General features: G+C 72.3%; 52 protein-coding genes and 1 pseudogene (2 of these 53 only partly in view). 38 read left to right on the forward strand and 15 right to left on the reverse strand.

The annotated features are described in order from the left end of the window. The 5 genes in view from CUC05_RS19005 to CUC05_RS19025 are tightly spaced (at most 1 nt apart) and all read left to right on the forward strand, a layout consistent with a single transcriptional unit that may run on beyond the window. Positions 1–174: the 3' end of a hypothetical protein gene (locus CUC05_RS19005; RefSeq protein WP_157965765.1), read on the forward strand. Its footprint begins 558 nt before the window's first position; the window shows 174 of its 732 coding nt (coding positions 559–732); the start codon falls outside the window, past its left edge; the stop codon is at positions 172–174. Continuing rightward, positions 174–1,247 carry an efflux RND transporter periplasmic adaptor subunit gene (locus CUC05_RS25730; protein ID WP_108667701.1) on the forward strand — a complete coding sequence of 358 codons (1,074 nt, stop codon included), beginning with the start codon at positions 174–176 and terminating at the stop codon, positions 1,245–1,247. Before CUC05_RS19005 ends, CUC05_RS25730 begins: the two co-directional genes overlap by 1 nt. After that, positions 1,244–1,957 (forward strand): ABC transporter ATP-binding protein, encoded by a 714-nt coding sequence (locus CUC05_RS25735; RefSeq protein ID WP_108667702.1) that lies wholly within the window; start codon positions 1,244–1,246, stop codon positions 1,955–1,957. Before CUC05_RS25730 ends, CUC05_RS25735 begins: the two co-directional genes overlap by 4 nt. After that, positions 1,957–3,183, forward strand: a complete 1,227-nt coding sequence (locus tag CUC05_RS19020; RefSeq protein WP_108667703.1) for an ABC transporter permease — start codon at positions 1,957–1,959, stop codon at positions 3,181–3,183. Before CUC05_RS25735 ends, CUC05_RS19020 begins: the two co-directional genes overlap by 1 nt. 1 nt (position 3,184) lies before the next feature. Then, positions 3,185–4,912, forward strand: a complete 1,728-nt coding sequence (locus CUC05_RS19025; protein ID WP_108667704.1) for a peptidoglycan-binding protein — start codon at positions 3,185–3,187, stop codon at positions 4,910–4,912. Between the two features lie 14 nt (positions 4,913–4,926). On the opposite strand, the gene CUC05_RS19030 is transcribed toward CUC05_RS19025, so the two are convergent. After that, complete coding sequence (locus CUC05_RS19030; RefSeq protein ID WP_170128062.1) at positions 4,927–7,101, reverse strand: transglycosylase domain-containing protein; 2,175 nt, start codon at positions 7,099–7,101, stop codon at positions 4,927–4,929. Between the two features lie 103 nt (positions 7,102–7,204). On the opposite strand from CUC05_RS19030, the gene CUC05_RS19035 reads away from it, so the two are divergent. Beyond that, a complete protein-coding gene (locus CUC05_RS19035) occupies positions 7,205–8,137 on the forward strand; it encodes a GNAT family N-acetyltransferase (RefSeq protein WP_170128063.1) in 933 nt (310 codons plus the stop codon). Here CUC05_RS19035 and CUC05_RS19040 read toward each other — a convergent pair. The 3 genes from CUC05_RS19040 to CUC05_RS19050 form a co-directional block, all read right to left on the reverse strand. Continuing rightward, positions 8,118–9,311 (reverse strand): pre-peptidase C-terminal domain-containing protein, encoded by a 1,194-nt coding sequence (locus CUC05_RS19040; RefSeq protein WP_108667706.1) that lies wholly within the window; start codon positions 9,309–9,311, stop codon positions 8,118–8,120. The two genes, CUC05_RS19035 and CUC05_RS19040, sit on opposite strands and share 20 nt — an antisense overlap. A gap of 126 nt (positions 9,312–9,437) precedes the next feature. Then, positions 9,438–11,054 (reverse strand): 1,4-alpha-glucan branching protein domain-containing protein, encoded by a 1,617-nt coding sequence (locus CUC05_RS19045; RefSeq protein ID WP_108667707.1) that lies wholly within the window; start codon positions 11,052–11,054, stop codon positions 9,438–9,440. Positions 11,055–11,171: 117 nt separating this feature from the next. Continuing rightward, positions 11,172–12,101, reverse strand: a complete 930-nt coding sequence (locus CUC05_RS19050) for a helix-turn-helix domain-containing protein (RefSeq protein WP_108667708.1) — start codon at positions 12,099–12,101, stop codon at positions 11,172–11,174. 159 nt (positions 12,102–12,260) lie between these two features. Between CUC05_RS19050 and CUC05_RS19055 the strand changes: the two genes are divergently transcribed. Both CUC05_RS19055 and CUC05_RS19060 read left to right on the forward strand, forming a co-directional pair. Next, a complete protein-coding gene (locus CUC05_RS19055) occupies positions 12,261–13,157 on the forward strand; it encodes an alpha/beta hydrolase (protein ID WP_108667709.1) in 897 nt (298 codons plus the stop codon). Between the two features lie 104 nt (positions 13,158–13,261). Further along, positions 13,262–14,812, forward strand: a complete 1,551-nt coding sequence (locus CUC05_RS19060; RefSeq protein WP_108667710.1) for an AMP-binding protein — start codon at positions 13,262–13,264, stop codon at positions 14,810–14,812. Between the two features lie 12 nt (positions 14,813–14,824). Here CUC05_RS19060 and CUC05_RS19065 read toward each other — a convergent pair whose 3' ends face one another. Then, complete coding sequence (locus tag CUC05_RS19065) at positions 14,825–15,604, reverse strand: class I SAM-dependent methyltransferase (RefSeq protein WP_108667711.1); 780 nt, start codon at positions 15,602–15,604, stop codon at positions 14,825–14,827. A 58-nt stretch (positions 15,605–15,662) separates the two neighbouring features. Between CUC05_RS19065 and CUC05_RS19070 the strand changes: the two genes are divergently transcribed. The 7 genes from CUC05_RS19070 (at position 15,663) to CUC05_RS19100 (ending at position 21,637) form a co-directional block, all read left to right on the forward strand. Beyond that, positions 15,663–16,964, forward strand: a complete 1,302-nt coding sequence (locus CUC05_RS19070) for a hypothetical protein (protein ID WP_108667712.1) — start codon at positions 15,663–15,665, stop codon at positions 16,962–16,964. 139 nt (positions 16,965–17,103) lie between these two features. Continuing rightward, on the forward strand, positions 17,104–17,895 hold the full coding sequence (locus CUC05_RS19075; protein ID WP_205712432.1) for an electron transfer flavoprotein subunit beta/FixA family protein: 792 nt from the start codon (positions 17,104–17,106) through the stop codon (positions 17,893–17,895). A 30-nt stretch (positions 17,896–17,925) separates the two neighbouring features. Next, a complete protein-coding gene (locus CUC05_RS19080; RefSeq protein ID WP_108667714.1) occupies positions 17,926–18,900 on the forward strand; it encodes an electron transfer flavoprotein subunit alpha/FixB family protein in 975 nt (324 codons plus the stop codon). A 247-nt stretch (positions 18,901–19,147) separates the two neighbouring features. Then, a complete protein-coding gene (gene dps / locus CUC05_RS19085) occupies positions 19,148–19,645 on the forward strand; it encodes a DNA starvation/stationary phase protection protein Dps (protein WP_108667767.1) in 498 nt (165 codons plus the stop codon). Positions 19,646–19,757: 112 nt separating this feature from the next. After that, the gene (locus CUC05_RS19090) at positions 19,758–20,510 is read left to right on the forward strand and encodes an ArsR/SmtB family transcription factor (protein ID WP_108667715.1); all 753 of its coding nucleotides are present in this window, start codon (positions 19,758–19,760) and stop codon (positions 20,508–20,510) included. After that, complete coding sequence (locus CUC05_RS19095; RefSeq protein WP_108667716.1) at positions 20,510–20,959, forward strand: VOC family protein; 450 nt, start codon at positions 20,510–20,512, stop codon at positions 20,957–20,959. The genes CUC05_RS19090 and CUC05_RS19095 overlap by 1 nt, the downstream gene beginning before the upstream one ends. A 24-nt stretch (positions 20,960–20,983) precedes the next feature. Beyond that, entirely contained in the window at positions 20,984–21,637 is a 654-nt protein-coding gene (locus CUC05_RS19100; RefSeq protein WP_205712433.1) for a class I SAM-dependent methyltransferase, read from the forward strand. 261 nt (positions 21,638–21,898) lie between these two features. Here the strand turns inward: CUC05_RS19100 and CUC05_RS19105 are convergent, their stop codons facing one another. After that, entirely contained in the window at positions 21,899–22,792 is an 894-nt protein-coding gene (locus CUC05_RS19105) for a helix-turn-helix domain-containing GNAT family N-acetyltransferase (RefSeq protein WP_108667718.1), read from the reverse strand. A gap of 79 nt (positions 22,793–22,871) precedes the next feature. Here CUC05_RS19105 and CUC05_RS19110 point away from each other — a divergent pair, with 79 nt between their 5' ends. Both CUC05_RS19110 and CUC05_RS19115 read left to right on the forward strand, forming a co-directional pair. Then, positions 22,872–24,275 carry an NAD(P)-binding domain-containing protein gene (locus CUC05_RS19110; RefSeq protein ID WP_108667719.1) on the forward strand — a complete coding sequence of 468 codons (1,404 nt, stop codon included), beginning with the start codon at positions 22,872–22,874 and terminating at the stop codon, positions 24,273–24,275. Positions 24,276–24,306: 31 nt separating this feature from the next. Then, positions 24,307–25,563 carry an MFS transporter gene (locus tag CUC05_RS19115; protein ID WP_157965767.1) on the forward strand — a complete coding sequence of 419 codons (1,257 nt, stop codon included), beginning with the start codon at positions 24,307–24,309 and terminating at the stop codon, positions 25,561–25,563. A gap of 160 nt (positions 25,564–25,723) precedes the next feature. Here CUC05_RS19115 and CUC05_RS19120 read toward each other — a convergent pair whose 3' ends face one another. Continuing rightward, positions 25,724–27,037, reverse strand: coding sequence for an ABC transporter permease (locus CUC05_RS19120; protein WP_157965768.1), 1,314 nt, complete (start codon positions 27,035–27,037; stop codon positions 25,724–25,726). Positions 27,038–27,042: 5 nt separating this feature from the next. Then, on the reverse strand, positions 27,043–27,978 hold the full coding sequence (locus CUC05_RS19125) for an ABC transporter ATP-binding protein (RefSeq protein ID WP_157965769.1): 936 nt from the start codon (positions 27,976–27,978) through the stop codon (positions 27,043–27,045). Between the two features lie 77 nt (positions 27,979–28,055). On the opposite strand from CUC05_RS19125, the gene CUC05_RS19130 reads away from it, so the two are divergent. The 3 genes from CUC05_RS19130 to CUC05_RS19140 all read left to right on the forward strand — a co-directional run bounded on the left by CUC05_RS19130 (position 28,056) and on the right by CUC05_RS19140 (position 31,096). Further along, positions 28,056–28,919, forward strand: a complete 864-nt coding sequence (locus CUC05_RS19130) for a hypothetical protein (protein ID WP_157965770.1) — start codon at positions 28,056–28,058, stop codon at positions 28,917–28,919. Between the two features lie 12 nt (positions 28,920–28,931). Beyond that, the gene (locus tag CUC05_RS24890; protein WP_157965771.1) at positions 28,932–30,332 is read left to right on the forward strand and encodes a phenylacetate--CoA ligase family protein; all 1,401 of its coding nucleotides are present in this window, start codon (positions 28,932–28,934) and stop codon (positions 30,330–30,332) included. A 200-nt stretch (positions 30,333–30,532) separates the two neighbouring features. Next, the gene (locus CUC05_RS19140; protein ID WP_108667724.1) at positions 30,533–31,096 is read left to right on the forward strand and encodes a hypothetical protein; all 564 of its coding nucleotides are present in this window, start codon (positions 30,533–30,535) and stop codon (positions 31,094–31,096) included. A gap of 21 nt (positions 31,097–31,117) precedes the next feature. Here CUC05_RS19140 and CUC05_RS19145 read toward each other — a convergent pair whose 3' ends face one another. The 4 genes from CUC05_RS19145 to CUC05_RS19160 are packed head-to-tail and all read right to left on the reverse strand — an operon-like array spanning position 31,118 to position 35,069. Beyond that, on the reverse strand, positions 31,118–32,077 hold the full coding sequence (locus CUC05_RS19145; protein WP_108667725.1) for a hypothetical protein: 960 nt from the start codon (positions 32,075–32,077) through the stop codon (positions 31,118–31,120). Positions 32,078–32,110: 33 nt separating this feature from the next. Beyond that, positions 32,111–33,070 (reverse strand): Lrp/AsnC family transcriptional regulator, encoded by a 960-nt coding sequence (locus CUC05_RS19150; protein WP_108667726.1) that lies wholly within the window; start codon positions 33,068–33,070, stop codon positions 32,111–32,113. Between the two features lie 9 nt (positions 33,071–33,079). Next, entirely contained in the window at positions 33,080–34,102 is a 1,023-nt protein-coding gene (locus CUC05_RS19155; protein WP_108667727.1) for an ABC transporter ATP-binding protein, read from the reverse strand. Beyond that, the gene (locus tag CUC05_RS19160) at positions 34,095–35,069 is read right to left on the reverse strand and encodes an ABC transporter ATP-binding protein (RefSeq protein WP_108667728.1); all 975 of its coding nucleotides are present in this window, start codon (positions 35,067–35,069) and stop codon (positions 34,095–34,097) included. The genes CUC05_RS19155 and CUC05_RS19160 overlap by 8 nt, the downstream gene beginning before the upstream one ends. Before the next feature lie 195 nt (positions 35,070–35,264). Here CUC05_RS19160 and CUC05_RS19165 point away from each other — a divergent pair, with 195 nt between their 5' ends. From CUC05_RS19165 to mnmA, 8 genes are all read left to right on the forward strand, one after another. Continuing rightward, positions 35,265–36,473 carry a dipeptidase gene (locus CUC05_RS19165; RefSeq protein ID WP_108667729.1) on the forward strand — a complete coding sequence of 403 codons (1,209 nt, stop codon included), beginning with the start codon at positions 35,265–35,267 and terminating at the stop codon, positions 36,471–36,473. After that, positions 36,473–38,197 (forward strand): ABC transporter substrate-binding protein, encoded by a 1,725-nt coding sequence (locus CUC05_RS19170; protein ID WP_108667730.1) that lies wholly within the window; start codon positions 36,473–36,475, stop codon positions 38,195–38,197. The genes CUC05_RS19165 and CUC05_RS19170 overlap by 1 nt, the downstream gene beginning before the upstream one ends. Before the next feature lie 4 nt (positions 38,198–38,201). Beyond that, positions 38,202–39,164 carry an ABC transporter permease gene (locus CUC05_RS19175; RefSeq protein WP_108667731.1) on the forward strand — a complete coding sequence of 321 codons (963 nt, stop codon included), beginning with the start codon at positions 38,202–38,204 and terminating at the stop codon, positions 39,162–39,164. Between the two features lie 73 nt (positions 39,165–39,237). Next, entirely contained in the window at positions 39,238–40,152 is a 915-nt protein-coding gene (locus CUC05_RS19180) for an ABC transporter permease (protein WP_108667732.1), read from the forward strand. 8 nt (positions 40,153–40,160) lie between these two features. After that, the gene (locus CUC05_RS19185) at positions 40,161–41,366 is read left to right on the forward strand and encodes a M24 family metallopeptidase (RefSeq protein ID WP_205712434.1); all 1,206 of its coding nucleotides are present in this window, start codon (positions 40,161–40,163) and stop codon (positions 41,364–41,366) included. After that, the gene (locus CUC05_RS19190; RefSeq protein ID WP_108667733.1) at positions 41,363–42,211 is read left to right on the forward strand and encodes an alpha/beta fold hydrolase; all 849 of its coding nucleotides are present in this window, start codon (positions 41,363–41,365) and stop codon (positions 42,209–42,211) included. Before CUC05_RS19185 ends, CUC05_RS19190 begins: the two co-directional genes overlap by 4 nt. A 233-nt stretch (positions 42,212–42,444) precedes the next feature. After that, on the forward strand, positions 42,445–43,608 hold the full coding sequence (locus CUC05_RS19195) for a cysteine desulfurase family protein (protein ID WP_108667734.1): 1,164 nt from the start codon (positions 42,445–42,447) through the stop codon (positions 43,606–43,608). Continuing rightward, entirely contained in the window at positions 43,608–44,684 is a 1,077-nt protein-coding gene (gene mnmA / locus CUC05_RS19200) for a tRNA 2-thiouridine(34) synthase MnmA (RefSeq protein ID WP_108667735.1), read from the forward strand. The genes CUC05_RS19195 and mnmA overlap by 1 nt, the downstream gene beginning before the upstream one ends. Positions 44,685–44,716: 32 nt before the next feature. Here the strand turns inward: mnmA and CUC05_RS19205 are convergent, their stop codons facing one another. After that, positions 44,717–45,187, reverse strand: a complete 471-nt coding sequence (locus tag CUC05_RS19205) for an alpha/beta fold hydrolase (RefSeq protein ID WP_240606286.1) — start codon at positions 45,185–45,187, stop codon at positions 44,717–44,719. Between the two features lie 18 nt (positions 45,188–45,205). Here CUC05_RS19205 and CUC05_RS24895 point away from each other — a divergent pair, with 18 nt between their 5' ends. The 8 genes and pseudogenes from CUC05_RS24895 to CUC05_RS19235 all read left to right on the forward strand — a co-directional run bounded on the left by CUC05_RS24895 (position 45,206) and on the right by CUC05_RS19235 (position 53,625). Beyond that, a complete protein-coding gene (locus CUC05_RS24895) occupies positions 45,206–45,424 on the forward strand; it encodes a WCX domain-containing protein (protein WP_170128058.1) in 219 nt (72 codons plus the stop codon). Between the two features lie 111 nt (positions 45,425–45,535). After that, positions 45,536–46,498 (forward strand): oxidoreductase, encoded by a 963-nt coding sequence (locus tag CUC05_RS19210; protein ID WP_108667737.1) that lies wholly within the window; start codon positions 45,536–45,538, stop codon positions 46,496–46,498. Positions 46,499–46,557: 59 nt separating this feature from the next. Then, complete coding sequence (locus CUC05_RS24900) at positions 46,558–46,719, forward strand: hypothetical protein (protein WP_157965773.1); 162 nt, start codon at positions 46,558–46,560, stop codon at positions 46,717–46,719. Between the two features lie 129 nt (positions 46,720–46,848). Continuing rightward, positions 46,849–48,876, forward strand: a complete 2,028-nt coding sequence (gene ligA / locus CUC05_RS19215; RefSeq protein WP_108667738.1) for an NAD-dependent DNA ligase LigA — start codon at positions 46,849–46,851, stop codon at positions 48,874–48,876. Positions 48,877–49,032: 156 nt separating this feature from the next. Further along, positions 49,033–50,190 (forward strand): hypothetical protein, encoded by a 1,158-nt coding sequence (locus CUC05_RS19220; protein ID WP_157965774.1) that lies wholly within the window; start codon positions 49,033–49,035, stop codon positions 50,188–50,190. Further along, a pseudogene (locus CUC05_RS19225) lies at positions 50,187–51,248 on the forward strand (AAA family ATPase); the annotation flags it as partial. The gene CUC05_RS19220 and the pseudogene CUC05_RS19225, both read left to right, overlap by 4 nt. A 446-nt stretch (positions 51,249–51,694) precedes the next feature. Continuing rightward, positions 51,695–52,663, forward strand: coding sequence for a DUF58 domain-containing protein (locus CUC05_RS19230; protein WP_108667769.1), 969 nt, complete (start codon positions 51,695–51,697; stop codon positions 52,661–52,663). Next, on the forward strand, positions 52,663–53,625 hold the full coding sequence (locus tag CUC05_RS19235) for a VWA domain-containing protein (RefSeq protein WP_108667741.1): 963 nt from the start codon (positions 52,663–52,665) through the stop codon (positions 53,623–53,625). The genes CUC05_RS19230 and CUC05_RS19235 overlap by 1 nt, the downstream gene beginning before the upstream one ends. Here the strand turns inward: CUC05_RS19235 and CUC05_RS19240 are convergent. Together CUC05_RS19240 and CUC05_RS19245 are read right to left on the reverse strand one after the other, a co-directional pair. Next, positions 53,596–54,855: a PP2C family protein-serine/threonine phosphatase gene (locus tag CUC05_RS19240; RefSeq protein ID WP_170128064.1), complete on the reverse strand. Its 1,260-nt coding sequence runs from the start codon at positions 54,853–54,855 to the stop codon at positions 53,596–53,598. The two genes, CUC05_RS19235 and CUC05_RS19240, sit on opposite strands and share 30 nt — an antisense overlap. Further along, positions 54,852–55,658, reverse strand: coding sequence for an alpha/beta fold hydrolase (locus CUC05_RS19245; RefSeq protein WP_108667743.1), 807 nt, complete (start codon positions 55,656–55,658; stop codon positions 54,852–54,854). The genes CUC05_RS19240 and CUC05_RS19245 overlap by 4 nt, the downstream gene beginning before the upstream one ends. A gap of 172 nt (positions 55,659–55,830) precedes the next feature. Between CUC05_RS19245 and gatC the strand changes: the two genes are divergently transcribed. Together gatC and gatA are read left to right on the forward strand one after the other, a co-directional pair. After that, positions 55,831–56,130, forward strand: coding sequence for an Asp-tRNA(Asn)/Glu-tRNA(Gln) amidotransferase subunit GatC (gene gatC / locus CUC05_RS19250; RefSeq protein WP_108667744.1), 300 nt, complete (start codon positions 55,831–55,833; stop codon positions 56,128–56,130). Positions 56,131–56,174: 44 nt separating this feature from the next. Next, a protein-coding gene (gatA, locus tag CUC05_RS19255; protein WP_108667770.1) for an Asp-tRNA(Asn)/Glu-tRNA(Gln) amidotransferase subunit GatA crosses the window boundary here: on the forward strand, positions 56,175–56,937 show its 5' portion. The gene runs 692 nt beyond the window's last position; the window shows 763 of its 1,455 coding nt (coding positions 1–763); its start codon is at positions 56,175–56,177; its stop codon lies off the right edge, out of view.

A 56,937-nucleotide genomic window follows, 5' to 3' on the forward strand; every position in this document is an offset into this window, starting at 1 on the left:
GGCGGTCCCGGCGGTGGCTTCGGCCAGATGTTCGCGGGCCTCGACCGCGCCGACACAACCGTCCAGGCCGACCTCGAGACGTGTCAGGCCACCGCCTTCGGCGAGGACGGCGCGCCGTTCGGCGCCGGGCGCGGCGCGGGTGGCCCGAGCAGCGCAGGCGGGCAGGGACAGTGATGCGCCGGCTGCTCGTCATCCTGCTCGCCGTGGTCGGCGGGCTGTCCGCCGTGGGCTACGCGATGGCCACCCAGGCCGACAGCCCGTCCGACACCGCCGAGGACGCGACGGTCGGGGCCACGCCCCCGGCCACCACCGAGGTGGTTGTCCGCGACATGGTCGCCACCGAGGAGCTGCAGGGCACGCTCGGCTACGGCGAGTCCAGCACCCTGGTCGCCGCGGCCGAGGGGGTCGTCACGTCCGCCGCGACCGTCGGGACCGTCCTGCAGCCCGGCGACGTCCTGGTGGCCGTCGACCTCGAGCCGACCGTCCTGCTGGCCGGCGCCATCCCGATGTTCCGCGACCTCGACACCAGCGTGGAGGACGGCCCCGACGTCCAGCAGCTCGAGGAGTGGCTGGTGGCGTCCGGCCACGCTGCCGACCTCGACCTCACCGTGGACGAGACCTTCACCAGCGTCACGGCCACGGCGGTGGAGGCATGGGAGACCGCCCTCGGTCGCCTCGACCCCGACGGCGAGGTGGGCGTCGCCGACGTCGTCTTCACCACCGGCACGGTCCGGGTGGACAGCGTTGCTGCCGACGTCGGCAGCCGCGTCCAGGCCGGCAGCGAGCTGTTGTCGGCGACCGGCACGGAGCTGGTCGTCGCCGTCGACCTCGACACCGACGACCTCGACCAGCTGCCGCTGGGGGCCACCGTGGACCTCGAGCTGCCCGACGGCACGCCCACGACCGGCACCGTGGCCACGATCGGCGTCGACGCGGAGTCGACGACCGACACCGAGACCGACACGACCAGCGACCCGTCGGTGCCCGTCATCATCACCCTGGACGACCCGACGGCGACCGACATCGAGGCCGGCACGGTCGCGGTGACGGTCGAGACCGCCCGGGAGGACGACGTCGTCGCCGTCGACGTGACGGCCCTGCTGGCGCTCGCCGAGGGTGGCTACGCCCTGGAGGTGGTGGACGGCGGCAGCACCGGCCTGGTCGGCGTCGAGGTCGGCACCTTCGCCGACGGGTTCGTCGCGGTCACCGGCGTCGAGCCGGGCACCAGCGTGGTGGTGCCGTCGTGACCGCACTCGTAGACGGGCCCGAACCGGTCCTCGAGCTGCGCGGGGTCACCAAGGCCTACCCGGGCGATCCGCCCACCAGGGTCCTGCACGGCATCGACCTGACCGTCCGTCGCGGCGAGCTGCTGGCCATCGTCGGCCCGTCCGGGTCCGGCAAGTCGACGCTGCTGAACCTGACCGGCACGCTGGACCGACCGACGGAGGGGACGGTGGTCGTGACCGGCCACGACGTCGCCACCCTCCGCGACGCCGATCTGTCCGCTCTCCGCGCCCGCGAGATCGGCTTCGTCTTCCAGCAGTTCTTCCTGCTGTCGGGGCTGTCCGCGGTCGACAACGTCGCCGACGGGCTGCTCTACACCGGCCTGCCCCTCCGCGAACGTCGCCGACGTGCCGCCGAGGCGTTGGAACGGGTGGGCCTGGCCCACCGCCTGGACCACAACCCCGAGACGCTGTCGGGTGGCGAACGCCAGCGCGTCGCCGTCGCCAGGGCCCTCGTCGGCCGACCCTCCGTGGTCCTCGCCGACGAACCCACCGGCAACCTCGACTCCCGTTCCAGCGCCGCCATCGTGGCGCTGCTACACCAGCTGCACGAGGAAGGGTCGACCATCGTGGTCATCACCCACGACAGGGAGATCGCGGCGTCCCTGCCGCGCCGGATCGAGATCCGCGACGGCAGCCTGGTCGTGGACTCCGCCGTGGCAGGGGTGGCGTGATGCGACTCCGCCCGTCGCGCCGCCGGACCACCGTCCCGGCCAGCGCCCTGCATGTCGCCGACGTCGTCCGCGTCGCCACCGTCGGGCTGCGGTCCCGACGGATGCGCACGGCCCTGTCGGCGCTGGGCATCGCCATCGGCATCGCCGCCATGGTCGCCGTCCTCGGCATCTCCGAGTCCTCGCGGGCCGACCTGCTGTCGGAGCTCGACGACCTGGGCACCAACCTGCTGAGCGTGCAGGCCGGCATCGGGTTCGGCCTGGGCGCCGACGACGCCGTCCTGCCCGACACCGCCGACGCCATGCTCTCCCGCATCGGCCCGGTCGAGTCGGTGTCGTCGGTGACGTCGGTGACCGCCACGGTCCACCGCAACGACCTCGTGCCCGAGGACCTGACCGGCGGCATCAGCGTGAAGGCCGCCGACACCGACCTGCTGGACACCCTCGTCGGCACCGTCGCCGACGGCGAGTGGCTCGACGCGGTCCGCAGCGACCTGCCGGTGACCGTCCTCGGTGCCGTCACCGCCCAGCGGCTGGGCATCGACGACGTCAGCGACGGCGTCCGCATCTGGCTGGGCGAGCAGTGGTTCACCGTCATCGGCATCCTCGACGAGCTGCCGCTGGCCCCCGACATCGACCGGTCCGCCATCGTCGGCACCGGCATCGCGGCGTCCCTGCTGGAGGCCGACATCACCCCCGAGGTCATCCACCTCCGGGTCGATCCCGAGCTGGTCGACGACGTCCAGGCGGTCATCCCCGCGACCACCAACCCCGAGAACCCCGACCAGGTGGAGGTGTCCCGGCCGAGCGACGCCATCGAGGCCCGGGCGGCCGCCAGCGACGCGTTCACCTCCCTCTTCCTCGGCCTCGGCGCCGTCGCGCTGCTCGTCGGTGGTGTGGGCATCGCCAACGTCATGGTCATCTCCGTCCTCGAACGGCGGTCCGAGATCGGCCTGCGCCGGGCGCTCGGCGCCACCCGGCGGCACGTCACCATCCAGTTCCTCGGCGAGTCCCTGGTCCTGTCGGGCCTCGGGGGCCTCCTCGGCGTCGCCCTCGGCGTCGGGGTCACCATCGCCTACGGCACCTTCCGCAGCTGGCCCGTCGTGATCCCCAGCGTCGCCGTGGCCGCCGGCCTCGGTGCCGCCCTGTTCATCGGCGCGTTCGCCGGCCTGTACCCGGCGCTGCGCGCGTCCCGCCTGTCACCAACCGATGCCCTGAGGACCGTCTGACATGCCCACCATCGAACACGTCCCCTCGTCGACGTCCCGTCGCGTCGTCCGGGTGCTGGCCGTCCCCGTCGTCCTCGGCGTGGCCTGGGCGGCCCTCGGCACCAGCGCGGTCTCCGGGGCGGCCGAGACGACCGTCGGCGACGCTCCGGGCCCCGTGGCCGTCGCCGAGGCCGCCGAGCTCGTCGTCGACGCGACGCTGGACGGCACCGTCGAGCGTGCCGACGAACGCACGTTGACCGTCGGCGGTGGCGTCCTGGCCGTCCCGGTGTCGACCGACGACGGGGCCGTCGCCGCGGGCCAGGCCGCCGTTGCCGGACAGCGCGGGCAGAAGACGGCGCAGGACACCACGGACGACCCAGCACCGGTGCCGGCCACCACGTCAACCGCCACTGAACCCGCCACCAACGAACCGGCCGCCACGGGGCCTGCCGACGCTCCGGCGGCCGCCGAACCCACGCCCACGCCGACGGTCGACCCGGCGCCGACGACCACCACGCCGCCGGTCGACCCATCGCCGACGGCCACGGCGGAGTCGGCGCAGACGGAGGAGCCCGCACCTCAGCCCACCCCGTCGGAGCAGGCCTGCGTGCCCGACACTTCGCCGTCAGCAGAACCGGAGGTCGATCCGACGCCGACCCCCGACCCGACGCCGACCGCGGAACCCGAGTCACTGCCCACGGACACCGGCGACATCAACGACACCAATGACGTCGACTGCGAGGACGCGGACGCAACTGGCCGGCCCGACGACTCGGCAGGTGACGCGCAGGACGGTGATGCCGGCGGCGGCGGCGACCGCACCGGTGGCCAGGCCGCGGGGACGTCCACCCCGCCCGGGGGCGGGACCGGTGGCACCGGCGGCGTCGTCGAGGCCGGCGCGGGCGTGGCCGCCGGCGGTGCGACGCTGACGTCGATCGCCGGGGTGGGCGAACGCCTGGACCTCGGCAGCGTGGCATGGACGCTGGACGCCGAACCCGTCGTCGTCCTGATCGGCGACGGGGTCTGGTACCGCGACCTCGACACCGACGCCGACGACGGCGACGACGTCGCGCTGCTGGAGGCCTCGCTGGTCGCGCTCGGCTACGGCGACGACGACCTGACCGTCGACGCCACCTACACCGCGGCCACCGCCAGCGCAGTCGAGGCCTGGGAGGCCGACCTCGGACGCACCGACCCCGACGGCGTTGTCACCACAGACGAGGTGTTCCTGCTCGACGCGCCGGCGACGATCCTGCGCCACGACGCCATCGTCGGAGCCAGCCTGTCCTCGGGTGCCTCGGTGCTGAGCGTCGGCGGCCAGCAGCAGGTCGTCGTGGTCCCCGCCCCCGCCGACGAGGCACGGGACTGGGAGGTCGGCACCGCCGTCACGCTGCTGGTCGACGACCACGAGGTCGGCACCGGCGTGGTCTCGGCCCGCAGCAGCGCCGTGGAGGGCGGCACCGTCGACGCGGTCGGCACCCGCACCCTGCACGTCACCACCGACCTGGACCTGTCGGACCGGCCCGACGGTTCGGCCATCACCGTCAGCCGGATCGCCGACGGTGCCGTCGCCGCGGTCACGGTCCCCGTGGCCGCGCTTGTCGCCGACCCATCCGGCACCCCCGCGGTCAGGGTCGTCGACGACACCGGCGACACCCTCGTGCCGGTCACCGTCGGCCTCTTGGCCGACGGCCGGGTCGAGATCACCGGCGGCATCGATGCCGGCGTGGAGGTCCGGTTGCCCGGCTGACCCGGTCCGCCGGCTCAGCCGCCCCCGTCGTCGGGGTCGTCGTCACCGTCGCGGCCGAGCAGGCCGCCGACGATGCCGCCGTTGGGACCCGGTGGGTCGTCCGCCGGCGGCGGTGGAGGCGGTGGTGGGGGCACGGTCGTCGGGGGAGGCGGTTCGGGCGCGGCCGACGGCTGGGGCACCGTGGGAACCGGCGCCGGCGCAGGTCGGGGTGGCTGGGGGTTGGTGACCAGCGACGAGGGGCCTCGCGGTGGCGTCGGGTTGTCCCCGTCGCGTTCGTCGCCCTCGCCCGGCTCGGGGAACTCGCGCGGTTCCACCCCCTCCAGCAGCACCGGGGCGAGGTCGGCCCAGATCGTGGCCGGCAGCTGCCCGCCGTAGCAGGCCGCCGAGCAGCCCGGCAGGTTCCGCAGGGGGATGTCGCCGTCGATGTGGCTGACCATCACCGACAGCGCCAGGTCGGGCGTGTAGCCGACGAACCACACCTGCGCGGAGTCCGACGTCGTCCCGGTCTTGCCGGCCTGGGGGATGCCGATGTCGGCACGCCGGCCCGTCCCGCCGTCGACGACGTCCTGCAGCGCAAGGTTGGCTCGGCGGGCCACGCCGGGCGCCACGGCCCGGTAGCAGCGTCCCAACGCGCCGGGATCGTCGGCGACGTCCCAGCCCTCCGCGCCCATACGGCGGGACCACTGCTCGACGTCGTCGGGGTCGGGCTGACGCGGATCCGGCGGGAGCAGCGCCTCACCGTCCGGGCCCGTGACCTCCAGCACCAGCCGGGCAGGGCAGGCCACCCCGTCGTTGGCCAGCGTGCCGAAGGCGCTCGCCATGTCCAGCGCGGTCACCGACGAGGTGCCCAGCACCTGGGTCAGGTCGTTGTCGCGCAGCGTGGACCGGACCCCGAGCCGGGTCGCCATCTGCGTCATCGGACCCGACCCGACCGCCTCGGCCACCTGCGCGAACACGGTGTTGACCGAGCTGGCCGTCGCCTGCCGCAGCGAGCACCGGCCGCCGCAGCCACCGCCCCGCGGGCTCCAGTCGCCGATCGTGATCTGCCCGGGCGCGGCCCACGACGACTCCAGGGTGTAGCCCTGCTCCAGCGCGGCCGCCAGCGCGAAGACCTTGAACGTCGACCCCGACGGGCGACCGTAGTCGGGGTTCAGCGCCAGGTCGACCTGGGAGACCTCGAACCCCCGTCCCGACCATGCCGCCAGGACGTCCCCGGTCGTCGGGTCCAGCGCGACCGCGGCCGGTTCGAACCCGACCTCCTCCGGCAGGTGGTCCACCATCTCCCGCTCCAGGGCCCACTGCTGGTCCAGCTCCACCGTGGCGGTGATCTGCAGGCCGCCCTTGTACAGCAGGTCCGGCCCGTAGGCGTCCAGCAGCTGGCGGCGGATCTCCTCCACCAGGTACGGCGCGGCCGGCGCGGAGTTGGTGGCGGGCACGATGCCGAGGGGTTGCAGCCGCGCGGCGTCGGCCGCCGCCTGCTCGACGAAGCCGTACCGCACCATCTCGTCGAGCACCCGGTTGCGTCGCTCGAGGGTGCCCTCGGGGTCGTCGATGGGGGAGTAGTCGGCCGGTCGCCCGAGCGTCTGGGCGATCGTGGCCGCCTGCGCCAGGTCCAGCTCGGCCGCCCCGATCCCGAAGTAGGTGACCGCGGCCGCTTCGGCGCCGTAGGCCCCCTCGCCGAAGTAGGCACGGTTCAGGTAGGCCTCGAGGATCTCCTCCTTCGACAGGTCCTTCTCCAGCTGCACCGCGAGCACCGCCTCGCGGATCTTGCGGCTGAACGTGCGCTCGGACCCGGTGAAGGCGTTCTTCACGTACTGCTGGGTGAGGGTCGAGGCACCCTCGCGGATCTCCCGCTCGGACACGTTCTGCCACACCGCACGCACGACGCCGAGCGGATCGACGCCCTGGTGGTCGTAGAAGCGATGGTCCTCCGTCGCCAGCACGGCGTCCTGCAGGAACGGCGAGATGGCCGCCAGCGGGACGTACTGGTGCTCGACCTCCGCGGCGAACCGGTACCACGGGGTGCCGTCGCGGTCGAACAGCGACGACGGGCTGCCGAGCTCGCGGGCGGGCGGCAGGCGCCACTCGGTGTTCAGGGCGAGGTAGCCGGCCCCCACCAGCAGCAACGCCACGATCGCGATCGTCGTGGTCAGCGCGATCGCCAGACGCAACACGAACCGTCGGATCACCGCCGTCGAGTGTATGACTAGTCCGGATCGTCTCCGACCGGACGGTTGGCCGCTGTCCGGACGTGGGCACGTTAGGTGCTTGCTACAGCTACCGTTTCTCCTGATGAACGACCTTCGCCGTTCCGACAGATCCCCTTCCCACCCCGACGAGGACCCTCGTTCGGTCGACGAGGTGCGCCTGCGCGACGGGTCCCGCATGTGGGTCCGTCCCATCCGCCCGACCGACCGCAGGCGGATCGAGGAGGGGCTGCAGCTGCTGTCGCCCCGGTCGCGCTACCTGCGGTTCCACAGCGCGGTCCAGCGGCTGTCGTCCTCGCAGCTGGACTACCTGACGCAGGTCGACCACCACGACCACGAGGCGCTGATCGCGCTGGACCCCGACATCGAGGGGGCGCCGGGGATCGGCGTGGCGCGCTACATCCGCCTGGCCGACGACCCGACGATCGCCGAGGCGGCCGTCACCGTGCTCGACGACTACCAGGGCCGGGGGATCGGCACGACCCTGCTGGGCAAGCTCGAGCCGCTCGCGTGGGAGCGCGGCATCCGGACGTTCCGCAACTACGTGCTGGCGGAGAACAAGGCCATGCTGGAGATCTTCGCCCAGCTCGACGGCACGTTCGTGCGCGAGGAGGCCGGCGTCTATCGCGTCGACGTGCCCATCCCCGAACCCGACGCCGAGCAGCCCGACACCCCGGCCGGGAAGTGGATCGCCAGCGTGGCCGCATCCCAGCCGGCCGACATGCATGCGTGGGCGTACCCGTTCGGCTGGCTCGTCGAGCGTGCCGACGATGCGGTCCGCCAGCCCCTGCGGATGATCCGCCGGCTGGTGGAGGAGGGCGCTGAACGTGTCGACGGGGTCCTCAAGGACCGGGCGCTGAAGGACCGGACGCTGAGGAACCGGACGTCCGACGAGGACGCGGTCGCAGCCACCGCCGAACCCGAGGACCAGCATCGCCGGACCGATGATCGGTCCGGCGACGCGTCGACTCCCCGTGACACGGGGGACGAGGACGGGGTCAGAACTCCGTCAGCGTGATCTCGTAGGGCCCGTAGCCGCTGGCGAACGCCGTGGCGACAACCGTGTAGGTCCCCGGCTGGTCGATGGTGTACTCCAGCCGGGCGTTGAGCCCCTCGCCGCCGTCGTCGTCCTGGGCGACCTCGGTGCCGTCCGGGCCGATCAGGCGCAGCAGGGGGTCGGTGCGCTCGTTGGTGCCGACCATGTCGATGCGGATGCGCTGGCCGACGACGCCCTCGTACTCGTAGGAGATCTCCGGCACGGCCTCCGACAGCTCGTCGGTGTCGGTCAGCACCGACGGGAAGGTCAGCGTGATCTCGAACGGGCCGGTCGTGCCGGCGAAGGAGGTGGCCTCGATCCGGTACTGCCCGTCGGCCGGCAGCGTCGTGGAGATCCGGGAGTTGCGGCTCTCGGAGAAGTCGAAGTCGTCGTTCTCCTCGACGAGCGCTCCCGACGGGTCGTAGAGGCGCAGCACGGGGTCGAGGCTGTCGGCCAGGGCGATCATGGAGATCTCCACGGCCGCGCCAGAGGTGGCGTCGAAGAAGAAGTCGACCGACGGGGCGGCGCTGGTGATCTCACCGTTGGCGCTCTCGCCCATTGACATGTCGTCGGATCCGCCCGGCGGGGCAGCCGGTGCGGTCGTGGCCTCGGTGGCCTCGGGGATCGACGGCGCGGGGGGTGGGGTCGGTGCGGGCGGCGCCGGCGGCACCTCCTCCGACGTGGCCTCCGTGGCCGGATCGGTCGCCGCCTCCTCCGTGGTGGCCGCCTCGGTCGCCTCGGTGGCGTCCTCGGTCGAGGCCTCGGTCGTGGCCACGGCCACGGGTTCGTCGTCGTCTCCGCTGAGCAGGAAGAACGCGCCGACGCCGCCACCGATGATCACCAGCGCGGCGATGATGCCGAAGATGATGGGGGCGTTGCTCTTCTTGGGGGGCTGGAAGTCACCGCCGCCGAAGCCGGGAGGGCCACCGAAGCCGGGAGGTCCACCCGGAGGGGGACCGCCGAAGCCCTGCGGGGGCTGCCCACCGGGCGGCTGCTGGCCCCCCGGGGGCTGGCCGCCGAATCCCTGACCGCCGAAGCCGGGCGGGGGCCCGCCGAAGCCGGGTGGTTGCCCGCCGGGTGGCGGTGGCTGGCCTGCGGGGTCGTACCCCCCTTGCGGGGGCTGCTGCCCGAACGGTGGCGGTGGCTGGTTCGACACGTGATACCTCTCTGTCCCTCTGGGCGGGTGCGCCCAGTGCGCAACCTGCCGCGTATGGACCGCCAGTGCAAGGTGGCGTCACGGCCGCAAGGGATTCAGAAGGATTGCGCTGAGGACCCGGCCGCGTCAGGTCCGCGGTGCCGCGATGACCCCCGGGACGCCGGCCCCGACCGGGTCGTCGACATGGGCCAGCTCCGCCAGGTCCCGGCCCGCGCAGGCCTGCTCGAACCGCGCCAGATGGGTCTTGACGCGCTCGACCGCGTACTGGGGGGACTGCTCCCGGGCGATCATGAACGGCCAGTCCGACGCCTGGAGCATCACCAGCTGTCGCCACGCCGCGTCGCGCGACGGACCCGCGGGAAGGGTCAGGAACCGTGCCTCGGCATCGCGGATGGCCGACCAGATCCAGCGGGTCTCGTCGGTCACCCATGCCGCATGGCCCTTGCCCCAGCCCCACGAGGACTCCGGCAGCGCCAGCCGGGTCGTCGGCGGCTGGTCGTCGAGGCGGCGCCGCAGCGTCGTCGGCTGCACGTTGGGGGCCGCGGCCAGTCCGCGCAGCACCGCCTCCAGCCACTGCGGGCCCTCGTACCACCAGTGGCCGAACAGCTCGGTGTCGTAGGCCGCGACCACGGTGGCGCCGTCGGGTCGTGGGTCGAGGTGGCGGCGGACCAGCGCGACGAAGTCCTCGGCGTGGGCACGAACCCGCTCGGCGGCGACCTCGGGCCGGTACGGCTGCTTGGACAGCGACGTGGTGTCGGTGACCCGCCAGGACTTGAAGCCGCCCTCGAGGTCGATCATGTGGAAGTCGCGGTACCACTCGTCGGCCGGGTACCCACCATGGGGGTTCCACACCGCGTAGGAGACCGCCAGGTTGCGGCCGAACGCGGCGACGTCGGAGTCGCCGATCCAGACCGGTCCGTCCAGCACGTCGAGGGGGTCGCCGACGGGGTGCATGACCCCGGCGAGGGTCGACCAGTCCCGCTGCGGCGCACCGGCGGCCCGGGCCAGGGTCGGGCCGTCGAGGACGAGGTGGTCCACGCCGGCCTCGGCCCAGAACGCCTCCAGACCCGGCAGGTCGGCCTCGGAGGGACGAAGGATCGGGGTGCCGTCGGGCATGACGTGCTGCGGTGGTGCCGTCGGGTCGCCCACCCGGCCGGCGGGCCGGTAGCCGCACTCGGGGGTCCACACGCCGGTCGGGCGGTGGCCGAACAGCCGCTCGCCCGTCGCCAGCCCGTCGGCGATCTGGCCACGGATCAGGTCGGGGGAGTCCATCAACGGCAGGTAGGGGTGGGTGGCCGGCCCGCCGAGCAGCTCGATCACGCCGGCGTCGGCGAGGCGGGCCAGGGGGGCGACCAACCCCTCGGCCAGCAACCCGTCCTCGAGCTGCTCCAGCAGGCGGGACTGGCGGGCCCAGTGATGGGTCCACACCGCCCCGAGGGCGGCCTTGTCGTGGACCGGTGCGGCGGACCGGGTCCACTGCAGGTCCAGCAGTCGACGGCCGAGCCAGCCGTGGAACTCGCCCAGCAGGTACGGGTCGGCCATCTGCTCGGCCAGCACCGGGGTGATGCCGAGCGTCAGCAGGTCACGGTGCCCGTCGGCCGCCAGCCGCTCCAGCACGTCGATCAGCGGCAGGTAGGACTCCGACCACGACTGGAACAGCCACTCCTCGCCCACCGGGAAGGTGCCGTTGCGTCGGAACCAGGGCAGGTGGCTGTGCAGCACGAACGCCACGGACCGGCTCATCGGCGAGGACGTCCGCGGTCGACGGGCGCGCGATCGATCGGCCCGTGGGGGAGGCGGCGCGGGGAAGGCATGGACATCGGAGGGTAACCCGGACGACCCTCGGGCCCGATTCCGGGTTCAGCGCGTCGAGGCGCGGGAGGCCGACGGGGTCGTGCCGAACGCCCTGCGGAACTGCCGGCTGAGGGTCGCGGCGTCGGTGAAGCCCCAGCGGAACGCGATCGTCGTGATCGTGGTGTCGTCCATCGCGGGGTCGGCCAGGTCGGCGCGCACCCGCTCGAGCCGTCGACGGCGGATGGTCGAGGCCACGGTGCTGTCGGTCTCCGCGAACGCCGTATGCAGCCAGCGGGGCGACACCCCCAGGCGGTCGGCGATGTGGCCGGGCGACAACGACGGGTCGTCCAGCGAACCCTCGATGATCGAGACGGCCGCCCGGACCAGCCGATCGTGTCGCGTGCCGGGGCCGTCCCCGGGCCGCACCGCCCGGCGGAGCAGGTCCAGTGCGACGTCGACCACGAACCCGGCCTGTGCCGCCGGGACCTGGCGGGCGAGCCCCGCGAGGGCGCGCATGTGGCTGGTGAGCAGGCCGGTCATGGCCCGCGTCGCCGGGAGGTCGATCGGACCCGGCGACACCCCGCGCAGCCGATCGGCGGGGAGCAACAACGTCAGCTTGTGCAGCGGCTCGATGACCCGGAACGACGCGGGAAGGCCCGACCGCCACAGCAACGCGTCGCCGGCCCGCAGGTCCACGGCCACGTCGCCCTGACGGACCTGTTCGCGACCCTCCAGCACGACCAGCAGCCCGACGTGTTCGTCGTCGACCCCCGTCCGCAGGGGCCGCCGTCGCCCGGCCAGCAGGCCGCTGTGGCATTCCACGAGGGCGCCGTCGGCCAGCTCGTGGGACGTCAGGTGGCACTCGACCGGGACCCCCTCCACGAAGTCGAGGTCCCACGGCAGGTGGGTGCGGCCGAGCGCCTCGCGAACCCCGTCCGCCCGCTCGACCACGGGCAGGTCGTCGGTCGTCCAGTCCGGGGCCACGGTGGCCGTCACGTGCGCGAGAACCCTCCTGCTGGCGGCGTCGGCTCGCCGCCTGTTCGCCCAGTGTCAAGGATCGTGCGCTGCGCGACAAGCGTCGTGTCGCTGGCCGGCGGAGGCTGCGACCACGGGCCGATCCCGTCCCGCGCGACCCACGACGCAGGAGGACCAGCAGTGCGACACGACATCGAGTTCACCACCACCGACCGGGTGACCCTCAGGGGGTGGCGATACGACGCGGAGGGCGTGGAGGGGCCAGCCCCGACCGTGGTGATGGCCCACGGCTTCTCCGCCACCAAGGAGATGTACCTCGACGACTTCGCCGAGACCTTCGCGGCGGCCGGGCTGGGCGTGGTCGTCTTCGACCACCGCGGCTTCGGCGACAGCGAGGGCGAACCCCGCCAGCACATCGATCCGCGCCTGCAGATCAACGACTACCGCGACGCCATCACCTGGGCGCAGCAGCAGGACGCCGTCGACGCCGACCGGATCGGCATCTGGGGATCCAGCTACGCGGGTGGCCACGTCCTCGTCGTCGGAGCCATCGACCGACGCGTCAAGTGCGTCGTGTCACAGGTCCCGCTCACCTACGGGCTGGAGTCGGCCCGCCGCCTCATCCGGGGCGACATGTGGGCGGGCCTGCGGGAGGGCTTCGACGCCGACCGCGCCGCCCGCATGGCGGGACAGCCACCGGCCGTGATGCCCGTGACCGCTCCCGAGGGCGAACCGTGCGCGCTGCCGACCGCCGACACGTACGGGTTCTTCACGGGGCTTTCGCCCGACCGCGGCAAGGGCTGGCGCAACGAGGTGACGCTGCACTCCGTGGAGCTGTTCACCGAGTACGAGCCGGCCGAGTACATCGCACGGATCTCGCCCACCCCCCTGCTGCTGGTCGCCGCCCGCGGCGACCACCTGACCCCCTTCGACCTGGCCGCACGTGCCTACGAGGAGGCGCTGGAGCCCAAGCGCTTCCTGGCGCTCGACGGCGGCCACTTCGACGCCTACGTCGACGAGGCGTTCGCCGTCAACGCCCCTGCTCAGCGCGACTGGTTCGTCCAGCACCTCACCTGAGCACGTTCTGGCTTCGCGGACCCGGGCCCCTTCGGGTCCGCGAGGCACTAGGGTTCGCTCCGTTCGCCGCGACACGAGCACCTGCACATCTGGAGGGCATCCACATGAAGGTTCCGTTGACCATCAACGATTTCCTGGACCGCGCGGTCGCGGTCTACCCCGATCGGCTGGCGATCGTGGACGAGCCGGACCAGCCGGCCCCGCCGCTGCCGGACATGACCTACCGCGACCTCGGTGACCACCGCCGGGCCATGGGTGCCGGCCTGGACAGGCTGGGCGTGCCGATGGGTGGCCGGGTGGCGATGGTCAGCCACAACTCCGCTCGCCTGCTGTCGGCGTTCTTCGGCGTCAGCGGCAACGGCCGGGTGTTCGTGCCGATCAACTTCCGCCTGCAGCGCGACGAGGTCGACTACATCGTCAAGCAGTCCGGCGCGGAGATGTTGCTGGTCGACCCGGAGCTGGCGTCCACGCTGTCCGACATCGAGGTCGACCGGTTCGCCGTGCTCGGCGAGGAGTCCGACGCGCTGCTGTACGACTGGGACGGCACCCCGCAGCCGTGGACGCCCGACGAGGACGCCACGGCGTCCATCAACTACACCTCCGGGACCACGGCCCGGCCCAAGGGCGTGCAGCAGACCCATCGGGCACGGTGGACCAACGCCGTCACCTTCGGCTGGCATGCCGCCGTCACCGACCGCGACGTCTACCTGCACACCCTCCCGATGTTCCACTGCGACGGCTGGGGGATGCTCTACACCGTCACCGGCATGGGGGTGCCCCACATCGTGCTGCGCAAGGTCGACGGCACGGAGATCCTCCGCCGGGTCGAGCGCCACGGCGTGACGCTGATGTGCGCCGCACCCGCGGTCATCAACGCCGTGCTGGACGCCGCGCCGAGCTGGGACGGGCCGGTGCCCGGCCGAGACCGGGTCCGCGTCATCGTCGCCGGTGCGCCACCGCCAACGCGAACCATCGAGCGGGTCGAGACCGAGCTCGGCTGGGAGTTCATCCAGATCTACGGCCTGACCGAGACCGCGCCCCTGGTCACGATGAACCGCTGCCGGCAGGAGTGGGACGAGCTGACCCCCCACGAACGGGCCGAGAAGCTCGGCCGGGCCGGCGCCCCGACCATCGGCATCACCATCGACACCGCCCGCGACGGCGAGGTCCTGGCCCGCGGCAACCACATCCTGGCCGGGTACTGGGACAACCCCGAGGCCTCCGCGGACGCCCTGCGACCCGAGGACGGGGAGGAGGTCTGGTTCCACACCGGCGACGGTGGCGTCATCGACGACGAGGGCTACCTGTCCATCACCGACCGCAAGAAGGACGTGATCATCTCCGGCGGCGAGAACGTGTCGTCGATCGAGGTCGAGGACGTCATCTTCGCCCACCCCGACGTGGCGGAGGTCGCCGTGATCGGCGTGCCCGACGAGAAGTGGGGCGAGACCGTCATCGCGCTGGTCCTGCCCAACCCCGGGGCGGAGCTGACCGAGCAGGACATCATCGACCACTGCCGGAAGACGCTGGCCCACTACAAGTGCCCGACGAAGGTGGAGTTCCGCGAGGAGCTCGCCCGCACCGCCACCGGCAAGCTGCAGAAGTACAAGCTGCGCCAGCCCTACTGGGAGGGCATGGACAAGCAGGTCGGCTGACCCGCCGGCCCGTCAGGCGCTGCAGACCGCCAGCAGGTCGAGGCTGTCCCCGAGGTCGTCCTCGGACCACACGAAGTCGCGTGGGCCGATGCGTCGGACCAGGGTGTGCAGCCAGCGGGGCCATTCCTCGACCGGCTGCAGCACCATGTCGGTGAAGGCCCGGCCGGTGGCGTCCTCGGCTGCGGTGATCCGGGCGCCGTGGTGCAGGCCCAGCAGCCTGGTCACCGCGAAGCCACCGACGTCGGTCAGGCGTTCGACCAGCTCGACGGGCGAGAACTCCTCGACGTGGAAGACGTTGGTCGGCTCGTGGCTGTGCGGGGTGAAGGTCAGCCGGTTGGGGGTGGCCACGATCAGCTCGCCGCCGGGCCGCAGGATCCGTCGCTGCTCGCCGAGGAACCGGCCGACGTCGGGCAGGTGCTCGATGACCTGCAGGTTGACCACGACGTCGGTCTCGCCCGTCGGCAGGCCGGTGTCGCAGATGTCGGCGGTCAGGAAGTCGACTGCCTCGGCGGACCCGTAGCGCCGACGGGCGTGCTCGGCGACGGTCTCGACCAGCTCGACCCCGGTGGCGGAGGCGGCGACCGCGCCCAGCATGGCCGTGCCGTATCCCTCGCCCGATCCCGAGTCGACCACGCGCTTGCCGACGCTGCGCGCCGCCGCGAACCGGTAGGCGACGACGTGCCGCTGGAACCAGTAGTTCTCCTCGGGGATCCCGGGGACGGTCCGCTCGCCGGTCAGGGGCAACGACGGGGTCGGCTCGGCAGCGACAGGGGCCGTGGGTTCGACAGTCATGGGGTGGGGAGGGTAATCCGCCCGCACCGACGCCGGCGCATCGGCCTACGGTGGGGGCATGGCCGAGCCGAGCCGACCCGCGGGTGGGGGCAGCGGCGCGCTCGTCCTGCTCCTGCTGGTCATCGGGGTCGCCCTGCTGGTCCGCAGTCCGGCCACCACACCGCAGCCGAACGGCCCCGTCGCAGCGTTCGCGAAGGCGCCCCCGCCGGTCACCCCCGAGGAGTACATGGCGGCCGTCGCCGGCGGCACGTGGACGACCTTCGGGGCCCGACCACCGGTCAACGGCTTCAACCCCGGCCCGTCGGTGTGGACCGGGACACAGCTGCTGGTCGGCTTCACCCCCGATGTCGCCCGCCTGGACCTGTCCGCCCCGCTGGGGGAGGCCTGGGTGTCCCTGCCGCCCCACCCCTCGGGGGCGGTGGACGTCGAGTCGGTGGTCCACCTCGACGGCGAGGTCATCACCTACGGCCCGACGACGTGCGCGGGCTGCGGGCCGACCCCGGCGGTCCATGCCCTGGACGTCGACACGGCGACGTGGCGCGAGCTGCCTCCCGTCCCCGGCGACGTGGCCGGGCAGTCGCAGCTGGTCGTCGTCGGCGGGCGCGTCGTCCTCGTCGGGACCGCCGAGGACGGCGTCGACGTGCACCTCCTCGACGAGGGTGTCGGCGCCTGGGTCGACCTCGACGCCCCGTCGCTGCCGGGCCCCGTTCGGTGGCAGGCCGTCGGGGCCGGCTCGTCGCTGATCGTGCTGGGCACGATGTCGCCGCCGGACGGCACGTCGGTGGGCGGGGCGCTCGCGTGGGATGCCGACCGTGGCTGGCGCGAGCTCGTCGACGGTGCGGTCCCGCCCCCGGGCGTGGAGCAGGCGGCGGCGGTGTGGACTGGGGAGGAGGTCGTCGTGCTGGGCGGCCGGGAGGCGGACGGGGACAGCCCGTACGCGCGCGCCTGGGCCCTCCGTGTGGGAGAAGGGGAGTGGCGACGACTGCCACCCCTCCCGGCATCGTTCGTGGCCATGCCGGACCTGTCGCGGGTCCGGATGCTGGACGGGCTGGTCGGCACGTGGGACGGACAGCAGGCGGTGTTCGTCGGCGGCCTGACCGCGCCGTTGTTCGCCTCGTGGATCCCGGGGACCGGGTGGGCGATGCGGCTGCCGACCAGCCCCCGGGCGGGCGGCCGGGTGTGGTGGACCGGGGAGCAGCTGCTGTTGTGGGGTGGGGTGGACCGGGGCGGCCCGGCCCAGGACCTGCAGCTGTGGCCGACCCGCCCGGGCTTCTCCGGCACCGCCGTCGACGACGGGGACACGGGGGTGGCCGAGGAGCTCGACCACGCCGATGTGGGAGTCGACCCCGCAGGTGGGTAGGCTCCGCCACGATTTCGGGACGACGGCTTCGCGATGTTACCGTTCGGTAACCAGACTCAGCGGGTCCGACGTGCATCCAGCCAGACGCCGACGCTCGCCCCGTTCTCTTTCCGTCCCCAACGACTGTGAGGCAAAAACCGTGCGAATCATCTGCCCGGTCAAGCGCGTGCCGGACACGGCCGCAGAGAAGAAGGTCACCGAGGACCTGACCGTCGACCGCGATTCGGTCGAGGCCATCCTCAACGCCAACGACGAGTGGTCGATCGAGGAGGCGCTGCGGATCAAGGAATCCCGCGACGACGTCGAGATCGTGGCCCTCTGCATGGGGCCCGACACGGCCCAGCAGACCGTCCGCAAGGCCCTGTCCTACGGGCTGGACGCGGCCATCCAGATCACCGACGACGCCGTCGCCGGCTCCGACGCCGTGGCGACCGCCCGCGTCCTGGCCGCCGCGCTGAAGGACGAGGAGTGGGACCTCATCATCATGGGCAACCAGTCCTCCGACGCCCGGTCGATGCTGGTCCCCGCGATGCTGGCGGAGTTCCTCGACGTCCCGGCGCTGACCTACGCCAAGCGCCTCGCCGTGGGCGATGACGGTTCGGTCGAGGCCGACCGCGAGACCGCCGGTGGCCACGAGACCGTGCAGGCCACCCTGCCGGCCGTCGTCTCCGTCGTCGAGGCCATCAACGAGCCGCGCTACCCCAACTTCAAGGGGATCATGGCGGCCAAGAAGAAGCCGCTGGAGACCAAGGACCTGGCTGCCATCGGCCTGTCCGCCGACGACGCCGGCCACGCCGGGTCGGCCACCAAGGTCCTCGAGGCCACGCCCAAGCCCCCCAAGGAGGCCGGCGAGAAGATCGAGGACGACGGGACCGGGCAGGTGGGTGCGAAGGCGCTCGTCGACTTCCTGGTCGAGAAGAAGTTCATCTAGCCAGACGAGACGCCACAAGGAGCATCGAACATGACTGACATCCTCGTCCTCGTCGAGCACGACGCAGGAACCCCGAAGAAGATCTCCAACCAGATCCTGACCGCCGCCAAGGCCAAGGGTGACGGCGACGTCATCGCCGCGCTGTTCGGCGCGGGTGCCGCCGAGGCCGCCGACAAGGTCGGCGAGTACGGCGCGACCAAGGCGCTGGTCTGGGAAGGTGCCGAGGCCGACGACTACGCCACCGAGCCGAAGGTCGCCGCCCTGCAGGCTGCGATCGAGGCCTCCGGCGCGTCGATCGTGCTGTACGCCGCTGACCCGTTCGTCACCGACGTCGTCGCCCGCTGCGCCGTGCGCGTCGGCGGTGGCGTCGTTGCCGACGCCGTCGACCTCGAGCTCGAGGGCGACCGCATGGTGGCCACCAAGGCCATCTTCGGTGGCGACATGAACTCCCGTTGCCAGGTGCAGGGCGACCGCACCCAGTTCGTGGGTGTGAAGGCCAACAGCTTCCAGGCGGAGTCCTCCGGCGGCGGCGCTGCCGAGGTCACCACCCTGGACGTCTCCCTGCCCGAGAGCGCGACCCGCGCCAAGATCTCCGACCGCGTCGAGGCCGAGGCCTCGGGTCGTCCGGAGATGACCGAGGCGGCCATCATCGTCTCGGGCGGGCGTGGTTTGGGCAACGCCGAGGGCTTCGACCTCGTCGGCGAGCTGGCCGACGCGCTCGGCGGTGCCGTCGGTGCGTCGCGTGCGGCGACCGACGCCGGCTGGATCCCCCACAACCACCAGATCGGCCAGACCGGCAAGACCGTGTCCCCGAGCCTGTACGTGGCCAGCGGCATCTCCGGCGCCATCCAGCACCGCGCCGGCATGCAGACGTCCCAGACCATCGCGGTCATCAACAAGGACGCCGAGGCCCCGATCTTCTCCATCGCCGACATCGGCATCGTGGGCGACCTGTACAAGGTCATCCCGCCGCTGGTCGAGGAGATCAACAAGCGCAAGGGCTGAGCGAGCACCCGAGCCCGCGACGCAGGAGCGTTGCGAGGCGCGGAGCGAAGCCCGTCCGCTGCGGAGCAGCGGCAATGAACAAGGGCTAGAACTCCTCGTTTCTCGACACCCCGCTGGCTTCGGCCGGCGGGGTGTCGTCGTGTTCGGCCACGCAGGTGTCCGTCGGTCGTTCGGACGGTTTGGGACCGCCGATGCGGGGCTATGTGTTCCGGTGACGCACCCCCGCCACACCAAGGAGATGACCCACATGGCCGCTTGGCCCGTAGCCGGACTCGACGACGCAACCGCCGAGAAGGTTCGCACGCTGCTGCAGGAGCGCCTCGTCGCGCTGATCGACCTCCAGCTGACCCTGAAGCACGTGCACTGGAACGTGGTCGGCCCCAACTTCATCGGGGTCCACGAGATGCTCGACCCGCACGTGGAGACCGTCCGCGGCTTCACCGACACCGTCGCCGAGCGCATCGCCACCCTCGGCGGCCAGCCGATCGGCACGCCCGGCCACGTCGCCTCGACCCGCAGCTGGGACGAGTACGACGTCCGCCGCGCCAACGTCGAGACCCACCTCAAGGCGCTGGACGCCGTGTACTGCGGCTTGATCAGCGACCACCGCAAGGTGATGGAGGAGCTCGAGGAGCTGGACCTGGTCAGCCACGACATGTTCGTCGAGCAGACCGAGGCCCTCGAGCTGCAGCAGTGGTTCGTCCGCGCACACCTCGCCAACGCCGACGGCGAGCTGCCCGGCTAGCCCCGGCCCTCACCGACCCAGCCCTTCCAGGGACCACGAGACCGCCTCCATCGGGGGTGGTCTCGTGCGTGGGGTTGACATGTGACCAATGGGTCACCTATTGTGCGCCAGTGTGGACGAGGTGTTCAGGGCGCTGGGGGACCCGACGAGGCGACAGCTGCTGGACGCGCTGTTCGTCGAGGACGGGCAGACCCTCAGCGGGCTGGAGGCTCGGTTCGAGATGACGCGGTTCGGGGTCGCCAAGCACCTGAAGGTGCTGGAGGAGGCCGGGCTGGTCGTCGTCCGACGGCAGGGGCGAGAGAAGCACCACCATCTCAACCCCGTCCCCATCAGGCTGGTCCACGACCGGTGGGTCAGCAAGTACCGGGAGGGCTGGGCCGGGATGCTCAGCGAGCTCAAGCACGAACTGGAGACCACGATGGAGAAGGTGTACGAGATCTACATCCGCACCACGCCGCAGCGGCTGTGGGAGGCCATCACCGACCCGACGATCCGGGCCAAGTACAACTTCGGGGCCGGAGTCACCTCCGACTGGAAGGTGGGCTCGCCCCTCCGCATGGCCCACCCCGAGGCGGGCGTCGAGCTGGGTGAGGGCGAGGTCCTCGAGGTCGATCCGCCGACCAGGCTCGTCCATTCCCTCCGGGCGCTGTGGAGCGACGACGTCAGGGCCGAGGGCACCTCACGTGTCACGTGGGAGATCGAGCAGGTCGAGGACTCCTGCCGGCTGACCGTCGTGCACGACGAGCTGCGCGAGGACGCCAACGACGAGCTCTACGGCGGCTGGCCCATGATCCTCTCCGGTCTCAAGACCTGGCTGGAGAGCGGTGAGCTGCTGACCACCCCCGGCTCCCTGATGTACTCGTGATGGACTTCCTCATCGAGCTGATCCTGCTGCCCGTGACCGACGTGGACCGGGCGAAGGCCTTCTACGCCGACCGGCTCGGCTGGTCGGTCAAGGTGGACCACCAGCAGAGCGATACCTTCCGGGTCGTGCAGGTGGATCCACCGGGGTCGTCCTGCTCCGCGACGTTCGGCGTCGGCATCACCGAACCCGGCGCCCCGCCCGTGAAGGGCACCCACCTCGTCGTGCGTGACATCGCCGCCGCCCGCGACCTGCTCACTGGCAACGGGGTGGAGGTCAGTGAGATCCGACACATGACCGAGCATGGCTGGCAGCCGGGTGCCGACCCCGAGCACCGGGACTACGCGTCGTTCGCCGACTTCGCCGACCCCGACGACAACACCTGGGTCCTCCAGGAGGTCGGGCACCCCGCCTCGGCAGGAGTGACGAACCGGCCGCCCGACGTGACGTAGGCTGCGTTCGGGACGATCGGTTCCGTGCCGGAAGGGGTGATGATGGACGACGCCGTACCCACCCAGCCGTCGAGGGGTGGACGGCTGCTGCCGCACGACTGGGATGCCGCCTACGACGGCACGCCGCCGTGGGACATCGGACGCCCGCAGGCACCGTTCGTCGCCCTGGTCGAGTCCGGCACGTTGCGTGGCCGGGTGCTGGACCTGGGATGCGGGACCGGTGAGCACGCACTGCTGGCGGCCGAGCTCGGGCTGTCGGCCACCGGCGTGGACATCGCCCCCGCGGCGATCGAGCGGGCCCGGGCCAAGGCGCGCGAGCGGGGCCTGGACGTGCGCTTCCTCGCCCGCGACGCGTTGACCCTCGACGAGCTCGGGGAGACCTTCGACGTCGTGCTCGACTGCGGGTTCTTCCACGTGCTTCCTGACGACGCACGACCGCGCTTGGTCGAGAGGCTCCGGACGGTCCTGTCGCCGGGCGGGACGTACCACCTGCTGTGCTTCAGCGATCGCGTGCCGGGCGATGACGGGCCACGCCGGATCACGCAGGCCGAGATCCTCGAGGTGTTCGACGGGCACGGCCTCGACGTCGCGTCGATCGACGAGTCGGGCATCGAGGCCACGTTCCTCGACGTGCCGGTGCCGGCGTGGTTGGCCCGGGTGGTCCGCCGGGCGGCCTGACACCAGGACGCCGCCGATTCGGGCCTCGCTTCGCTCCGTTCCTACCTCCGGCGTTGTTGGTCTCGGCAGGCTCCGCCTGCCCGCCGCCGATTCGGGCCTCGCTGACGCTCGGTTCCTATCGGCGGCGTTGTTGGTCTCGGCAGGCTCCGCCTGCCCGCCGCCGATTCGGGCCTCACTTCGCTCCGTTCCTACCTCCGGCGTCGTTGGTCTCGGCAGGCTCCGCCTGCCCGCCGTCGGTACGGGCCTCGCTTCGCTCCGTTCCTACCTCCGGCGTTCCATCAGCACCGTGTCGCGCCATTCCCCATCCAGCTGGGCGAGGCGGTCGCGGACGCCGACGGTGCGGAAGCCGGCGGAGCGGTGGAGGCGCAGGCTCGCGCGGTTCTCGGGGAAGACCACGGCCTGGAGGGTCCACAGGCCGGCGGCGTCGGCGCCTCGCACCAGCCCGTCGATCAGCGCCACCCCAACCCTGCGGCCACGGAACGCCTCGGCCACGTAGACCTGGGTCTCCGCGACGCCGCGGTAGCAGTCACGCGGCGAGGTCGGCGACAGCGCAGCCCAGCCGGCCACCTCGCCATCGATCGTCGCGACCAGCCGGTGGTCGGCCAGCCACTTCCCGTCCAGCGCCGCCACCGACGCGACCTCGGTCTCGAAGGTCGCCAGCCGGGTGGCGATCCCCTCCGCCATGATCCGTCGCACGTCCCCCCAGTCGCCGTCCTCCATGGCCCGAACGGCGACGTCGGTCGGCACGTCCTCCGGACAGCACGGCAACGTGCCGAGCGTGCCCATGACGACGTCGGCGGCATGCGGCAGGCCCGAGCAGCAGGCCTCGTTCACCCGGACGATCGTCGACGTGCCGACCTTCTCCAGGTGCACGAACCCGGCCTCGGCCAGCAGCTTGACGTGGTGGGAGCAGGTGGGCTGGGCGATCCCCACCCGCTTGGCCAGCGCACCGATGGCGGTGCCGTCACCCGGGGCGGTCGCCACCGCGTGCAGCACCTGGACCCGCGTCGGATCGGCCAGCGTGGCGAACCACGCCGCGTAGGTCTCGGCGGCCGATGCGTCCAGCGTGCCGGGTTCCGACGCGGGCTCGCAGCCGCTTGGGCCGCACGCGTCAGCGGTGGGGGAGGAAATGATCTCGAGTTCGGTTGCGCTCATCCATCGGCCATCGTAGATTAACCGTCGTCAATCGACATCCTTCGATGAATCATCTCCCTCGATGAAAGGTCGTCCCGCGATGAGCGCCACCACCCCGGCTCCCACGCACACCTCCGCCGTCCAGCCCAGCGACGCAACCCCGGTCGTCGTCATCGGTGCCGGCCCGATCGGCCTTGCCGCCGCGGCCGAGCTGGTCCAGCGCGAGATCCCCGTCGTCGTCCTCGAGGCCGGCGACGCCGTCGCCGCCGGTGTGCGCAGCTGGAGCCACGTCCGCCTGTTCTCGGAGTGGTCCCAGCTGGTCGCCCCGGCAGCCCGGGCGCTGCTGGAGCCGACCGGGTGGACCGAGCCCGACCCGACGTCCTACCCGACGGGAGGGGAGTGGGTCGACGCCTACCTCCAGCCGCTCGCCGACGTCCTCGACGCCGACGGCGCGGATCGCGTCCGCACCGGCCACCGCGTCACCGCCGTGACGCGCCTGGGTCGGGACCTGCTCAGCGACGCCGGCCGTGACGCCCAGCCGTTCGTGGTCCGCGGCACCACCCCGGAGGGTCCGTTCCGGCTGCACGCTGCGGCGCTGATCGACGCCTCGGGCACCATCACCTCACCCAACCCGCTCGGCGCCGACGGCTTGCCCGCCGACGGCGAGGCCGAGCTGGCCGACCACGTCACCCACGTCATCCCCGACACCACCGACCCGGCCACCGTGCCGCAGTACGCCGGCCGACACACGGCCGTCGTCGGCGCCGGACACTCCGCGATGACCGCGCTCGTCGGCCTGGCCGACCTCGCCCGCACCCACCCCGGTACCCGGATCACCTGGATCCGTCGACGTGGCCTGACCGCCGACAGCTTCGGCGGTGGGACCGCCGACCAGCTGGCTGGCCGCGGTGCGCTCGGCCTGGCCGCCTCCCGGACGATCGAGGACGGGCTCGTCGAGGTGGTCGGGGGGTTCCGCACCACCGCGCTGCGTCGCGTCCCGGCCGGCGGGGGCACCGTCGCGCTCGTGGCGGAGGACGGCCGCACGGTCGACGGGATCGACCGGGTCGTCGTGCTCACCGGCTTCCGGCCCGACCTGAGCCTCACCTCGGAGCTGCGGGTCGACCTCGACCCCTCCGTGCAGGCGCCCCGTGCCCTGGCTCCCCTGATCGACCCCAACGTGCACTCCTGCGGCACCGTGCCGCCCCATGGGGTGGCCGAGCTGGCCCAGCCCGAGCCGGGCCTGTTTACCGCCGGGATGAAGAGCTACGGCCGCGCCCCGACGTTCCTGGCCCTCACCGGGTTCGAGCAGGTCCGCTCCATCGTCGCGGCCATCGCCGGTGACCACGAGTCGGCCGCCCGAGTCGAGCTGCAGCTGCCCGAGACCGGGGTCTGCGGCGGCACCGGCCTGGACGATGCCGCCCTGGCCGAGCTCGGGTCCGCCGACGCCTGCGGCGTGCCCGCGGTCGGCGGGCTGCCCCTGGCCACCACCGGCGGCTGCTGCTGACCGACGGGACGCCCGTTCCGTCCGACGAACGATGATCCTTCCTCCCCCGGGCCTGCGCCGCCCCGTCGCAGGCCTGGGACTGGTCACCCTCGCCGCATACGGAGGGTGGTTCTACGGGTTCGGCGTGCTCGTGCAGCCGATCGCCGACGACACCGGCTGGACGGTCGGCGTGCTCGGGGCTGCCTACGCGGCCGCGCAGCTGCTGGCCGGGGTGGGCGCGACCGTCGGTGGTCGGCTGCTGGACGAGCGGGGAGGGCGGGTCGTCTTCGCGGTCGGCGGTGTGGGCTCCGGGATCGCGCTCGCGGTGGCCAGCACGGCGGCGACGTCGCTGCAGTTCGCGGTCGCCTTCGCGGTCGGCGGTGGCCTGGCCGGCGCGACGGGCTTCTACCACGCGACCATGGCGGCGGCCCGGCGCTTGTCGCCCGACCGTCCCGCGCTCGCGATCGGCCCGCTGACGATCATCGGCGCCTTCGCCTCCCCCATCTTCCTGCCCCTGACCGCGTGGGGCGTCGGGGCACACGGCTGGCGGACCACCCTCGCCGGGCTGGCCGTCACCACCGGCGCGGGTCTGGTGGTCGGCGCGGCGATCGCCCCCGGCGGACGGGCGGACGACGTGCCGGTCGGTGACGACGCAGGGGAGGCCCCGTCGCTCCGGGCCGCGGTGGTCCTGGCGTGGGCCGATCCACGGGTCAGGCGCCTCCTCGTCCTCGCGGTCGGCTACGGCGTCGGTGCGTCGATCCTGCTGGCCTACCAGGTGCCGGTGATGGCCAGCCTCGGGCTGCCGCTGGGGACGGCGGCGACCCTGGCCGGTGCGCGCGGCCTGCTGCAGCTCCTGGGGAGGGTGGGGCTGGACGGGATCGTCGAGCGGTTCGGGTCGCGACGTCCGCTCGGCGGGGCCATGGGCCTCGCGGTGGTGGCCTGCCTGCTGCTGGGTGGCAGCAGCACCGTGGGGGTCGCCGTCGGCTTCGCGGTGCTGGCCGGCGCCGCGATCGGTGCCCACTCACCGCTGTTCGGCATCCACGCCACGTCGGTCCTGCCCCCGCGCCACCTCGGTGCGCTGGTCGGCGCCGTGCAGTCCGTCGGCGGCGTCGCGGCCGCGGCCGGACCGCTGCTGGGCGGGCTCGCCGCCCAGGCAACCGGCAGCTACCTGCCTGCGGTCGGCTTGGCTGCCGTCGGGTTCGCCGTCGCCAGCCTGTCCATGACCCGACCACGCCAGCACCCGCCCCCGGTCACCCCCACCCTGCCCCCGGCCTCGACCCCGACGGATCGTGCCGGAACCCTTCCATAGGTGGGTTGGGCCCCGATCGTGCCGCTCCTCCCCGCGGTCGAGCCGGACACGGCCCGGCGGATCGTGCCGGTCGTCGTCCATGGACGACGCAGGCCCCGATCGTGCCGACCGGGGGCCGCCGACACCCGGGCCGCCGACCCACGCCGTCGGGGTCGACGGGTCAGCCGCGGCGTTCCTCGCGGATGGCCAGCCACCCGCCGACGACGATGGTGCCAACGGCCATGCCGACGAGGGTCGTGATCGGGCCGGACGCCAGCGGCAGGCCACGCAGCATCGAGTCGCGCAGCAGCTCCAGCGCATGGCTCATCGGCAGGACGTCGCCGATGGGGCGGGCCCACGGGAGCAGCCGCTCGGGCGACAGCAGCAGGCCGCCGAAGAACACGCTGAGCAGCAGGATCAGCATGGCCCCCTGCACCACCTGCGTGGTCGTCCGGGCAACCCGCGACAGCAGCAGGCCCACGCCGATGCTGGCCAGCAGCTCGGCCACCACCACCAGCGCCACGGTCGCCGCGCCCGCACGGAACGGGGCACCCAGCAGCAACGACACGGCGGCCAGCAGCACCGCGGCCAGCGCCGATCCCGACAGCACGTACGCCACGGCCTGCCCGGCGATCCGCTCGACCTCGCGGAGGGGCGAGACACCGAACAGCTCCACCGTCCCGAGCTCCCGCTCACGGCTGCGGGCCAGCGCCACGAACGTCAACGTCAGGTGCTGCAGGATCAACGCCACGACCGCCGGCGCGTAGAACTGCGACGTCGTCACCCGACCACCGATGCTGCTCGCCCGGCCGTCCAGCGGGGCAGCCACGACGTCGGGGTCGATCTCGATCAGCTGCTCCAGCTCGATCGACGCGTCGTCCAGCACGATCGCCAGGTCCTCGGGGTCGGTGTCGTTCTGCGACAGCAGGGCCGACCCGGCGGGCCCGTCGAGCGTCTCGCGCAGCGCCTCGACCTCCTCCAGCGTCGTGGCGGCCTGGGTCTGGGCCTCCTCAACCGCCCGGGAGAGCAGGATGTCGTTGAGGTCGCTCACCGCACCCCGGGTGAACAGGCGGATCGCCTGGCTCTCCAGCGGGTCGATGAAGGAGTGGATGACCTCGATGGTCGCCCGGTCGTTCTGCTCGACGGCCTCGATGGGGTTCTCGGGGAAGATCACTACGACGTCGACGTTGCGGCCGCGGAGCTGGCGCATGGCCGCCTCGCGGTCGTCGGTCACGTCGAGGATCGTCAGCCGCTCCGACTGGCTGTCGGCGTACCCCCGGACCACCTCGGCCAGCTCCTGGTCACCCGGCGGGGTCACGAAGATCGACCGGACGGCCGGGTCCTCGGCTCGCACGCCCGACCCGAACAGCAGGAGGATCAGCAGCGGCCCGACGACCAGCACGAACAGCATGGCGGGCTGGCGGACCAGCTCGACCAGCTCCTTGCGGCTGACCCCGGCGATGCGCCGCAGGGACAACCCGATGCGGTCCAGCACGTCCCTCACTCCTGTGCCTCCAGCAGCGCGACGAACACGTCGTCGAATGGTGCCGTGTGGCGTTCGGCCAGCACCACGTCGACGTCGTCGTCGTGCAGCGCGGCGGTCATGGCCTCGATGCCCTCCGCCGCGTCGGCCACGACGATGCGCACCGTCCGGCCGTCGTCGCCCACCCGCTCGATCCGGTGCACGTCGTCGCGGACGGCCAGCCGTTCGAGCACGGGCGTGGGGATCGTCGCCGACGCGGTCAGGTCGATGGTGTCGCCGCCCGCCGCGGCCCGGCGGAGCCCGTCGGGGGTGTCGTCGGCGATCATCGTGCCGCCGGCCAGCAGCCCGACGTGGTCGCACATCGCGGCCTCCGACACGATCTGGGTGGTCACGAACAACGTCTTCCCCTCGTCTCGGAGCTCCTGGAACCGGGTCCACAGCCGCTGTCGCAGCACGGGGTCCAGGCCGCTCGTGGGTTCGTCGAGGAACAGCACCTCGGGCTCGTGCAGGATCGCCGCGGCCAACGCCACGCGTCGCTGCATGCCGCCCGAGCAGTCCCGCATCGGTCGGCCGGCGGCGTCGGTCAGGTCCAGCATCTCCAGGGCGTCGGCGATGCGGTCCTTCGCCTTCGGCACGCCGTAGAGGTCGGCGACGAAGCGCAGGTTCTGGGTGACCGTCAGGTGGGGGTACAGCACCCCCAGCTGGGGCATGTAGCCGATCCGGCGACGCTGCGCGGTGGTCAGCTTCATCGGATCGGTGTCGAACACCCGGACCCGCCCGCCGCTCGGCTCGAGCACCCCGGTCAGCAGGCGGACGGTGGTGGTCTTGCCGCTGCCGGACGGGCCGACGAAGCCGCGGATGGACCCTTCGTCGACATGCAGGTCGAGGTCGTGCACGACGACGTCGTCGCCGAATCGGCGCGCGAGGTCAGTGGCGGTGATCGGTGCCGGCACGGCGGAAGCCTCTCGATCGAGCTCGGGGGGATGATGGTTGGGACCTGTGATGTCCGGATACGTTGCGCCCGAAACGCATGCGACTCTTTCCGCTCCGTCCCGCGCTCCTCGTGCGGGTGCTCCAGGCCGTGGCCACCATCGGCCTGCTCGCCGCGCTCGTCGGGACGGTCGTGGGCTGGGGGCTGCTGGGGCAGGCGCAGGCGGCGCTGGAGGACTCCCTGACCCTCACCAGCGACACGCTGATGGCGCTGGACGCCTCGGCCGGCGTGGCGGCGGACTCCATCGAGACGCTGGGCACCAGCCTGGCGGCGCTGGAGGAGACCGCGACCAGCCTCGACGCGGCCTTCGACGACGGTGAGGTCCTCATGGACGACCTGGCCGAGCTGGTCCGCCGGGACATCGCCGACTCGTTGACCGCCGTCGACGACGCCCTGCCCGGGCTCATCCGCGTCGCCGGCACGATCGACACCACCCTGTCCGCGCTCAGCAACCTGCCGTTCGGCCCGGCCTACGACCCCGCGGAGTCCTTCGCCGACGCGCTGCGGACCCTCGACGTCTCCCTCGACGGGTTGCCCGACCGCCTCCGCGAGCAGGCCGACCAGATCGACGCAACGGCCTCCAGCCTCGGCGACGTCGGCGACGGCGTCAGCGACCTCGCCAGCGACCTGGCCGGCTTCGACGCGACGCTGGCCGACACCTCCGAGCTGCTGGACACCTACGCCACCACCATCGAGGCGGGCACCGCCCTGGTGGAGGAGACCACCGACCAGCTCGGCCGGCAGCTCGTCTTCGGTCGCATCGCCGTGGTGCTGCTCGGCGTCGCCTTCGCGTTGCTGCAGGTCGTCCCGCTGCAGATGGCGGCCGTCGCCGCGGCCGGGATGCGGGCCACGGACGGGGCTGCTCGTCCCGTCGCTGGTGGCGCGGGGGACCGCGCCCACTAACATCCCGTCCCGATGGCGACGACACCGTGGTTCAGGCTGCCGCGCGAGGTGCAGCGACGCGAGCAGGACCGGACCCTCCGGGAGTGGGTCCGGCGCGAGGTCGTGCCGTTCTCCCGCTTCTGGCGCGACCGGATCGCCGGCGTCGACGTCACCGACGTCGAGTCGTTGGCGCGCGTGCCCGTCGCCACGGAGGCCGAGCTGGCCGGCGCCGGCGGTCCCGGCAACCCGGCGCTGCTGCTGAGCCCGACGGAGGACCAGTTCAAGGCCAACGCGCCCCGGGGCGAGCTGATCGCTGCTGCCCGGCAGGCCGGCGGACGCGGCACCACCGGCCGTCGCGAGGCCATCTGGCACCGCTACAAGGCCGTGCACGTCCACGAGGCCGGCGTCGACCGGCTGCTGGCCATCGCCTACACCCGAGCTGACCTCGACCTGCTCCACCTGGCGGGTGCCCGGTTCGCCGAGGTCGTCGGCTGGGGCGCCGAGGACGCGTTGCTGAACCTCGTGCCGTCCGGCCCGTCGGTGCGGTACTGGGCGCTGTACCACGCCGCGCTGGCCAGCCGGATGACCGCCCTGCACCCACGGGGTGCCGGGCAGGCCGTCATGGGCGCGGCTCGGCGGGGGTTCGCGATGTTGCCGGCGTCGGTCGTCGCGTTGCCCACCGACGAGGCCGAGTCGACGCTCGACGGGCTGCTCGCCAAGGGCACGGTCGCCAGCAACCTCCGGCAGGTCCTGGTCGTCGGGTCACCGCCGGACGCCGCCACGCGGATCCGTCTGGCCACCCTCGGGGAGCGGCTTGCGGGCCGTCCCGTCACCGTGCAGGCCGCATGGGCGCCCGAGGCATCCCGGGTGCTCTACGGCGAGCAGCCACCGGCCGCCAACGACCCGCCCGAGGCCACCTACGGACTGCTGACCTACCCCGACCTCGAGGTCCTGTCGGTCCGCGACCCCGCCACCGGGGCGACCGTCGTCGACGGTGGACCGGGCGAGCTGGTCATCACCTCGGCCGGCTGGCGAGGCACGGCGCTGGTCCGCTACGCCACCGGCGCCTGGGTCGCTGGCCTGGAGGACGAGCAGAACCATCCCGTCAGCGGCGCGACGGTGCCCCGGCTGGCGCCGTTCGCGGTCGACGGCGCCTGGCAGCCCGCCGTGGTCGTCGACGGTCGGACCCGTCGCCCCGACCTGCGCACCGTCACCCGCATCATCGAACCGGTGATGGCGAAGGCCGGCGGGAGGGACTGGTCGCTGCGGGTGGCCGACGGTCGCCTGCGACTCGCGCTGGACGCCCCGGCAGGCGCCGTGCTCGACGACCGCGACCTGGCCCGACGTGTCGGCGAGGCCTGCGGGATCGTGCCCGACGTGGCCCGCGATCCCGCCGCGGCAGCCGAACGACCCCGGCTGGGTCGCGCCGGCTGAGCCACCCCGCTCACCCACGAGGACGAGGGACACGTTTTCCTGCCTCGGCTGGGAACTCGCCGTGTCACCACGGCGTCTGTCCGGCATCGGCCTCGTCACCGCTCCGGTGACCCCTCGGCCGTCGAACGCCGGCTGGGTCATCCTCCCACCGGCCTGCCACCTCGTCAGGCCCGCACCGCGGCCAGAACGGAGCCAGCGCCATGTCCGCCCCTTCGACCATCCCGACCGCCCCGGACACCACGTCGGCACCCACCGGCAACGCCCCGGAGGACTCGGGCACCGGTCGCCGGATCGCCATCGTCGCCACGGTGGTCGCCGTCGCCGTCCTCGCCTTCTTCGGCCTGACCCGCCTCGGCCTCGGCAACGACGCTGCCGACGTCGCCGCACCCGATGCCGCCCCCGACACCGCGCTGGACGCCGCGCCCCTCGAGCTGTCGCTCGGCGAGGGTGACGCGCTGGCCTCGTGCATGGCCCTCGACGTCGCGGTCCTGGCGGGGATGTCGCCGGCGCTGGCTGCCACGGCGACGACCGTGGACGGAGAGGCCGTCACCCTGTCCGTCGACCGCTGGTATGCCGGCGGAGACGCCGACACCGTGGTCCTCCATGCCCCCGCGGGCCTGCAGGCCCTCATCGGCGGCATCGACTTCGTCGTCGGCGAGCAGTACCTGATCACCGCCTCCGACGGGATCGTCAACTACTGCGGCTACAGCGGTCCGGCGTCCCCCGAGCTGACCGCCGCCTTCGACGAGGCGTTCGGCGCCTGACCGACCACTCCGCCGCGCAGGTCAGCTGACCTGCGCGGTGTAGGTCGGCAGCGCGTCGACGGTCGAGGCCATGTCGTGGACCGTGTGGTCGATGGCGTCCGCCGGGATCGCACCCGAGAGGATCGTCAGGCCCGACGGCGCCGGGTCGGGGTCCACGGCGGGTTCGAGCGTCACGAACGTCGTCATCCCCGCCAGGTCGACCGGGAACGTCAGCCCCGGGGGAGGGGAGTGGAGGAAGTCCTCGCCCGGCAGCGGCGGGCCGCCCTGGTCGCCGGAGAACCCGTCGAAGTCGTCGGCGGTCGCCGGGTCGGCGAACCGGCCGGTCGTCACGTGGACGCCGTCGATGGTGACCCATCCCTCGTACACCCACTCCGCCGGCAGGGTGGGCAGCACCAGCCCCGGCGCACGGGGGATCAGGACGTACCAGATCCCCGACCGCTCGTCGGAGTCGCTGCCGTTGGTCGGCGTGGCGAGGATGTACTGCCCGCTGGCGCCGCTCAGGTCGACCGGGAGCGCCGGGGCGATCGTGCCCGTCCCGTCGGTCACGGTGCCCGACAGCAACGCCGGCCCGTCGGCGCTGGCATTCACGCTGACCGCGCTGACGTCCTCGGCGGCGGTCGCGTCCAGGCTCACGGTGACCGGTCCGCCGTCGAACCGGACGGTGCTCGTCACCTGCTGGCCGGCTGCCTCGACGACGACGGTGTAGTCGCCGGCCGGCAGGCCGTCCCCGTCCAGGACGACCGTTGCGCCCGTCGGTTCGGTCGGCTCCGGCTCGTCGGTCGGCTCCGGCTCGTCGGTGGCCACGGGCGTGGTGGCGTCGGCCGCCGTTGTGGGGGCCGGGGCGGGCTCGCTGGTCGCGGGTGCCGAGGTCGCCGCTGCGGTGTCGATGTCGGTGCCTGCGGCGACGTCGGCATCGTCACCTCCCCCGCAGGCGGTGAGGAGCAGCAGGAGGACCAACGAGCGGATCAACGTCGAGCGCATGCCCGGCATCCTCGCACGACTCCCGACGCCGGTTCAGTCCCCCAGGCGGGTCAGCCGGATCCATGCCCGTTTGACGATCTCCAGCTCCAGCGACAGCTCCGTCCGGCGGATGCCCTCCATGCGGCCGAGGACCTCCGTGGCGAAGCGGTACAGGTCCGCCTGATCCCGCAGCAGGACCTCGGCGACCAGCTCGGCCTCGCCGGCCGAGGCGGCCAGGTACCGCACCTCCGGACGCTGGCGCAGCGCGTCGGCCACCGTCTCCAGGCAGCCGAAGTCCACCCCCAACCACACCAGCGCCTCGACGTGGTACCCGAGGGCGTCGGCGTCCAGCAGCGTCGAGATGACCACCCGACCGTCGGAGATCAGCGCGTCGACCCGGCGGCGGGCCATGGACTCGCTGATGCCAAGGTTGGCCGCCAGCGTCGCCACCGACATCCGGCCGTCACGGGTCAGCTCACCGACGATGCGGTGGTCGACCTCGTCCAGCGGGTCGGCGGCCAGCTCGGGCCGACCGTCGGGCCCCACGGACACCGCAGGTGGCTCGTGGTGGCTCAGCTTGTAGTGCCGCATCACCGTCGACGTGACCGTCGCCTCGACGCCGTCGATGACGTGCAGCTCGTCGAGGACCACACGGGCGAGGTGGTGCTGGGACGTCACGATCAGCTCGACGACGACATCGGAGGTGCCCGTCACCACGGCGAGGAAGCGGACGTCCTCACGGGCTGCCAGCTCGTCCAGGACGTTGCCGATCCCCCCCGGGCTGGTGCGCATGCGGATCAGGACGGGATACCCCAGGTTGCAGCGCAGCGGATCGACACCCCCCACGATCCGGACGATCCCGTCGCCGATCAGCCGCTGGGCGCGCCGGGACGCGGTCGTGTCGGCGATGCCGATCCCACGACCGATGGCGTTCCAGCTGGCGCGGCCGTCGCGCTGCAGCTCGGTGATGAGCGCGCGATCGGTCTCGTCCAGGACGGGTGTGGCGGTCTCCATGGCGGTGTTCTACCTGCCCGCGGGGGCGGAACCGCGACCCAGCGGGGCAGCCACGGACTCCATGGCGTGGTGGCAGGCGGCCTGCTGCAGGATCGCGTGGTCCCCCTCGCCGTGGCGGGTCAGGGCCGGTACGTCGGTACGGCAGACATCGGTCGCCAGCCAGCAGCGTTCGTGGAACGCACAGCCCGGCGGGGGGTCGATCGGGCTGGGGGGCTCGCCCTGCAGGACCATCCGGTCGCTGGCGCGCGCCACCGCTGGATCTGGTTCGGGCACCGCCGACAGCAGCGCCTGGGTGTAGGGATGGGCGGGACGGTCGTAGACCTGCCGGTCGGTCCCGAGCTCGACGACGCGGCCCAGGTACATCACGGCGACCCGGTCCGACAGATGGCGCACCACCGACAGGTCGTGGGCGATGAAGACCATCGCCAGGTCCAGCCGGCGCTGCAGGTCCCGCAGCAACCCGATGACCTGCGCCTGCACCGACACGTCCAGCGCGCTGACGGGTTCGTCGCACACCAGCACCGACGGCTCGAGGGCCAACGCCCGAGCGATGCCGATCCGCTGGCGCTGCCCGCCGGAGAACTCGTGGGGGAACCGTTCTGCGTGGGAGGGGTCCAGCCCGACGAGGGTCAGCAGCTCCTCCACCCGGGCCCTGCGTGCTCGGCGGTCCCCGGCCCTGCGATGCACGTCCAGGGGTTCGGCGATCACGTCGGCCACGGTCAGGCGGGGGTTCAGCGAGGTGAACGGGTCCTGGAAGACCATCTGGATCCGCTGGCTGCGATCCCTGCGGCCCAGGTCGCCCAGCGACGTGCCGCTGACCCGTACCGTCCCGGAGTCGGGCTGCTCGAGTCCCACCAGCAGGCGTGCCAGCGTGGTCTTCCCACAGCCGGATTCCCCGACCACGCCCAGGGTCTCGCCGGCGCGCAGCGACAACGACACCCCGGACACGGCGTGCACGCGTTCACGGCTGGCGAACCCGCCGACGCGGAAGGTCTTGACGAGGTCGGTGGCCTCGAGGACGGGCTCAGGCATCGAGCATCTCCTCCTTGACGTGGCAGGCGCTCGCGCGGTTGCCGGGCAGCGGTTCGAGCAGCGGACGGTCGGTGTCGCAGGGGGCGATGCGACGGTGGCAGCGGGGGTGGAAGGCGCAGCCCGACGGCGTCGCGGTGGGCGACGGGGGTGCGCCGGGGATCGCCGACAGCTCGTCGTCGGCGCGGGACAGGCGCGGCACCGACCGCAGCAGGGCCTCGGTGTAGGGGTGTGCGGGGCCGTCGAATATCTGGGCGGTCGTGGCGGTCTCCACGATACGTCCGGCGTACATCACCGCGACCCGGTCGGCGACCTTGGCCACGACACCGAGGTCGTGGGTGATCAGGATGACGGCCATGCCGAGCTCGGCCCGAAGCCGGTCCAGCAGCTCCAGCACCTGCGCCTGCACCGTCACGTCCAGCGCGGTCGTGGGTTCGTCGGCGATCAGGACGTCCGGCCGCAGGGCGATCCCGATGGCGATGAGGATGCGCTGGCGCATGCCACCGGAGAACTGATGTGGATGGTCGTCGACCCGCCGTTCGGGGCTGGGGATCCCCACCATGCGCAGCAGGTCGATCGCCTCCTCCCTCGCGTCGCGTCGGGACATGCCGCGGTGGACGCGGAACATCTCGCCGATCTGCTGCCCGATCGTGTGCACGGGGTTGAGCGCCGACAGGGCGTCCTGGAAGACCAGGCTCAGGCGCTCGCCCCGGATCGTGGCCATCGCCGTGTCGTCGAGGCCGCGCAGGTCGGTGTCGCCGAGGCGCAGCACCTCTGCGCCGACCTCGACGCCCCGCCCCCGCAGCAGCCCCATGATCGCGCGGGCGGTCACGGACTTGCCCGAGCCGGACTCGCCGAGCAACGCCAGCACCTCGCCGCTGCGGACGTGCAGGTCGACGTCGGTGGCGGCCTCCACGGTCCCTCGACGCGTGTGGAAGTTCACGTGCAGGCCGGCGACCTCGAGGGCCATCGCCCCCCGGGCGGTGTCGTCAACCGGCACGCCGGCTCCGTTCGTTGCAGCAATCATTCATGACTTCCTTGTGCTGTGCAGGATTCCTTCACTATAGTCCATCACAACGCCGGGTTGCGATGCCCTTTCCGCCCGGTTCGCCGAAATCCGCGACCCACCGTCCGGTGGTCCGCGACGTCCGAGGAGGACATCCACGTGCTGGAACCCGCCAAGCGATACGACGGCTACAAGTCGTATGAGTACCTGACCGAGGGGGAGGACTTCCGTTCCTTCGAGCTCGCCGCCGAGATCGGACGCGTCCCGGCCTACACCGGCCTCGACCTGTCCGACAGCCAGAAGGAGCGGGTCACCCGCCTGCTCACCGAGAACATCGTGGTGTCGCTGCACGAACACCCCACGCTGTTCCCCGAGGACATCATGGAGACCGTCGACTACAACCGGACGGCGCGTCACCGGACGGGGTACGAGGGTCTGGCCCGCTCGGGCATGACCGCCGTCTTCGACAACTTCATGGACGGCACCGCCTGTGTCACCAGCCAGGCCGGCTGGAAGTGGACCGACATCATCGCCGACCTCGGCATGCGGTTCAGCGACATCGCCCACCAGGACTTCGTCATCAAGGGCGGCTCCATCGCCGACATCCAGCTGGCGCACGAGACCGGTCGGGTCGCGCTCATCCCGGGGCTCGAGGCGTCCACGCCGATCGAGAACGAGCTGGATCGCATCGACATCCTCTACGGCTTCGGGGTGCGGCAGATGGGCATCGCCTACAGCGAGGCCAACACCCTGGGCAGCGGCCTGAAGGAGAAGGGCGACGGCGGCCTGACCGACTTCGGCGAGCGTGCGGTGCGCCGCATGAACAAGCTCGGCATCGCCATCGACGTGTCGCACTCCGGTGACCGCACGTCGCTGGAGACCATCCAGCACTCCACCAAGCCGATCCTGATCACCCACGCGGGTGCCCGCGGGGTCTGGGACACCAACCGGATGAAGCCGGACGAGGTGCTGACGGCCTGCGCCGAGCGCGGCGGGGTCCTCGGCCTGGAGGCCGCGCCCCACACCACGCTCAGCCACGACCACCCCCGGCACAGCCTCGAGTCGGTCATGGACCACTTCGTCTACTGCGTGGACCTGATGGGCCTGGAGCACGTCTCCTTCGGGCCTGACACCCTGTTCGGTGACCACGTCAACCTCCACAAGGCCTTCGCCGAGCAGCTCTCGCTCGGTGCCGCCCACGCCGGCGTCTCCTACGAGGAGGTCCCCTACGTGGACGGCCTGGAGAACCCCGCCGAGTGCTTCAGCAACATCGTTGGCTGGCTCGTCAGCCACGACTACTCCGACGACGAGATCCGCGCCGTCGTCGGCGGCAACACCATGCGCGTCCTCGAGGAAGTCTGGATCTGATGCTCACCGCCACCACCGCAACCCCCGCCGTGTTCCGCCGCCTCGCCCTGCTGCTGGCCATCGTCGGCATGCTCGCCGCCTGCGCCCCCAGCAACCCCGACGCCGAGACCGCAGACTCCGCCGACTCCTCCGGGGAGACCGGCTCCTCCCCGGACGCCGACACCGATGACGCCGACACCGATGACGGTGCAGCCGAGGACGCCGCGGCCTCCGGCGAGACCGGCGGCACCCTCGTCATCGGCACCACCGCCGACGTGGTCAACCTCAACCCGCTGGTCGGCAACAGCCGCACCGACACCTGGGTCACCAACCTCATGTACCCCCGCATGATGGACATGGACCTCGAGGGCACCAAGACCCCGTCGCTGGCCAGCGAGTGGAGCTACTCCGAGGACGGTCTGACCGCCACGGTGCAGCTGCGCGACGACTTCACCTGGAGCGACGGCGAGCCCGTCGACGCCGAGGACGTCATGTTCACCATCGACGCCATCGCCGAGGAGCAGTTCGGCGTCGTCGCCGGCATGATCACCGCCTACGAGTCCTCCACGGCACCCGACCCCCACACCATCGAGTTCACGCTCTCCCGTCCCGACGGCGCGTTCCTGAACAGCATCGGCTTCTGGATGCCCATCGTGCCCGAGCACGTGTTCTCCGCCGCCGAGAGCGTCCAGGAGTTCCCCAACGACAGCGACTGGGTCTCCGCGGGTCCCTACCGTCTAACCGACGTGCAGCCCGGTGACCGCTACACCCTCACCGCGGTGGACAGCTATCCGCTGGCCCCCGAGGGCACGCCGACGCTGGACGAGGTCGTCTTCCGGGTCTTCCCCGACGTCAACACCGAGGTGCTGGCGCTCCGAAACGGCGACATCGACCTGATCGGCAACGCCATCCCGCCGACGCTGGTGGAGCAGCTGCAGGACGTCGACGGCGTCGAGCTGGTCACCGTTCCCTCCCTCGGCTGGGCGCACATGCAGTACAACATGCGCCGCGAGCCGCTGGACCAGCTGGAGGTCCGCCAGGCCCTCGCCCACGCCGTGGACTACGAGGCCATCCGCCAGGTCGTCCTGCGCGGCCAGGCCGTGTCGTCGGGCTCCAGCCCGCTGACCCCGAGCTTCCAGCAGTGGCACGACGACTCCTCGGAGGAGTACGCCCACGACCCCGAGCGCAGCCGCGAGCTGCTGGAGTCCGCCGGGCAGGTCGACGCCGACGGCGACGGCCTCTACGACGGGCTGACCCTGGAGATGATCTACGACTCCGCGGACCCCAACATCGCAGCGTGGGCCGAGATCGTCCGTGACCAGAGCCGCGAGGCCGGCATCGACATCCAGCTGTCCGGCCTGGAGCGCAACACCTACCTCGCGCGCACCAACGAACGCGACTTCGACATCTACGCCGGGTCGTGGGCCATCATCGACGAGCCGCAGTCGAACTTCTCGCTGCTGTTCTTCCCCGAGGGCTTCATCAACTACGCCGGCGTGGAGGACCCCGACCTGGTCGCGGCGATCGAGAACGCCGCGGTCCAGACGTCGGTGGACGAGGCCCGTCCCTTCGTGCAGGAAGCCGGTCGGATCGTGCGCGACAACGTCTACGACAACGTCATGTACGTCGAGCAGTTCAACTTCGCCCACTCCAGCGAGTGGGAGGGCTTCGTCGCCCAGCCGAGCGAGCTGCTGTCCATCCTGAACCCGCGCTCGCTGGCGCAGGTCGTCCCGGCAGGGGAGTAGGTCGATGACGGTCATGCGCTTCGCCGGGGGACGGCTGCTGCGGGGTCTGCTGACCCTCTGGTTCGCCGTCACCGTGACGTTCTTCCTGGTGCGCTTGCTGCCCGGTGACCCTGCGCTGGCCGTCGCCGACCCGATGATGACCGAGGACCTCCGGATGGAGCTCCTGGCCGACTACGGACTGGATCGGCCGCTGCCGGTCCAGTACGTCAGCTACCTCGGCCACCTCCTGCAGGGAGACCTCGGCATCTCCTTCCGCCAGTCCCTGCCCGTCACCGAGATCCTGATGGCACGGCTGCCCTGGACGTTGATCCTCACCGGGTCGGCGCTGCTGGTCACCGTCCTCATCGGGGTCCCGCTCGGCGTCGCGGCGGCCACCCGCCGTGGCGGCTGGGTCGACCGCGCCATCCAGGTCGGCAGCGTGCTCGGGCAGTCCATGTTCGTGCCCGCCATCGGGATCGCCATGCTGTACGCCTTCGGGCTGTACCTCGGCTGGTTCCCGATCGGCGGGGCGATCGACGACGGCGTGACGGGCCTCGACGCATGGATCAGCATCCTGCGCCACCTCGTCCTGCCGGCCTCCAGCCTCGTCATCCTGCAGATCGGCGCCTACGTGCTGACGCTGCGGACCAACCTCATCGACAGCCTCGGCGAGGACTACTGCGACCTCGCCCGAGCCAAGGGCGTGCCGCAGCGACGCATCGTCTGGCGCCACGCCCTGCGCAACGCCCTGCTGCCCACCACCACCCTTGTCGGGTTGCAGCTCGGCTTCCTCGTCGGCGGCGCCGTGCTGACCGAGACGATCTTCGCCTACCCCGGCGTCGGCAGGGCGATCTTCGAGTCCGTCGGCCGCCTCGACTTCCCCGTCCTGCAGGGCGCGTTCGTGCTGCTGGCCGCCACGGTCGTGGTCGCCAACCTGCTGACCGACCTGGCCTACGGCGCCCTGGACCCCCGGGTGCGCGCGCAGTGACCACCCCTCCCGCGCGCCGCCCGATCCCCTGCAGCCGTCCGACCGTCCGGATCCATCCGACCCAGGAGCGTCCATGAGCGCCGAGCTCCGCCCGGCCCCCACCGTCGACGACGGCATCGTCCGCGACGACCAGCCGCTGGCCACGCCCGGCGAGTCCCCCGGCCGTCGCACCGCCAGGGCGTTCGTCCGCAACCCGCTCGGGGTCTTCGGCGTCGTCGTCCTCGTCGGCATGGTGCTGACGGCGGTCTTCGCGCCGCTGATCGCGGAGTACCCCTCGGGCTACGGCGTCGACGTCCTGGCGCCGCCGTCGGCCGACCACTGGTTCGGGACCGACTCCCTCGGCCGTGACATCTTCGCCCAGGTCGTCTGGGGCGCCCGGACCAGCCTGATGATCGGCGGTGCCGCCTCGGCCATGGCCATCGCCGTCGGGGTCGCCGTCGGCGTCGCCGCCGCCTACTTCACGAAGGTCGAGACCGCCCTCGGCGTGCTGGTCGACGTCACCCTCTCCCTGCCCGTCCTGCCGCTGATGATCCTCATCGCCGCGCTGGCCGGACCGTCGACCTGGACCCTCGCCGTGGTCATCGCGCTGTTCTCGTGGCCCGAGGTCGCCCGCGTCGTGCGCTCCCAGGCGCTGTCCATCGTCGGCCTGCCCTACGTCGAGGCCGGCGCGCTGGCCGGCGGATCCCACCTGTGGATCATCCGCCGCCACCTGGTGCCCGCCGTGGCCCCCGTCATCACCGTCAGCGTCGTGCTGACCGCCTCCCGTGCCGTCCTGTCGGAGTCCGGCCTCGCCTTCCTCGGCCTCGGCGACCCCAACGGCTGGTCGTGGGGGACCATCCTGCACAACGCCCAGCGCTCGGGGACGCTCGGCACCGCCTGGTGGACCGCCGCGATGCCCTCGTTGGCGATCCTGCTGCTCGTGGTCGCCGCCACCCTCGTCTCCCTTGCCTACAACGACGCCCGCAACCCCCGAACCCGCGAGGACTGATCACCGCCGTGTCATCCCCTGCCCGCCTGTCCCAACGGCTGCCCCGGAGCTTCTACGCCCGGGTGCAGGCCGACGTCCGCCACCAGCTCGACGAGGAGGGGCTGGATGCCGTCCTCTGCGAGGACTGGCGCGACGTCGCCTACCTGACGGGCTTCTTCCACACCCCCACCGAACGCCCCGTCCTCGTCGTGGTCACCGCCGACCGCACGATCGGGCTGGTCCCGGCGCTGGAGTACGAGTACGCCCAGCAGCAGGACATCGCCGTCGACGAGCTCGTCGCCTACCCGGAGTACCCGGGTGTCCGCTCGCCGCAGGAGGTCCTCGCCGACGCGCTGGCCGGTGCGACCGGCCGGTGGGGCCACGCCTGGACGCTGTCCACCGGGGACCTGGGCAAGCTGCGCGCCGCGATGGGCGGGGTGGAGTGGGTCGGGACCCACCTCGTCGACCGGATGCGCCTGGTGAAGTACGACGAGGAGATCGTGCTGCATCGCGAGGCGGCGAAGCTGGGTGACGTCATGCTGGCCGCGGGCCGCGAGCTGGTGGAGGGGCGCATCGCCGAGGGCGGACCGCTGCCGTCGGAAGCCGAGCTGGCCAAGCACGTCATCGGCCGTGGGACCGCCTGGATGTACGAGACCCACGACGACGTGGTCGTCGTGCCGTTGCTGGCAGGAGGGCTGGTCTACTCCGGCCCCAACTCCGCCTACCCCCACGGGCTGGTGACCGAGCATCGCCTGCAGCCCGGCGAGACGTTCATCCTGTCGTTGGGCGGGGCCGTCGGCGGTCGCTACGCCGAGAGCGAGCGCACCTTCGTGCTGGGCGAACCCACCGCCCAGCAGCGTGCCCTGTTCGAGACCGACGCGAGGGCCCAGCACGTCGGGACGGAGTCCATCCGACCCGGCGCCACCTGCGCCGACGTCAACGCCGGTTGCCTCGACGTCATCCGCGACGCCGGGTACGCCGAGCACATCCGCCACCGCCAGGGCCACGGCATCGGGTTGAACTTCCACGAACCGCCGTGGCTGGAGGACGGCGACGACACCCCGCTGGCCGCCGGCATGGTCGTCTCCAGCGAACCCGGCATCTACGTGCTGGGGCACGCCGGGTACCGCATCAGCGACACGGTGCTGGTCACCGCCGACGGCCGCGAACGCCTGACCACCTTCCCACGGGACCTCGAGTCCTCGATCATTCCCGTCAAGGAGTCGTCACGATGATGCTGGAGATCAACGGCTGCCCCCTCAACGTCGAGCTGCTCGGCGGTGACGACCCGACCAAGCCCCTCCTGATCGCCCACCACGGCGCCCCGGGGCTGGGATCGATGGAGGAGCCCCGGGCGGCGTTCGGCTGGCTGGCCGACACCTTCCGGGTGATCATCTTCGACGCACGGGGGAGCGGGAAGTCCGGCGACGTGCCGCCCTACGACCACGACCAGTGGGTCGCCGACATCGACGCCCTCCGCGAATGGGCCGGTGCGGAGCGGTTCGTCATGGCCGGCGGCTCCTACGGCGGGTTCCTGTCGATGGAGTACGCCATCCGCCACCCCGAGCGGCTTCTGGCCCTGGTGCTGCGTGACACCGCGCCGGACGCCACGCACGACGACCTGGCGCTGGAGAACGCACGGGCGTCGGACCGGGTCGACATCCCCGAGGAGCGGCTGGCCCGCATGTTCGACGGGAAGGTCATCGACAACGACGACTTCCGTGACCTGTGGCGCGAGCTGCTGCCGCTGTACACCTTCACCCACGACCCGGCGGTCATCGAGGACAAGGTCGCGTCGGTGGACTACCACTACGCCACCCACAACGCGGCGTTCTCCACCGCCCGCGCGACCTACGACGTCAAGCCGCACCTCCACAGGGTGACGTGCCCTGCGCTGGTCACCGTCGGCCGGGAGGACTGGATCACCCCGGTCGTCAACAGCGAGCAGATCGCCGAGCTGCTGCCCGACGCCGAGCTGGTGATCTTCGAGGAGTCCGGCCACTCCCCGCCGCTGGAGGAGCCCGAGCGGTTCCAGCAGGTCGTCCGCGACTTCCTCGACAGGGCGCTCGCCCGCGCCTGACCCGCCCCCAGCCACCCCGCCACCCCCATGGCCGCCCACCGGCAGACCCGCCGCTGCCGGTGGGCCGGCCCCTGCGGGTGGGCCGGCCCCTGCAGGGGGGCCGGCTCCTCCGGGTGGCCCGGCTCCTCCGGGTGGCCCGGACCCCGATCGTGCCGATCGTCGTCCATGGCCGACGCAGGCCCCGATCGCGCCCACCGACCACCTGCCGCGGGCGAGCGGCTACCGTCGTCGGCGTGACGTCGACCACCTCCGAAGCGGTCTACCTGGACCACGCCGCCACCACGCCGCTGGCGGCGGAGGCCGTCGAGGCCATGGGGCCGTGGATCACGGCGGGGGCGGTCGGGAACGCCTCGTCGCTCCACGCCGCCGGGCGTCGGGCCCGGGCTGCCGTCGAGGACGCCCGTGACCGGGTCGCCGCGGCGCTCGGCGTGACCCCGCTGGAGGTCCTCTTCACCTCCGGCGGCACCGAAGCCGACAACCAGGCGATCAAGGGGCTCGTCTGGGCCGGCGGGGCGGGCGGGCACGTCGTCACCACCGCCATCGAGCACCACGCCGTCCTGGAGACCGTCGAGTGGTTGCGCGATCACCAGGGCGTGAAGGCCACGGTCGTTGGTGTCGACGCCGACGGCCTGGTCGATCCGGACGAGGTCCTGGCGGCCGTCCAGCCCGACACCCGGGTGGTCAGCGTCATGGCGGCCAACAACGAGCTGGGCACCATCCAGCCCCTCGACGTCCTCGGCCCGGCGCTCGCCGAACGGGGCGTCCCCCTCCACGTCGACGCCGTCCAGGCGTTCGGCAAGGTCCCCATGCCGCTGGGGGAGTGGCAGCCGGCCGGCCTCGCCCTCTCGGCCCACAAGTTCAACGGTCCCACCGGCGTCGGCGTGCTGGTGCTGCGTCGCGACCTGCAGCCCCATCCCGTGCTCCACGGCGGCGCGCAGGAGCGGGGTGTGCGATCCGGCACCCTCAACGTCGCCGGGATCGTCGGCCTCGGTGCCGCCGCCGAACGGGCCGCCGACCTCCTGTCGACCGTCGACACCGCGGTCCGTGCCCGACGGGACGCCCTGCTCGACGGCCTCCTGGCCATCGACGACGTGGCCCTCAACGGCCATCCCCAGCAGCGCCTGCCGCACAACGCCCACGTCGGCATCGGCGGCGTCGACGCCGAGTCGCTGCTCATGGGCCTGGACCGGGCCGGCATCCAGTGCTCGACCGGCTCGGCCTGCCAGTCCGGCGCGGCCCGGCGCAGCCACGTCCTGGACGCGATCGGCGCCCGCGAGGACGCCGCACACCTGCGCTTCACCCTCGGCTCCGAGACCACCGACGCCCACATCGACCGCACGATCGTTGCGGTCACCGACGCCGTCGCACGCCTGCGCACCGCGACGGGGGACCGCTGATGGCCAGCGTCCTCGTGGCGATGTCGGGCGGCGTGGACTCCTCCATGGCCGCCGCGTTGCTGGTCGAGCAGGGGCACGACGTCACCGGCGTGCACCTGAAGATGGCCGACACGCCCAGCGGCATCCCCGGCAAGGGCTGCTGCACCCTCGACGACGCCCGCGACGCCCGCCGGGTGGCCGACCTGCTCGGCATCCCCTACTACGTCTGGGACTTCGCCGACGCGTTCCACGAGCGGGTGGTCGACGACTTCGTCGCCGAGTACGCCGCCGGTCGCACACCCAACCCGTGCATCCGCTGCAACGAGCGGGTCAAGTACACCGCGCTGATGGCCCGGGCACGTGCCGCCGGGTTCGACCGGCTGGCGACCGGCCACCACGTCCGGCTGTCGACTGACGACGACGGCACCGTCCGGCTCCTGCGGCCCGTCGACGAGGGAAAGGACCAGACCTACGTGCTGTACATGGCCAGCCAGGACCAGCTGCAGCACTCCGCCTTCCCCGTCGGGGGCATCCACAAGTCGGCGCTGCGCGACATGGCCGCCGAGCGTGGGCTCGTGACGGCGTCGAAGCCCGACAGCACCGACATCTGCTTCATCCCCTCGGGCAACACCGCGGCGTTCCTCGGTGCCCGCATCGGCCGACGCCCGGGCCGCCTGGTCGACCACGACGGCACCGACCTCGGCGAGCACGACGGCGCGTTCGCCTTCACCGTCGGGCAGCGGCGCGGGCTCGGACTGTCCGGCATGCCCGAACCGCGGTTCGTGACCGCCATCGAGGGCGACACCGTCACCGTCGGCCGACGCGAGGACCTGCGCGTCTCGGCCCTCACCGCGGACGGCGTCAGCTGGACGGTGGCCCCACCCACCCCGGGGGAGGAGGGGCTGACCGCCCGCGTTCGTTACCACGGCGAGCGGCTGCCGGTGGTGGTCCAGCTCGACGGGACCGCCGACGACACGACCATGTCGGTGGCCTTCACCGACGACCGGCCAAGCGGCGTCGCGCCCGGCCAGGCCGTCGTCGTCTACCGGGGCGAGGAGTGCGTGGGCGGCGGCACGATCGCCACGACCTCGCGCTGACCGACACCGCCCTCCAGCGCGCCCCTGGGGACTCACCCGAGGATCGCGGCTGCCAGCGCCTCCGGCGTGGACCACATGGGCCAGTGGCCGGCGTCCAGCTCGACGAAGTGGTCCTCCGGTCGGCGCTGGTCGGCGTCGGCCCACCACGGGGACGGTCCCGACCGGGTGCAGCGAACGAACGTCCGCGGGATGCCGGCGGCACCGGCGACCGTGCCCGGCGGGAGCGGGCTGGTCATGCACGGCAGGGGGAACGGGGTCGCCCGCTCGCGGAACCGCTGCAGCGCCTCCGCGGACAGGTCGTCGGCGCCGTACAGCTCGCGTGCCCACAACATCTCGTCGGGCAACAACGGCAGCAGTCGACCACCGAAGCCGTCCGCCCATGCCTGCATGGCCTCCAGCTGCGGTCCGTCGCCGATCAGCGGGCCGTCGTCGGTCGGGACCGAGGCGTCGACGTACACGATCCGCCCGATGCGGTCGGGGAGTGCCGCCGCTGCACCGGTCACCACCGCGCCGGCGTAGCTGTGGCCGACGAGGACGACGTCGCCCGCGTGCGCGTGCCCACGGCGATCGGGCTGCTGGACCCCCACGACGACGGCCGGTCACTGCTCCGGGTCGGGGGTGACGACCTGCATCCCATCGCGACGTTCCTGGTGGGACTCACCTGCGAGTTCGAGGTGCTCGACCCGCCCGAGCTGGTGGAGGCGCTGCATGCCCTGGGCCGGTGGCTGACGACCCGGTGACGGGCGGACACGTTCGACAGGGCATCATCCGGGCAAGGCTGTGGAACGTGCGCGGTGCCCCGACGGCATCGCGGACATCCCCCACGACAACGACCCCTTCGAGGAGCTCCCGTGTTCACCCTTGCCGACCTTCCCGACCTGACCGGCCGCACGGCGGTGGTCACCGGCGCCAACTCGGGGTTGGGGCTGGAGACGGCCCGGGCGCTGGCCGGGGCCGGCGCGACCGTGGTCATGACCGCCCGCTCCAAGGACAAGTTCGACGCCGCCGAGGCCGAGATCCGGCCCACCAACCGGACGGCAGACCTTCGGTTCGTCCAGCTCGACCTGGCCAGCCTGGAGAACGTCCGCACCGCCGCGGAGGTCATCCGCAGCGAGCACCCCGAGGTGGACATCCTCGTCAACAACGCCGGCATCATGATGACCCCCGAGGCGACCACCGCCGACGGCCTCGAGCTGCAGCTCGGCACCAACCACTTCGGCCACTTCGCGTTCACCGGCCTGCTGCTCGAGCCGCTGCTCGCCGCGGGTGACGCCCGCGTCGTGACCGTGTCCTCCGGCATGCACCACCGCGGCGAGATGGACTTCGACGACCTGCAGCAGCAGCGGTCCGACGGCTACGACACCACCGCCCAGTACGCCCGGTCCAAGCTGGCCAACCTGATGTTCGCCCTCGAGCTGCAGCGCCGGTTCGACGCCGCAGGGGCCGACGCACGGTCGGTGGCTGCCCACCCCGGCTACACCGCCACGAACCTCCAGTCGGCCGGCGTCGGGCTGCCCGGCGGTGGGCTGTTCCACAAGGCCGCCAGCATCGGCATGCGGCTGATCACGCCGCTGGTCGGCATGTCGGTCGAGCAGGGCGCCCTGCCCCAGATCCACGCCGCGGTCAGCGACGTGCCCGGGGGCAGCTACTGGGGCCCGACGGGCCCGGCGGAGATGCGCGGACCCGTCGGCCCGGCCAAGGTCAACCGCAGGGCGCGCAACGAGGCCGACGCCGCCCGGCTGTGGGACATCTCGGTGGACACCACGGGCGTGACATACGACGCGTTGGGAACGAACACCGGTTCCGTGCGGTGACGGGACCCTGAACTGGGTACGTTTGGGACCGATCGCCGGAAGCGGGTCAGGAGTCGACGATGAGTGAAGTCTTGTGGGTCACGGTGTTCGGCGCCGTGCTGGCGTGGCTGCAGGCCAACAGCAACCTCGACGAGCCGCAGCTCGAGCAGGTCGAGATCCCCGTCGATGACGAGTGGGAACGCTGGGAAGCCGAGATCCACGACTGGAAGGACCTGCGCTGACGCGCAGCTGAACCAGCCCTCCCGCACGACCCCGGCGGCACGCGCGGCCGTGCGGCCGAGGTCGCCGCGACGGGGGCCGGCCGCGAGGTCGGCCACGATGTCGCAGGTGGTCCATAGACTCCTCCCTCCATGACTGACCGCGAGACCCGCGACCGGGTGGCGGAGCTGCGCGAGACGCTCGCGTACCACCGCTACCGGTACTACGTCCTTTCCGATCCGCAGATCCCCGACGCCGAGTTCGATGCGCTCATGCGCGAGCTCGAGGGGCTCGAGGCCGAGCATCCGGAGCTGGACCACCCCGACTCGCCGACGCACCAGGTCGGGGCGCCGATCGACAGCGCCTTCGGCGAGGTCGCCCACCGGCTGCCGATGCAGTCGCTGGACAACGCCTTCGACCGCGAGGAGCTGCAGGCCTGGGCCGCCCGGGTCGCCCGCGGACTGGAGGACGGGGACCACCGCTTCACCTGCGAGCTCAAGGTCGACGGGGTCGCCATCTCCCTGATCTACGAGAACGGCTTCCTCGTCCAGGCGATCACACGTGGCGACGGCACCACCGGTGAGGACGTCACCGCCAACGTCCGCACCATCGAGGGGATCCCCCGTCTGCTCGCCGTCGACGACCCGCCGGCGCTGGTGGAGGTCCGCGGCGAGATCCACTACCCGGTGGAGAAGTTCGAGGCGATGAACGCCGCACGGGAGGCCGCCGGCGAGGCACGGTTCGCCAACCCGCGCAACGCCGCGTCGGGCGCGCTGCGGCAGAAGGACCCGGAGGTGACCCGCACCCGCCCCCTCGCGCTGGTCGCCCACGGCATGGGTGCCACCGACGGGCTGGACGTCGACACCCACTCCGGCTTCCTCGACTTCCTCCGCGACGCCGGTATCCCCACCGCCCCCGAGACCCGCACCGTGGACGACATCGGTGCGGTGTGGGCCTTCGTCGAGCACTGGGAGACCCACCGCCACGATCCCACCTACGAGCTGGACGGCGTCGTGGTCAAGGTCGACCGGCTGGACCAGCAACGCCAGCTCGGCTCCACCAGCCGTGCCCCCCGGTGGGCCATCGCGTTCAAGTACCCGCCGGAGGAGCAGCGCACCCGGCTGGTCGACATCGAGGTCAACGTCGGCCGCACCGGACGCACGACCCCCTACGCGGTCCTCGAACCGGTGCTCGTCGCCGGGTCCACGGTGACCTACGCCACCCTCCACAACCAGGACCAGGCCCGGCTCAAGGACGTCCGCCCGGGGGACATGGTCATCGTGCGCAAGGCCGGGGACGTGATCCCCGAGGTCGTCGGCCCGGTGCTGTCGGAACGTCCCGAGGAGGTCGAGGCCGCCGGTCCCTGGCAGTTCCCGACGACCTGCCCGTTCTGCGGCGAACCGCTGCAACGGCTGGAGGGCGAGGCCGACACCTACTGCGTCAACGTCGACTGCCCCAACCGGATCCTCGAGACCCTCGACCACTTCGCCAGCCGCAAGGCCATGGACATCGAGGGGTTGGGCTACGAGACCGCCAAGGCGTTGCTCGAGGCCGGGCTGGTCACCGACCTGGCCGACCTGTACCTGCTTGATCGCGACGCCGTGTTCGCCCTCGAGGGGTTCGGCGACAAGAAGACCGACCTGCTGCTCGACGGCATCCAGAAGTCCAGGACCCAGCCGGTCGAGCGCCTGCTGACCGGCCTCAACATCCGCCACGTCGGGCCCAACGTGGCCAAGCTGATCGCCCGTTCCCTCGGGGACCTGCAGGCGATGCGCGACGCCGACGTCGAGCGGATCGCCGCGGTCGACGGCATCGGCACGGTCATCGCGGAGTCACTGGTCAGCTGGATGGCCAACGACCGCAACGCTGCGCTGCTGGACAAACTCGTCGACGCGGGCGTGCGCACCGACACCGAGGTGACGGCCACGACCAGCGACGTCCTCGCAGGCCGCTCGCTGGTCATCACCGGCACCCTGGCCGGGTACTCCCGTGACGAGGCCAAGCAGGCCGTCCTCGACGCCGGCGGCAAGGTCACCGGCAGCGTCTCGGGCAAGACCTTCGCCGTCGTGGTCGGCGACAGTCCGGGCTCGAAGGCCACCAAGGCCGAGGACCTCGGCGTGCCCATCCTCGACGAAGCCGCCTTCGAGCAGCTGCTGTTGACCGGCGAGCTGCCTGCCTGACACGGACGCGTCAGCGGAGCGTTGACTGCCGGGTCAGCGGAGCGTTGACTGCCGGGTCAGCGGAGCGTTGACTGCCGGGTCAGCGGAGCGTTGACTGCCGGGTCAGCGGAGCTTTGACTGCCGCTTTACGCGTGTGCGGTTAGCGTTCACTCCGACATGTCGAATCCAACGTCTGCCGGCGCGCCCATCGGGATGCCCTCCGGCACGCCCGGTCCCGCAGGTCCCGTCGCCGGACCACCCGTCCCCGGGCTCGTCGCGGGCGCACCGCTGACCGGCCCCACGAACGGGGTGCCGGGCAGTGCCGGACCCGCCGGACAGGGCGCCGACGGGCCGACGTGGCGCGACCTGCCGAAGGACCCGCCGTTCGGGCCGATCCCGCCCATGCGCGCCCCGGTGGTCGCCCGTCCCGCCTCGATGGCCGCCGCCCCCGCGGCCCCACCCGCAGGCGACGACTCGCAGATCACCCCCGTGCAGATCGCCATCGCCGTGTTCGGCGTGCTGTTCCTGCTCGCGCTCGGCGTGGCCGCCGCCCTCGTGCTGCTCGGCGACGACGACCCGGTGGACGCCGACTCGCCGCTGCCCGCCGAGACCGCCGACGAGGGGGACGGCGATCCCTTCGGGACCTTCACCCCCTCGCCCAACAACCCGGCGCCCGCCCCCGAACCACCGGCCGAGGACGACCTGGCCGACGGCCGACCCGAGGCGACCCCCAGCCCCGGCGAGCTCGAACCCGCGCCGGCGCCCAGCGCCGGTGGCGAGGACCCCGGTACCGCACCGGAGGACCCCAGCGGCGAGCAGGGCACCGTGCCGCCGTCCGGTGACGCGCTGCCCCCGCAGGGCGACGCGTTGCCCCCGGAGGGCGGGACCGCCCCCGAGGCGCCGCCGGGCGAGGGGGGCCTGCAGCCCCAGCCGGCCCCGCAGGATCCCGAGGACGGTGACATCGACCTGCCGCTGCTGTTCGACCTGACCCAGCTGCCGTCGGGGACCGCGGAGGACGACACGACGGTCACGCAGACCTCCACCGGCAACGAGGCCACGCGCATCGAGCAGGTCACCCACCTCGACCACCCGCTGGGCGACATCACCGTCCTGGCCGTGCGCGCCGAGGACGCCGCCCGCCGGCTGGACGTCGTCCTGACCGACGAGGCCACGGAGATCAGCGTCCGCGGCCAGACCGCCTACCTGCTGGAGGGGCAGCGCATCGTGTGGCTGGTCGACGGTGATCCCGACACCTACCTCGACATCGACGGGCCCGCCGACGTGGGCACCGACGAACTGCTGACCATCGCCAACGGGCTGGAGCTCGCCGAATGACCACCGTCCCTGCCGACAACGACACCCACGACGACACCGACGTCGAGCTGCTGACCCCGTCCCGGTCCGCGGAGCTGCTGGCCAGCGTCCGCGCCGAGATCGGCCGGGTCATCGTCGGCCAGCAGCGGGTCGTCGAGCGGGTCATGGTCGGCCTGCTCGCCGAGGGGCACTGCCTGCTCGAGGGTGCACCGGGCCTCGGCAAGACCCGCCTGCTGACGACCCTGTCCACCGCCATGGGCGGGTCCTTCAGCCGCGTGCAGTTCACCCCCGACCTGCTGCCCTCCGACATCGTCGGCACCCGCATCTGGCGGCAGGAGGAGGGGCGCTTCACCGTGGAGCTCGGCCCGGTGTTCGCCAACTTCGTCCTGGCCGACGAGATCAACCGTGCCCCGGCGAAGGTCCAGTCGGCCCTGCTGGAGGTCATGGCCGAGAAGCAGGTGACCATCGGCGGCGAGTCCTTCCGGGTCGACCGTCCCTTCCTCGTCCTCGCCACCCAGAACCCCATCGAGTCCGAGGGCGTCTACCAGCTGCCCGAGGCGCAGCGCGACCGCTTCCTCATGAAGGTCCCGGTGGACTACCCGGCCGGCCCCCACGAGGAGATGGAGATCGTCCGTCGGGCGGCGGGGGACGCGATCCACCCGCGCGAGGTCATCACCCTCGACGACGTCAAGGCCCTGCAGGCCACGACACGGGCGATCCACGTCGACCCACGCGTGGCCGACTACGCCGTGCGGCTGGTCCTGGCCACCCGCGAGCCGGCCCGGCAGGGGCTGGACAGCCTGACCCCGCTGATCGCCTTCGGTGCCTCCCCCCGTGCCTCGATCGGGCTGGTCGAGGGTGCACGTGCCCTGGCCCTGCTGCGCGGCCGCGGCGCCGTCGAGCCGCAGGACATCTACGACATCGCCTACGACGTGCTGAACCACCGGCTCGTGCTGTCCTTCGACGCCGTCGCCGACGGCATCACCGTCGACGAGGTGCTGTACCACCTGCTGACGACCATCCCGGCGCCGCAGCTGGCGTCGTCAAACGGTGCCGCACGGCCGCCGGCCGGCCCACCGCGGATCCCCGACGCGACACCGGTACCCCCCACCGCCAACCGCGGCCTCCATGCCCAGCAGCCCTATCACGTCGCCCAGAGCACCCCGGGGACCTTCCAGGGCCAGCAGGACGCTGCCCGAGGCGCCAACCGCGGACCGGTCATGCCGCCGCCGGACGGCGAGTGGGGGCCGGCCGAGACCACCGATCGCGCCCCCGGGCACGTCGACGCCATGGGCGACGGCGAGGACCCGTTCGCCGGGCTCGGCGAGGAGGACGGCCGTGACCACGGTGCGGACGACGACACGCCCCCGCAGGGTGTGCCGCTGACCGCACCGGAGGACACGACGCCACCCGTCGACCCCGACGACGACCCCGGCCGTCCCGCATCCGACGGCGACGCATCCGACGCTGACGGACCCGACGACGCGTCCGGCGACCCGCTGGCCCCGCCCGCGTGAGCTCGCCCATCCCGCCAGCGCTGACACCCGGGACGACGCTGCGTCCCGAGGCGTTCGGCCGGCTGGAGCTCGCCGTGCGCCGACGCCTCGAGGGCCGGCTGCACGGCGACTACCAGGGCCTGCTTCCCGGCCACGGCTCGGAACCCGGCGAGGCGCGCCGCTACCGGCCGGGTGACGACGTGCGGCGGATCGACTGGGCCGTCACGGCGCGCACCGACCATCCCCACGTCCGCGACACCATCGCCGACCACGAGCTCACCACGATCGGCGTGATCGACCTGTCCGGCAGCCTGCACTTCGGCACGGGCCGACGCCAGAAGCGCGACGTGGCCGTGGAGGTGCTCGGCGCGTTCGGGTTCGTCACGGCACACGGGGCCAACCGGTTCGGCGCGCTCGCCCTGCACCCGGCAGGGGAGGAGTGGTACGCCCCCGCCTCCGGACGACACCACGTGCACGCCACCCTGCAGCGGATCTCCCGGCTGCCGCGGGTGACCGCACGGACCGCGGGGGCGGCCACGCCCATCGACCTGTCGCGGGGCCTGCGTCGCGCCGGGCGCCTGGCCCGACGGCGAGGCCTGGTCATCGTGGTCAGCGACTTCCTGGGACGCAGCGGTCCGGGCAGGGCCCACGAGGCCACCCCGCCGTGGGCCAGGAGCATCCGTGCCCTGACCGAACGCCACGAGGTCATCGCCGTCGACGTCGTCGACCCACGCGAGCTGAACCTCCCCGACGTCGGCTTCATCACCCTCGCCGACCCCGAGTCCGGCCGCCGACGCGTCGTCGACACGAGCGACCGGTCCGTGCGGATCCGCTACGCCCAGGCCGCCCGGGACCAACGCGACCGCATCGCCGGTGAGCTGCGCCGCGCCGGCGCCTCGCACCTGAGCGTGCGCACCGACACCGACTGGCTGGCCGACGTCATCCGCTACGTCGAACGTCGCCGCCGCGCCCCCCTCCCACGACGGAGCTCCCGTTGATGTTCGCCGCCCCCGCCATGCTGCTGCTGGTCGTCGTGCCCATCGGGCTCGCGATCGGTTACGTCGTCATGCAGTCCCGCCGCAGCCACTACGCGGTGCAGTTCACCAACCTCGACCTGCTCGACGAGATCGCCCCCGACACCCCCGGCTGGCGCCGACACGTCCCGGCGGCCGCCCTCGTGCTGGCGCTGATCTGCCTCGTCATCGCCATCGCCCGGCCGGTGAAGGCCGAGCAGGTCCCCGTCGAGGCGTCGACGGTCATCCTGGCGCTGGACACCTCCATCTCCATGGACGCCCGTGACGTCGAACCGCGTCGGCTCGACGCCGCCCAGGCCGCCGCGCTGCGGTTCATGGACGAGGTGCCCGACCAGGTGCGGGTCGGGCTGGTGAGCTTCGCGGAGAACGCCGTCGCCAACGTCGCACCCACCGACGACCGGGCGATCGTCCGCACGACGATCGAGAACCTCGAGCTGCGCCCCGGCACCGCCATCGGCGAGGCCCTGCTGGTGGCCGTGGACCTCATCGAGGCCGACCTGCAGGCCATCCAGGCCGAGCAGCAGGGCGACGACGAACCGGAACCGGCGACGATCATCGTCCTCTCCGACGGGGACACGACCGCCGGGCGGCCCAACGCCTTCGGGGTCCGTGCCGCCCAGGAGGCCGGGATCGCCGTCTCCACGATCAGCTTCGGCACCGTCAACGGCGTCATCCAGTTCCAGGGCCAGATCGTGCCCGTCCCCTCCAACGGCCGGGCCCTCGAGGGGATCGCGGAGGACACCGGCGGCCGGTTCTACGACGCCGAGAGCGCCGAGGCCCTGACGGAGATCTTCGAGACCCTGGGCGTGGCGGTGGGCTTCACCACCGAGGAGGTCGAGGTCATCGTCCCGTGGGTCGTTGCCGCGATGATCCTCGGGACCGCCGCGGCCGCCGCCTCACTCGCCTGGTTCTCCCGCCTCCCCTGACCTGCCGTCCACCGCGGACGGACGGGTGAGGGGTTCCCCGACGTCGGCAGGAACCCGGATGTGGACCGCAGCGATGTCGTCGCGGGGCCGCCTGCCCTGGTAGGCCATGACGTCGGTGACCACGGCGTCGGTCAGCTCCGACGCGGGAAGTGCCCGATGGGCGAACAGCAGGTCCAGCAGGCCCTCCATGCCCAGCATCTCCCGGCCCCGACGTGCCTCCGTCAGGCCGTCGGTGTAGCAGAACAGCCCCTCGCCCGGCCCGAGGCGGATCTCGACGTCGGTCAACGACGGGTCCTCGACCACGCCGATGAGCGTGCCGGTCACGTCGACCGGCTCGGCCGTGTCGGGCCCGACGAGCACGGCGGGGGGATGCCCGCCGCTGGCCATCGTGACCCGCACCGTCCCGTCGTCCTCCAGCCGCACGCGGCAGCACACCACGGTGCAGAACCGCTCGGTCTCGTGGTGCAGCAGCACGGCGTTGAGGTCGGCGAGGATTCTGCTCGGACGGTGCTGGCGGATGGCGGCCGCCCGGACGGAGTAGCGGACCAGGGCGGTGATGGTCGCGGCCCGCGCACCCTTTCCGCGGACGTCGCCGACGACCACGATCCAGTCGTGGCGGTCGGTCTCGAACACGTCGTAGAAGTCACCGCCCACCTGGGCGCCGTCCCCCGCCGGGCGATAGGTCGCCCCGAGCTCGACACCGTCGATGACCGGCAGGTTCGGGGGGATCAGGCTGGACTGCAGGGTGCGGGCCAGCTCGGCGGACCTGGCCTCCGATGCCTCGGCCCGACGGCGGGCCCGCAGCAGCTCCTGCTCGTACTCGCGACGATGCGTGGCGTCCAGGATGCTGGTGCGGATGACCTCCTCCCCACCGTCGGACGGCACGACCACCCGCGAGTTCACGAGCACCGGCAGCCGGCTGGCGTCCTTGCGCACGAAGTCCAGGGCGATCTCGCGCACCGTCCCGTGCAACGACAGCATCGGCCGGTAGTGCGTCTCGTGGTAGATCCGGCCACCTGCGCTCAGCAGGTCGGTGAAGGGTTTGCCCAGCAGGTCCTCGCGCTCCAGGCCCAACCAGTCCAGCAACGTCTGGTTGACCCGCACGATGGTGCCGGTCCTCGTCGTGGACAGGTAGCCGCAGGGCGCGCGTTCGTAGAGGTCCTCCGCATCGTCGTCGGGAACCAGGACGGGCCCGACGGTGTCGGAGTGGGACGGGTGCGGGTCCGTCACTCGGGGCGGCTCCGCAGGAACCGTTCGATCGCGTCGATCGTCGCGTCCGGCGCGCTCAGGTTCGGACAGTGGCCCGTCGCGTCGAGCAGCTCGAAGCTGCTGTCGGGGATCCGGTCGTGGACGAACCGGCCCACTTCCTCGGGGGCGATCACGTCGTTGGCGCACTGCAGCACCAGCGTGGGCACGGCGACCTTCTCGAGGTCCGCACGGTTGTCGGAGGTGAACGTCACGTGGGCGAACTGGCGAGCGATCTCGGGATCGGTGCGGCAGAAGCTCTCCGTCAGCTCCTCGCCGAGGGCCGGCCGGTCGGGGTTGCCCATGATCACGGGGGCCATGGCGCTGGACCAGCCCAGGTAGTTGCTGTCGAGCGCCCCGAACAGCTCGTCGATGTCGGCCTGCGAGAACCCGCCGACGTAGTCGTCGTCGTTGATGTACCGCGGCGACGGTCCGACCAGCACGAGCGCCGCGAACCGGTCCGGCTCGGCGTTGGCGGCCAGGACGCCGATCATCGCCGACACCGAATGGCCGACGAACACCACGTCGTGGAGGTCCAGGTCGCGGACGATGGTCAGCACGTCGTCGGCGTAGGCCTCGAGGCTGGTGTAGGTGTCGGCATCCCATGCCGTCAGGTCCGACTGGCCCGCGCCGATGTGGTCGAACAGGATCGTCCGGTAGCGATCGGCGAACGCGGGCTCGACGAACCGCCACATCTGCTGGTCACAGCCGAAGCCGTGGGCGAACAGCATCGGCTGTCCGGTGTCGACACCGCCGACGGTCAGGTTGTACCGCTGCGCAACTTCCATTGATCTTCTCCATCGCCGAAGGAGCAGGAGATCGGTCGGGGGTCGGGACGTCCGGCCTGCGCGCCCTCCACGCTACCGGGTCCGCCTGTCCGCGCGGTGGGGCTGATGGCCGAGAGGGGGTAGCGTTGCACGCCGACCGTCCGCCCTCCACCCCCAGGATCGTTCCGCACCGATGGCACTCTCCGACGACGACGTCCGCCACGTCGCCCGGCTGGCCCAGCTGGACCTGACCGACGACGAGATCACCAGCCTGGCGCCCCAGCTGGCCGAGATCCTCGCCTACGCCGAGAAGGTGAGCGAGGTCGCGGCCGACGACGTGCCGCCGACCTCGCATCCCTACCCGCTGCGCAACGTCTTCCGCGACGACTCGATCGTGGCCGAGCCGCTGCCGCCCGAGGTCGTGGTCGCCAACGCCCCGGACGCCGAGGAGCTGCAGTTCCGCGTCCCACGGATCATCGGGGAGTCGTCGTGAGCCGCCCGATCGTGGCTCGCACCGCCGCCGAGCTGGCCGACGCGATGGCCAGCGGCGAGCTGTCGGCCGTCGAGGTCGCACGGGCACACCTGGACCGCATCGAGGCCACCGACGACACGACCGGCGCGTGGCTGGCCATGATGGCCGACGAGGCGCTGGACGTCGCGGCCGACGTCGACCGTCGCCGCGCGGCCGGCGAGGCCCTCGGTGCGCTGGCGGGCATCCCGGTGGCCGTCAAGGACGTGATGTGCACCAAGGGCACCACGACCACGGCGGGCTCGAGGATGCTGGAGACCTTCGTCCCGCCCTACGACGCCACCGTCGTGGCCCGGCTGCGGGCGGCCGACGCCGTCCTGCTCGGCAAGACCAACATGGACGAGTTCGCCATGGGGTCGTCCACGGAGAACTCCGCCTACAAGGTGTGTCACAACCCGTGGGACACCGACACCACGCCGGGGGGCTCGTCCGGCGGCAGCGCGGCCGCCGTCGCGGCCTACCAGGCACCCATCGCCACCGGCACCGACACCGGCGGGTCGATCCGCCAGCCCGCCGCCGTCACCGGCACCGTCGGCATCAAGCCCACCTACGGGCGGGCCAGCCGCTACGGGCTGATCGCCTTCGCCTCGTCGCTGGACCAGGCCGGCACCTTCGGTCGGACCGTGCGGGACGCCACGCTGGGGCTGGAGGTCATGTGCGGCCACGACCCCAAGGACTCCACGTCCATCCCCGACCCGATGACGTCGTGGAGCGACACCCTCGACAGGGGAGTGGCCGGGTTGCGCGTCGGCGTGGTCACCGAGTTCATGG

The organism is Euzebya rosea, from assembly GCF_003073135.1.
Lineage (GTDB): Bacteria > Actinomycetota > Nitriliruptoria > Euzebyales > Euzebyaceae > Euzebya > Euzebya rosea.

What these genes read in the sequence shown, in the direction of transcription:
- CUC05_RS25730 (WP_108667701.1), top strand. Translation starts at nt 174, where the DNA reads ATGCGCCGGCTGCTCGTCATCCTGCTCGCCGTGGTCGGCGGGCTGTCC.
- CUC05_RS19020 (WP_108667703.1), top strand. Translation starts at nt 1,957, where the DNA reads ATGCGACTCCGCCCGTCGCGCCGCCGGACCACCGTCCCGGCCAGCGCC.
- CUC05_RS19025 (WP_108667704.1), top strand. Translation starts at nt 3,185, where the DNA reads ATGCCCACCATCGAACACGTCCCCTCGTCGACGTCCCGTCGCGTCGTC.
- CUC05_RS19035 (WP_170128063.1), top strand. Translation starts at nt 7,205, where the DNA reads ATGAACGACCTTCGCCGTTCCGACAGATCCCCTTCCCACCCCGACGAG.
- CUC05_RS19045 (WP_108667707.1), bottom strand. Translation starts at nt 11,054, where the DNA reads ATGAGCCGGTCCGTGGCGTTCGTGCTGCACAGCCACCTGCCCTGGTTC.
- CUC05_RS19060 (WP_108667710.1), top strand. Translation starts at nt 13,262, where the DNA reads ATGAAGGTTCCGTTGACCATCAACGATTTCCTGGACCGCGCGGTCGCG.
- CUC05_RS19065 (WP_108667711.1), bottom strand. Translation starts at nt 15,604, where the DNA reads ATGACTGTCGAACCCACGGCCCCTGTCGCTGCCGAGCCGACCCCGTCG.
- CUC05_RS19070 (WP_108667712.1), top strand. Translation starts at nt 15,663, where the DNA reads ATGGCCGAGCCGAGCCGACCCGCGGGTGGGGGCAGCGGCGCGCTCGTC.
- CUC05_RS19080 (WP_108667714.1), top strand. Translation starts at nt 17,926, where the DNA reads ATGACTGACATCCTCGTCCTCGTCGAGCACGACGCAGGAACCCCGAAG.
- dps (WP_108667767.1), top strand. Translation starts at nt 19,148, where the DNA reads ATGGCCGCTTGGCCCGTAGCCGGACTCGACGACGCAACCGCCGAGAAG.
- CUC05_RS19095 (WP_108667716.1), top strand. Translation starts at nt 20,510, where the DNA reads ATGGACTTCCTCATCGAGCTGATCCTGCTGCCCGTGACCGACGTGGAC.
- CUC05_RS19105 (WP_108667718.1), bottom strand. Translation starts at nt 22,792, where the DNA reads ATGAGCGCAACCGAACTCGAGATCATTTCCTCCCCCACCGCTGACGCG.
- CUC05_RS19110 (WP_108667719.1), top strand. Translation starts at nt 22,872, where the DNA reads ATGAGCGCCACCACCCCGGCTCCCACGCACACCTCCGCCGTCCAGCCC.
- CUC05_RS19115 (WP_157965767.1), top strand. Translation starts at nt 24,307, where the DNA reads ATGATCCTTCCTCCCCCGGGCCTGCGCCGCCCCGTCGCAGGCCTGGGA.
- CUC05_RS19130 (WP_157965770.1), top strand. Translation starts at nt 28,056, where the DNA reads ATGCGACTCTTTCCGCTCCGTCCCGCGCTCCTCGTGCGGGTGCTCCAG.
- CUC05_RS24890 (WP_157965771.1), top strand. Translation starts at nt 28,932, where the DNA reads ATGGCGACGACACCGTGGTTCAGGCTGCCGCGCGAGGTGCAGCGACGC.
- CUC05_RS19140 (WP_108667724.1), top strand. Translation starts at nt 30,533, where the DNA reads ATGTCCGCCCCTTCGACCATCCCGACCGCCCCGGACACCACGTCGGCA.
- CUC05_RS19145 (WP_108667725.1), bottom strand. Translation starts at nt 32,077, where the DNA reads ATGCGCTCGACGTTGATCCGCTCGTTGGTCCTCCTGCTGCTCCTCACC.
- CUC05_RS19150 (WP_108667726.1), bottom strand. Translation starts at nt 33,070, where the DNA reads ATGGAGACCGCCACACCCGTCCTGGACGAGACCGATCGCGCGCTCATC.
- CUC05_RS19155 (WP_108667727.1), bottom strand. Translation starts at nt 34,102, where the DNA reads ATGCCTGAGCCCGTCCTCGAGGCCACCGACCTCGTCAAGACCTTCCGC.
- CUC05_RS19160 (WP_108667728.1), bottom strand. Translation starts at nt 35,069, where the DNA reads ATGGCCCTCGAGGTCGCCGGCCTGCACGTGAACTTCCACACGCGTCGA.
- CUC05_RS19170 (WP_108667730.1), top strand. Translation starts at nt 36,473, where the DNA reads ATGCTCACCGCCACCACCGCAACCCCCGCCGTGTTCCGCCGCCTCGCC.
- CUC05_RS19175 (WP_108667731.1), top strand. Translation starts at nt 38,202, where the DNA reads ATGACGGTCATGCGCTTCGCCGGGGGACGGCTGCTGCGGGGTCTGCTG.
- CUC05_RS19180 (WP_108667732.1), top strand. Translation starts at nt 39,238, where the DNA reads ATGAGCGCCGAGCTCCGCCCGGCCCCCACCGTCGACGACGGCATCGTC.
- CUC05_RS19190 (WP_108667733.1), top strand. Translation starts at nt 41,363, where the DNA reads ATGATGCTGGAGATCAACGGCTGCCCCCTCAACGTCGAGCTGCTCGGC.
- mnmA (WP_108667735.1), top strand. Translation starts at nt 43,608, where the DNA reads ATGGCCAGCGTCCTCGTGGCGATGTCGGGCGGCGTGGACTCCTCCATG.
- CUC05_RS24900 (WP_157965773.1), top strand. Translation starts at nt 46,558, where the DNA reads ATGAGTGAAGTCTTGTGGGTCACGGTGTTCGGCGCCGTGCTGGCGTGG.
- ligA (WP_108667738.1), top strand. Translation starts at nt 46,849, where the DNA reads ATGACTGACCGCGAGACCCGCGACCGGGTGGCGGAGCTGCGCGAGACG.
- CUC05_RS19220 (WP_157965774.1), top strand. Translation starts at nt 49,033, where the DNA reads ATGTCGAATCCAACGTCTGCCGGCGCGCCCATCGGGATGCCCTCCGGC.
- CUC05_RS19235 (WP_108667741.1), top strand. Translation starts at nt 52,663, where the DNA reads ATGTTCGCCGCCCCCGCCATGCTGCTGCTGGTCGTCGTGCCCATCGGG.
- CUC05_RS19245 (WP_108667743.1), bottom strand. Translation starts at nt 55,658, where the DNA reads ATGGAAGTTGCGCAGCGGTACAACCTGACCGTCGGCGGTGTCGACACC.
- gatC (WP_108667744.1), top strand. Translation starts at nt 55,831, where the DNA reads ATGGCACTCTCCGACGACGACGTCCGCCACGTCGCCCGGCTGGCCCAG.